Here is a 54587-nt window from a genome sequence, read left to right as displayed (position 1 = left end):
CCCCCCCCCCCCCCCCCCCCCCCCCCCCCCCCCCCCCCCCCCCCCCCCCCCCTTCTCCCCCCCCCCCCCCCCCCCCCCCCCCCACGGGCGCGCCCGGAGGACGGGCTCCCGGCCGTGACTGTTACGGCCAGCCCTGCTTCACCTTGGCGGGGGCGGTGTTCCAGCTCTTCGGTATGAACGTGATCACGTAGGCACCGCGATCGAAGTCCGAGTACCCGGCCGACCAGTTCGGGAAGGTGCTCTCGTACACCTGCATCGGACCCATGGCCCCACCGGGCGAGTGGTAGTGGTTGGCGTGGGTCCATACCGTCTTCTTGGGATCCGGTTCCGTCTGATCGCCGAACCAGCCGTAGTCGAAGTTGACATACCCTTCGCCCGGCTTGGCAGGACTGCGCGACACGTTCCTGTCCCCCGACATGTCGACCAGGCCGGTTCCCTGGTCCGGGCGGAAGGCCTCCGGGTCGCCGTACTTGCGCTTGTCGGAGGAGCTCCTCGGATCCTGCCCGCTCCAGAAGTGCTTCGAGTAGACGACCGCCTTCATCCTGGACGGGTCGAAGTTCCCCCCGTCACGCTCCCTGAAGGACGGCGTACTGCTGAGAGCCGAGTAGAAGGTCGAACGGCCGTCCTCGTGAAGCAGTGGGTCGTTGCTCCTGGCGAGCTCCGCCTTGAGATTGTTCACGTAGGCCCCCACGTCGTGCGCATTTTCCAGGGCCTTGTTCATGACGCCTGCCACATCACGAGCTCGTTTGAAGCCCTTCGTCTCGTCGAAGCTTCCCTTCGCGATGCGCCCTTCGAATTCTGCCCGCGTCTCGCCGGGCCGGGGACTGTTGTTCCTCAGGCCACTGTTGTACTTGTTCTCGTCGAACGAGGCGAACGCCAACTTGTTCGTCGGGTAGGGCCCCGAGTTGACCCAGGTGACTCCGACACAACCGTAGGACAGCTGTTCTCGCTGCGCTTCGGTCATCTGCCGCGCCTTGCCGTCGCGGTGGCTGTAGGCCTGCTGCCACTTGCGTATGTAGTTGCTGACGTCTGTAGTGGCCCTGCCTCCGTAGGCCCGGTACGCGTCAGGCATCCTGTCGAGGGGCTCGGCCGGAGGGGTCACCCGGTCGTCGGCCGAGGCGGAGGGCCTGAGGGACTCGACGGCACCCGGCGGTAAGGGGCGCGGGGGCTTGCCGGGCTGAGCCAGGTCCAAGGCCCTCTCGTTCAGAGCGTTGATCTGACTGACGTCGTCCACCGTCAGGTCGTGCCTCGCGGCGTAGGAATCCTCCTTCTCCCCACCGTCGCGGCCGACGGCCAGACTGACCGATGGCAAGAACGCGGTGGTGCACATGACCACGCCCACCGTGGTGAGGGCGAGAGACACCCGACGTTTTTGCATCAATTCACAACTCCCTTGTGGTGGAACCGCGATAGCGGTGAGTTCGCCGCCGGCCAAAACGAGAATCGGCCGCCCCTTCGCATGTCATGGAAGGGGTTGGCGCATGGCGCATCACACGCCGACTCCGAATCAGGATCGGCTTGCACGGAAAGCGATCATGTCTCTGTGCCAACTCCCCGGCAACACCGTGACTCCAGAATCGGCCACGCTGTCGAACAGGCGATAACCCGTCATGCTTCCGGCCCTGCTCATCGTGGGAATGCGTAGCGGCAGCGTCCTCTGTTTCTGCTTCCGGGCCGTGCTGGAAGCAACTCGCACCCACCCGACAGACCGCACGATCCGCGCCACCCGCCGTTACGGCCGCTCACCCGGTTAGCCACCGCCGCCAGGGCCGTCACCACTCCCGCCCTCTACAGAACGGCCGGTAAGACGCTCTGCGCACGGACTTCCGTTTCGCCAGCCGGCGATAGCGAGCAGGCATCCGCACTCCCCAGGCCGAGACCTCCTCCACCACGGCATCACTGCCGAGCGCTCCGCCGGCGCGCCGGCGTTGATGCTGCGGCTCCCGGCAGCCGGGTGGGTAGCCAGTTCCTGGCCGTCCTACCGCAGCACGTCGAACACGACGACGTAGCGGTCCGCATGCCCTGGCCTGCCGTGGTACGGCACCACTGAATGGGGGCCAGTGCTCGGCAGTTGGCCCTGGCGTGGAACGGGGCGTAGCGGCCAGGATCGTGCGCCATGGGTGCAGTTGCCTTCGCCATGGCCGGTACGTTGCTGGACGGCGTCCCCACGGTGTCCCGGGCGCGAGCCGACGCGATTCGCTCGCTCGACGGCCGGCCGGTTTCGCCGGATGAGGTGGTCGCCGACCGGGCGCGGCTTGGCGCATTGACGGCAGCCACCCGGCGAGTGGCGAGGCAACCGCGCGTGTGGGTGATGCCGAGGTGGACCTCGGTCGGCAGATCGGTCGCGTGCACGCGAGCGAGGGAGGACAGCCGTGATCAGCATTGGTTCGTTGCGCGAGGAAGTTCGCGCCGCCTGGGCGGTGTTGGCGCGCGGTGACAAGGCGTACTACCGCACCACGGTGCCGGACGAGGGGTACGAGGAGACCTGGCAGCGGCTACGGAGCCGCACGCAGTTCCACGGCATCGGCGCTTGGTCGAACGGGAAGCTGATCGGCATCGCGCACTATCTGTTCCACCGGACGTTCTGGACGGAAGACAGCTGCTACCTCCAGGATCTCTTCGTCGATGAGGCGGCGCGCGGCCGGGGCGTGGCGCGGCACCGGCGACGGCGGTGCCGGTCGCGCGCCGGAGGCCGGGATGGTGTGGGAGCCCGGCCAGGACGCGCAGGAGGCCGAGCTCGCCGCGCTCCGCTCCCTACCACCGGGCCACCGGGCCACCGGGCCACCGGGCCACCGGAAACAGGGGCCGCTCCGAAGTCGCTGCCTCAGGCCCGGAGGATCGTGTTGACCGCGGCGGCCGTGGTCGGCCCGAAAGCATCGGGGCAGGCCACGCCCAGGTGCTCGGCCACGTCCCGTACGTGCAGGTCCACGGCGCTCTCGGCCAGCGTGGCCAGCGCGTCGACGGCCTCACGTCCCCGTCGCCCGGCCACCGGGAGCAGTACCGCGGCCAGCAGCGCCGCGGGCCACCAGCCGGTGCCGACCGCGATCGCCGCGTACCCCCAGGCCCAGGCGGTCAGCCGGGCCGACGCCGCGAAACCGTCCCGAACCGTCTGGATGTCGCCGCGCAGTTCGCTGCCCGCCAGCGACCACGCGTGCGGCCAGACTTCGGCGAGGTCCACGCCGTAGCGGCGGCGTACGCGATCCGCGGCGCGCGTCATCCGTTGGGCCGGCCAGGTGGGCTTCACCGGCCGTGTCCCGGAGATCCGGTCCCGCCGGGCCTGTCGCCGCTCGACGGCGGGGAAGCGCCGTACCGTGGTCACGCCCTGCAGCCGATCCCGCGCCAGTGCCTGTCCGGCCTTGGTCACGGCACGCGCGAGGGCCGCGTCGGCACGGTCCCACCGCCAGGCCCGCCATCTGGTCAGGGCAGCGACGTACCACCAGGGGCGCTCGGGAAGCCGGCACCGTTCGACGAACCGGCCCGCCGAGGCCGCGAGCAGTCCGGCGACCGCAGAACCGAGCAGGACCAGGGCCGCCATCACGAACAGACCGGCGGGCTCCTGGTTCGCCTTGTCCGTGGCGAGGGCCCGTACGTACGCCCGCAGGTACGCGAGGTCGAGGGCATGGCCGAACCGCTGGTGGTGCGCAAGGAGCAGACAGGCGACGAAGAGCAGGCCCGGCCCCAGCAGGAGCGCCGCCCAGCGTTCGGCCGCCTTCTTCGACAACTCCTGCAGCAGCGTGGTCACGGCCGCCCGCGCTCCGACCCGTCGAGCGGTATGGCCTCCAACGGCCGGTCCGCCAGCGCGCACCGGCTCCGCTCGGCCTCGCCGCGCGTGCACCGGGACAGCGGGCAGACATGCGCCGACGTCGTCCCACCGGTACCGCTCCGTACGCCGGGCAGTGCGCTGAACGCACGGTCGGGGCGGGTCAGTCCGTGCACGCCCTGTGCCGCGAGCGCCCGCTCGATCGCGTCGAGAACCTGCCGCATCAGCGTGGGTGCGTAGTCGGCGGACGTGGCCAGGGCGACCGCCTCGTCGAGCAGGTCCTCGGCGCCGGCCTCTTCCAGCAGGGCCATCAGCTGTCCGCCGCGGCCGTGTTCACGGCACAGGCGCTCCACTCGCTCGGCGAGCTCGACCAGGGCTTCTTGACTGAGTGCGGGACTCGCGCGATTCGCCACATCTCCATTCTAACGACGGTAATTTGAGATTTCAGTCACTCCGTGGATCGGTGGGTGGGGTCGTGCGCGCGCAGTTGCTGAAGAGCGTCCGGGCGAGGGTCAGGGCCGCGGAGCGCAGGGAAGACGGGGACGTCCTGTCCCGGGAGGCGCTGAGCGAGGTGGTCGGTCTGCTGTCCCATCGCCGCCCACAGGGCCTCGACCTGGAGGCCCTCGTCGCGGCCGGGCTGCTGTTCTTCCACCGCGCGATGCGGCAGCGGCCCGAACGGCGACTGGTGGAGATGGTGGCCGCCGCGCAGTTGCTCGGCCCGGTCTACGCCAGCGCACCCCACCTGGTCCCGGGCCGCGTGCGGGCGTTCTACGCCGACGGCCACGATCCGTGGGAACACTTCTCGGCGGACACCGGCTTCACCACCGACCCCCACGTGTGGTGGGAGCTGCACAAGGATCCCACGCGGCTGTATCTCGCCTCCGACGACGACCGGGTCGGCCTGGCCTGCCTCTCGCTCGCGCTGGCACTGCTGCGGCTGGCCCGCCTGTCCGCCGGGGCGTCCCATCCGCTCCTGGCGCAGGTGCTGACCGGTACGGCGACCCTGCTCAGCCTGTACCGGGCGGCCACCGGCGACCTCGCCGTGTGCCGCGAGGCCGTCGAAGTGGGCCGGGCGGCCCTGCGCGAGCTGCCGCCCGGCGACCCGGCGCGCGGGCTCACCCTCGCCAACACCGGCCTGGCCGCCCTGGAACTGGCCCGGCGGCTGGAGGACCGGCCGGCCGCCGAGCTGGCGGTCCGCTGCTTTCGTGCGGCTCTCGCCCTGGGCGAGGACGAGGACGGCGGCCACAGCGTCAACCTCGGCGGCGCGCTGGCGGTCCTCGCCGGACTGGTGGACGACGAGGAGCCCCTGTTCGAGGCGGTCGCGCTGCTCCACGCGGCGGCCGAGCGCGCCGGGGAGATCGCGGTGAACAACCTCGACGCGGCCTTGGGGATGCTCCTGCGTCGGCACGATCCGCCGGCGTACGAGCGGCTGGCCGCGCTCTGTGCGACGACGCTGGACCACCCCGGCCCCGACCGGCCCGCCGACGTACCGCTGCTGCGCGTGCTGAGCGTCATCCGGCAGCAGCAGGCCGAGGAGCACTTCGACCTGGCCGGGCTGCGCGAGTCCGTCGCCCTGTGCCGCCGGGTGCTGACCGTCTCCGACGACCCGGAGGCCCTCGGAGAGGCTGCCAACAACGCCTCCAGCGCCCTGCGGCTGCTCGCCCAGCGCACCCAGGACGTGCCCGCCGCCCGCGAGGCCATCGCGCTGGCCCGCACGGCACTCGATCACGCGGCGGTCGCCGAGCGCTTGGAGGAACCCGTCGCCCGCGCCAACCTGGCCACGGCCCACAACGTGCTCTTCGAACTCACCGGAGACCTGGAAGCCCAACGGGAGGCGGTGTACGCGAGCAGGAGCGCGGTCGAGGCCCTCGCCCCGGAGGAGCATGCCGAGCACGCCGGACTCGTCACCGCCCAGGCGATGATCCTGCACCGCTACGCCAGCCGGACGCGCGATCCGGGGCTTCTGCGCGAGGCGCTGAACGCCCAGCGCCGCGTCGCCGCACTGCCGGAGGTCCGGCGCCGTGTTCTCGCGCCGGTGGGCGTCCCGGTTCGCCGGGTCACCGTGCTCTGCGGTCTGCTGTCCATGCTCACCGATGCGTGGGTGCTGATCCCCGACGAGCCGTTGAGCTCTCTGGAGGAGGCCGTGAGCGTGGGGGCGAGCGCCCTGGCCCTGGTGACGCCGGGCGACTACGCGGAGTCCTTCGTCCTCAACGAGTTCGCCCGCGCCCAGCGGCTGCTGGGCCGCGCCGAGGCCGACCCCGGGCGGCTGCGCACCGCTGTCGCCCTGGCGGACAGGGCGCTGGCCCTCGGCGATCACGCCGTCCGCGCCGCCCTCGTCGCGGCGGAGATCGAACGCGCCCACGCACTCGACCACCTGGCCGCCCTCGAAACCGACCCGGTGGCGGCCGGGGAGCTGAGGGCGGCAGCCGCTGCCGGATTCACCCGCGCCCGGGACAGCCAGGGCGGCCGGACCGACGTGCGCATGCTCGCGGCCCTGCGCCAACTGGACGCCACCGACATCACCGCGCCGGACGCCCTGGAGCACCTGGCGAAGACCGTCGACATGCTGCGCCGGACCGTCGCCTCGGGGCCGCTGTGGAACGACCGCGAACACGCCCTGCGCAACTTCTCCCGGCTCACGGAACGCATCATCGCCACCGGGCTGGCCGCCGACGCCCCGGAGCGCCTGGTCACCCTGCTCGAACGCAGCCGGGGCCTGCTGTCCGAGGACGCCATGGACATCCGGCGAGACCTCCACGACCTCGATCCCGAGCGCGCGAAGGAACTCCGCCTGATCGACGCACGGTTACGGGCCCTTGACGCACAGGACCGGGCCGCGGCCGCCGAGGACTTCGCACAGCGCCGCGCACTCGACCGCGAACTGGCCGCCGAACGCGCCCGCCTGACCGATCACTGGTCGCGGTTGCGCGGTGAGGAACCGGCGGACGACGCCCCCGACCTCACGGCACTCGCCGCCGACGGCCCGCTGGTCCTCGTCGCCTCCGTCCGCTCCGGCGGCTACGCCTTCCTCCTCACCGGCAACCCCGCCCGGCCCGTGGAAGTCCTCGAACTCCCCGGCCTGGAACGACAGTCGGCCCACGAGAGGGTCCTCACCTTCCTCACCGCCCGCCACTTCGCCACCTCGGACGCCTATCCCCTGCGCGTGCGCCAGAGCGCGCAGGCCGAGGTGCGCGACACCCTCGCCTGGCTCTGGACGGCCGCCGCCGGGCCCGTCCTCGAAGCACTCGGTCTCACCGGAACCCCGCAGAGCGGCCACTGGCCCCGCCTGTGGTGGTGCCCGGTCGGGTTCCTCAGCTACCTGCCCTGGCACGCCGCCGGACCCCCGACCGGCGACGGGGTGCTGGACCGGGCGGTCTCGTCGTACACCGCGAGCCTACGCGCCCTGGCCTACGTACGCCGCATGCCCGGCGCCCCCGCGCACCCCCGTACCCTGATCGTGGCCCAGCCGGAGGCGCCCGGCGCCTCCCCGCTGCGCGGTGTCACGGCGGAAGTGGCCGCCCTGCGCGCCCTGTTGCCCGGTGCCACCGTCATCGCCGGGGCCGAGGCCACCAGGGAGGCCGTCCTCACCGCGCTCGCCGACCACGACGCGGTGCACCTGGCCTGCCACGCCATGACCGACGTCCACGCCCCCGGCACCAGCCGCCTGCTGCTCGCCGACCACGAGAGCACACCCCTGACCGTCGCCGAACTCGCCGCCCTGTACCTGCCCGGACGCCAGCTCGCCATGCTGTCCGCCTGCAGCACCTCCGAGATCAGCCCCGATCTGACCAACGAGGCCCTGCACCTGACCGGCGCCTTCCAGCTCGCCGGCTTCCGCCATGTCACCGGCGCTCTCTGGCCCGTCAGCGACGCCACCGCGGGCGAGGTCTCCCGCGCCTTCTACGCCCACCTCACAGCCTCCGGGGCCCGTCCGCCGCGCACCGACGAGGCCGCGTTCGCCCTCCATGCGGCGGTACGGGAACTGCGTGCCGCCTACCCCGCCACACCCACCATCTGGGCGTCGTACATCCACACGGGGGCCTGACCCATGACCGAACCGAACCCGGCAGCCGGCCGCCCGCCCGGGGAACCTCAGCCGGGCCGCCCACCCGGGGAGCTGCCCCCGGGACCGACCCTGGGACCGGCCGAGCTCAGCGCCGGAGCCCGCCACCTGCTGGTCGTGGCGTCCTGGCTCGACGGCGACCCGATCCCCCTCGACCTGCTCTCCGGACCCGCCGGCCCACCGGACCCCGCCGAGCTGTCCTCCCTCGCCGCGGCCGGGTTGCTCGAATCCCGGCCGGACGGCCGCCTCACGCTTCCCGAGGCCGCCCGACGGGAGATCCACGCCGCTCTCGGCGGCGAGGGCCGCGACCTGGCGCTCGGCATCCTCCGGAGCCACCTGGGCGAACCCGGCTCCTTCGGGGAGACCGCACGCTGCCTGTACCTGCTGCCCCACCTCACCCGGTGGACCGCCCTGACCCGCCCCGAGGACGACACTCCGGACGGAGCCACCTTCCTCGGCCGGGCGGTCGTACTGCTGCTCAACAACCACATGGGGTCGGCCGCCCTCCCCCTGGCCGAGCGGGTCGCCCGAACCGCCGAGATGCACATGGGACCGGATTCGCCCAAAACCCTGTCGGTACGGGCCAACCTGGCCTCCGTGTACGACCAGGCCGGCGAACACCGCAGAGGCGCACGACTGTTGGAGAAGGTCATCGCGGCCCGCACCGCGCAGCTCGGACCGGACCACCCCGACGTGTGGACGGCCTGGAACAACCTCGGCGGCATCCGCCTGACCCTCGGCGAGTACGAGAAGGCCACGCGGATCGTGGAGGGTGTCGTCGCCCACCGCACCAAGGTGCTCGGGCCCGCCCACCGGCTCACCCTGATGGCCCGCAACAACCTCGCCGTCATCGCCCTGCGAGCAGGGCGCCGCGACGAGGCCGTCGCCCTGTGGGAGGCGGTGCTTCCCGAGTTCGAGGCGGCCCTCGGTCAGGACGACACGGACACCATCGTGGTGCGCGCGAGCCTCTTCCGGGCCCTCAGGGACCGCGACGACACGGACCGGGCCGCCGAGCTCACGGAGGTCGAGGAGCGGATCGCCCGGTTCGCCGTCTCGTCCCACGAGCCCACCCAGGAGGCCGTCGCCGCGCTCGTCGAACGCGCCACGGCCCTGCGCGACCAGGGCCGCCACGACGAGGCCGTCACCGCCTTCCGTGAGGCCGTCGAACGGGGCCGGGCCGCCCTGGGCCCCGGACATCCGCTCATGGTCTCCGCCGGCTACCGGATGGCGTACGCGCTGGAGGCGGGTGGAGATGCCGACGCGGCCCTGGCGGTGGCCGAGGAAGCCCTGGCGGAGGCGGACCGCAGCCTCGGGCGCACCCACTACGAAACCCTGATGGCCGCCGTGAGCGTGCTCTCGCTGCTCCTGCGGCAGGAGCGCCTGAGCGATCACCAGGAACTGCTGGAGACGCGCCTGTCGGACATCATCGAAGGTCTGGGCTTCGGACATCCGCTGGTCCGGGCACTGGCAGCGCACCGCGCGTCACTGGCACTCAACCGTCCCGACTGGTAGTGACCGCAACCGCACCCCGGGGCGGGGACCGGGTCTTCGGCGGGAGCTCGGGCGTCGCGTATCGCCGAGTGCCACCGTAGGCTTCCCCTAGCGATCATTCGGGGGGAGCCGTGGTGGTCTGGTGCGTTCGGCTTTCGGCGGCACTGGCCTACGTGGTGGCCGCCGTGCTGAGTCTGTGGACGGCGGGGCTGCCCAGCGGCGTGCCGCTGCCCGTGCCCGGTCTGGTGGGACTGGCCTGGACGCTGATCGGGCTGGTCTGGCTCCGGGTCGTCGCCCTCTGGATCGGGCGCTTCCAGGGCGAGTACTTCTGGGTGTCGATCGAGGAGCCCTGTCAGGAGGACCCCGTAGGCCCGGTATCGCTGGCCAAGGGAGCGGACCGTGTCCGGCGGCACCGGCCCGGTGTGCTGCACAGGGTGCGGGGCTACCACTACGACGGCGTGCGGTGGGTCTACCTGCGGCAGAGCGCGGTATGGCTGCTGCTCCCGGTCTCCTTCGTGGCGCTCGCCGGACTCGGCGACTCGCACGGCTCGCAGCACATCCGCTCCCTGCTGCGGGCCGGGGCGGCGTACGGCCCGGCCTCCGTGGCCGAAGTGGCCGACCTCACGGTACGGCGCTCCGAAGGAGAGGTCGTCGGCTACGACTCCACGCTGCTGCTGGCCCTGCCGGGCGGCCGCGTCCGCGCGGAGGACGCCTCCACCCGCTACGAACCGAAACCGGATGGCCGGGTCCAGGTGCTCTGGGCGCCCAGCGCACCGAGCCTGGGCGGCGTGGTGGACGACGGCGAGGGCCTGGGTCGGTACCTGGACCGGGACTGGGGCCTCACCCCGGGCGGGATCGCTCCCGGGGCATTCGTCCTGCTGCTGATCCTGGTCGCGATGGTCCCGGTATCGATCGCGGCGGAGGACGACGGCCTCCAGGAACTGGCGTGGTCCCCGATCACCCAGACCGTGCACGCCTGCGCCGTCACGGGCGTATTGCTCGCCGCGTTGCCGTTCCTGTCCGGCACGGCGTCCGGGAACGACGTCCTCGGCATCGGGGCCGCTTGCATAGGCTTGCCGGCGCTCTACCTCGTGATGCCGATCCGAGCGCTGCTCGTCTGACCGGGAGCCGCCCGCGCGGTCGCCCGGACGTGCTCGGCCCGGGGCCGGTCGCCGCCCCGGACGACCAGTTCGCCACCGAGGACGGGTGACGCCCCACAGTGCCGGCCCTCGGCACGTCGCCGCCGCTCGGCCAGCGCCCGCAGAGGTGTCCGCCTCCAGGGTGCCACTCCATCACCGGCACGACCACGTCCCGTGTTCGGCGCACCCGGACGCTGGAGTTGTTCTTGTTCGGCGGACGGGTTCCACGTGTTCTCGCGCAGTGGACCCGAGCGGGCGTCGAAGACCGACAAGTTCCCGCGTTGGTGATGTCGGCTTCTCGGGTCGGGGCGTGAACGGGGCCAGCGTGGTGGGCTGCACCGCGCCACCCGCGGCCGAGCCGCGCAGCAGCTCGGCCAGGTCGTGGGTGTGGGCCTGCTCGGTGGTCGGCGCCGCCGCTGCGATGCGGTCCAACCGAAAGCCTCGTCCGGCCCGCCGCGTGCGGCACCAGGCGATGAGGTACCACCGGCCGTCCGCGGTGAGCAGTCCGGCCGGGTCCACCGCCCGGTCGCTCACGCGCCCGGCCGCGTCGTTGTAGGACAGCCGCAGGACCGTGCGAGTGGTCAGAGCCTGCTCGACCGCGGCGCGGACCGCAGGATCCGACGACGAGGGAAGCGTGACGACACGGGTGGCCAGTGCCTGTACCGCCGCCGAGGCGGTGCCGGTCATCGACACCGCGATCTTCTGGGCTGCTGCGCGCGCCGCACCTGCATACGGGGCGGAGGCGTCGGCCGCGGCGAGGGCGACGGCCAGTGCCGAGGCTTCCTCAGGGGTGAAGTGGATCGGAGGCAGGGTCATTTCCGGGTCGACCGACCAGCCCCCACCCCGCCCGGGAGTCGCGCGCACCGGGACACCGGTCTCCATCAGCACCTGTAGGTCGCGCTGCACCGTGCGCGTGCTCACCTCGAAGCGCGCGGCGAGCGCCGCGACCGTCCGTGGACGTGGCGCCGCCGCACGCAGCTCTTCGACCAGTGCGTACAGGCGGGCAGTTCGGTTCATGCCGACGACGCTACCGTCCCGCGGTGGAGAGGAATTCCCGCTGACGTCGCTCTTCGCGGTCGGTGACGGCCAGCGGGTAGAGGGTGAAGCCGTGCATGGCGCCGGCGACGACACCGAGCTGCACAGGGGCGCCGGCCGCCTGCCACCGCGCCGCCAGGAAAAGTGAGTCGTCGCGCAGCGGGTCCTCGGTGCCGACGACGATCCGAGCGGGCGGCAGGCCGGTCAGGTCGGCGAACAGCGGTGAGACGTCGGGGTCTCGGCGCTGTTCCGTCGACATGCCCGGTGTGAACAGCTCGTAGGTCCGCCGCAGCGTGTCGGTGTTGCTCAGCAGCTGCTTCGATCCGAAGGACCGCTGGCTGGGCGTCATCGACAGGTCGTACGGGCCGAAGAGCAGCTGGGCCGCCCGGAACGCGCCGGTGATGCCGTGCCGGTCGCGCAGGCGCAGCAGCGTGACGACGCTCAAGTGGGCACCGGCCGACTCGCCCCCGATCAGCAGGCGCCCGGTCCCGAACTCGGTCGCGGCGTGCTCCACCAGCCACCGGGCGGCTGCTTCGCAGTCGTCGGGCCCGGCGGGAAAGGGGTGTTCCGGTGCGAGGCGGTAGTCCACACTGACCACGGCCAGCCGTGTCTGCTCGGCGAGACGCCACAGTCGTTCGTCCTGCCCGTCCGCGGAGCCGAACGTCCAGCCGCCGCCGTGGAAGTGCAGGTAGGCGCCGTCGACGCGGTCAGGCACGAACACCCGGGCGGTGATCCCGTCCGCAATGACGCGGTCTCGGCCCTGCGGCAGCCGCACCGGGGGTGTGTCACCGCCGAGCCTGTTGCCCCGGAGGGTGGCCAGCACGGTCGCGTCAGGCGTTTCGTCACGAGCCGGACGGGTCGCGGCAGTGGCCTCGTATGCCTTGTTGAACGCCAGGGTCTCGGCGAGGCAGTCCTCATCGGTGATCATCATGCCGCCCACCATCACAGCCGTCCGCGACAACCCCCTGTCACCCTTTCCTGATGAGCTGCGACACGTTCGCCCACACGCGACCGCCGTCGCCTTGACTGGAGCTGCCAGCCGTAGGTCCGCTCGACCGCCCACCGCTTCGGGATCGGGGTGAAGCCCCTGGTCCCGGGCTTGCGGGCGGTGATTTGCATGTCGATGCCCAGGGGTGGCGGCAGGCTCGACGAGGTGCTGGCGGTAGCCGCCATCGACACGGACTTCCAGCGTGCAGGACTCCGCGGCCGGCGCCGCGCTGCTGGACCAGATCGCCGCCGACCACCCCGGCATCCGCGCTGGTGGAAGTCTTGACGCTCTGGGTGTCGATCACGCAAGCCGACGGATCGGCCTCCCCCGCCTCCTTGCGCCCAGGCGCACAGCGGTGACGACGGAAGCACGCGGCCTGGAAGGCTGGACATCCCGGAATGGGACAGGAACGAGCAGCCCCCGCCCCACCGTCTCCCTTCCAGAGCCACCACACCCAGCCGCGCCTACCGCCTCATCTGCACCGTCATTCCACCCTCCGGGAATCGGTTCACAGGCGACCAGGGCAGATGGCAACGACGACCTCTTAGTGGCTCCAGGTTCACGCACCGGAGGCGCCGCGGGGTGCGCGGTGCCTCCGGCCTGCGCGATCGGGGTTGGTCAGGCGCGCACGAGGTACCACGCACCCTGACCGTTACAGCCGATGGGGTTGTGGTCGCTGGTGCGGTAACCGAGCGGGATGAGTGAGCCCGAGCAGGCCCATATGCCGTCACGGACCTGTTGGTGGCGCCACGCACCCTGCTCGTTGCAGCCGATACGGTTGTGGTCGGTGAGGACGTACCCGGGCGCGACGGTTGAGCCCGTGCAAGCCCATATGCCGTCACGGACCCGTTCGTGGCGCCACGCACCCTGCTCGTTGCAGCCGATACGGTTGCGGTCGGTGAGGACGTACCCGGGTGCGACGGTTGAGCCCGTGCAAGCCCACACGCCGTCATAGACGGGCTGCTGGTACCAGGCGCCCATGCCGTTGCAGCCGCTGCGGTTGTAGTCGGTGATGACGTATCCGACCGGAAGGAGCGACCCGGAGCAGGCCCACCCGGCTGCCGCGGCCTGCGACCCCCGTTCCGCAGCGGCGGCCGTGCCCGCCGTACCGGCGAGCATCGCAGTGGCGATCAGCGCGACCGCTCCGATCACCGCCGCGATTCTGGCTCTGGCGACCGCCACCCCCGTACGCCTTCTCCCCACCCCGCGGAAGGCGCCGGCCGATTCACGGCTCTGCGCTCGCCCTGGCACCCCACGCCACCTCGACCGCCGTTCTCCGATGCTCACGCATACCCCTCCCTGCAAGGACGGCGGCTCATGCCGCTGTCACGACGGGCAGAACGTAGCAACGGAATTGCACGCATGACCGGCAGCGGCTGATTTACCCGGAATAAAGGCTCAAGGCCACTTCTTGACAACGTTCGCACGCATGAACCATTACCAAGCGTGCGCCTTGAGAGGGCCCCGGCCGCGCCGATGGCGCACGGCTGACGATCGTCACCTCAAGGTGGCCGCCGGCGGCGAGCGGGTGACCGCGAGGCATTGGCCGCGATCATCTTCGTGGCGACTTCGGGCTGCACGTGGCGGCAGCTGCCGCCGGTGTTCGGCCCGCGCTGGCAGACGCACGACGGCTAAAGGCCCGGCCCGCCATGCGGCCTATTCCGGCATCAATCGCCTCAAAAGGCACCGTGCCGTGGCCCCGAGATATGACAAGCTCGCGGTCCACTACCAGGCGACCGCCTCGTGGCAGCCATCAACGAATGGTTGTGACCCACCAGATCACGGTGCTGCCGCGTAGCAGTGGATGGCCACCAGTTGGGACGGGCTCCATCGTTGCTCGACGGTTGCCATCCGTTCCCAGCCGAGCCGCTCGTACAGGGCTGCCGCGGCGGTATCGGATGCCACTACGTCGAGCACCGGATGCAGACCCCGCCGTCGTGCTTCCTCCACGGCTTGGCCGATCAGCAATGCGCCGACCCCGTGCCCCCGCGCATGTGGGGCGACGAACAACCGGCTGACCACCGCAGTCAGCTCCGTGCTCACCCCGTTCCGTTCGCTCCACAGATCAGGGGCCAGATCCCCTTCGCCACTAGCGGACAAGCTGACATGGCCGACGACGCGGCCGCCAAGTCCAGCGACCCAGGCCCCCAGCAGAGAAGCGTTCGACAGCCACTCATCAGGCTGGTCAGGCCAGTTCACCGGGTAGCCATCACGTTGATGAACATCCGCGAGAACCCGCACACAGTCCGCGAGGTCGTCATCAGTCCTCCGCCGGACCCAGCGGCCTGGCCTCTCCGCGGAAGCCCTGAAGCTTTCGATGCTCACACAGCATGAAAACACAGGCCATGGTGACAGAGCACCACACCCTCACGGTGAACGGCATCCGGCCGGCGTACCAGGTGGCCGGCCCGACCGGCGGCGACCCGCTGCTTCTGCTGCCGGCGCCGGGCGGGACCGCGGACGACTGGGCCCTCGTGGCGCGTGGTCCGGCTGGTCCTGGAGGACCCCCCGCGCCGCTCCCCCGCGAGCCGGTCGCTCCCGTGCGGCCCGAGGGGGAGTTGGCCTTCGACTGGACCATGGTGCTCGCGGTCCGGCCCCAGCTGGACCGCCCCGACCCGTCCTGGCTGGAGGGCCTCTCCCTGATCACGGCCCCGACCCTCGTGGTGGCGGGCGGGCCGGACAGCCACATCCCGCAGGAGGCACTCGCCGGGCTCGCCCGCCGGGTCCCGGACACGCATGCGAGATCGCCCGGCGCTCGCTCGCCGAGGGCGGCATCACACGGACCGGGCAGGACACCTGGTACGACGCGGAGCCGCCCGCACAGAACCTCACCCGGGAGGACCTGTGCAACGGGCTCGGCTCGATGGCCTCGGCCCCGAGGGACCGCTGCCTGCGGAGCTGCGCTGGAGCGGCTACCGCCGCAGACTCGAAGCCGTCCGGGAGTACCCGGCGGTCACCGACTCGCTCTGGTCCGACTGGTTCGAGGTCCGGCACACCGCGCCCGGCGCAGCAGCGGCTCCGGGGCACCGGCAGCAGCCGGTCGCGGTCGCGGTCGTTGCCGAGGACCTCGGCGAAGGCCTCCTCCGCGGCACCGCAGGACATCACGCTCACTACCGCAGCCCCGGAGCCTGGAGCGCGGAAATGCCGCCCGGTGCCAGGGGTTGTCGGTGCCCCGAACCGCCGAGGAGCAGCACGTCGTGAGCTGAATGGGCCGCCTTCGCGAAGACTGCGACGCAGGCGCGCCCAGGTCAGGGGGTGCGTGCGGGCGCAGCTGTCGGTCGATGCGCTGCGGGTGTTCGGTGGTCACGGCCGGCCGCGGCATCGCTCGCGGCGGCCCCGGCCCGGCCGCGTTCGGGCCGGCGACGGACGCCCGGGTGCTCGTCTCCGGACACGTCACCCCGGAGCCGGTGCACGGCCGCGCCGCGACCGAGCTCAGGTCAAGCTCCACGACCAGGTCCCGTCGGCGGTGACGAGGCAGGCGAGGACCGCCACGTCGGCCGCGCCCAGGGCGATGCCGAGGCGGGCCCGGCCGGGCCTGCTCGTCCGCCGCCACAGGGCGAGGGCGCCCAGGACGACGGCCGTCGGGCCGAGGAGGAGGTTCATCACGAGCAGTCCCACCAGGCCGAGGACGAACGCGGTGACGGCCATCGCGTCGGCGTCACGGACCGGATCAGGGGCGCGCACGCGGGATTCGGTCCGCGGGCTCATCGCAGACCTCCGCGATCGTGGTCCGGTCGTCCGGCCCGGAAGTGGCCCCAGAGGCGCTCGCGCACGGCGAAGAGGGCGAGCCAGAGAGCGATGGCGCAGCCGGCGACCATGCTGACCGGCGCGGGGACGTGGGCCGCGGTGCCGATGACGACGCCGAGGACCAGCAGCGCACCTACGAGGAAGAGCATGAGACGTCCTTCCGTTCAGGTAACAGTTGTCTACTGACTGCCCGGTTCAGTTGTCCTTATGCTGGCGCCCGGCGACTGTGACGAGGTTGACTTCCCGTCATGAGTCCGTCGACCGGGATCCGTGAAACCCAGCGCCGCCGCACCCGCCGTGCCCTCCTCGACGCCGCCCTGGCGCAGCTCGAGGAGCGCAGCCTCGGCAGTCTCGGACTCAGGGAGGTGACCCGGGCGGCCGGGGTCACCCCCACCGCCTTCTACCGCCACTTCGGGGGCATGGACGAGCTGGGGGCCGCGCTGGTCGAGGAGGCACTGGCCAGCCTGCACGAGACGGTGCGGGGCATCCTCGCCGAGACCGGCGACGCCGAACGGCGCGGCGACGCCGCGGTACGTCTCGTCGCGGAACTGGTGCGCGGCCGGCCTGCCCACGTCCGCTTCCTGGTCCGCGAGCGCCACGGCGGGGTACCGGCGGTACGGGAAGCCATCGCCCGGCAACTCGACGCCCTGGCCGCCGAGATGGCGGCGGCGCTCGGAGCCGACCCCGTGAGCGCGGGCTGGAACGCCCCCGACGTGACGATGCTGTCCCGACTCCTGGTGGATCACATGTTCATGACGGCTTCGGCGTTCCTCGCCGCCTCACTACGGGGTGAGGACTGTACGGCCGCCACGGCGACGGCCCGCAGCCAGCTCCGCCTGATCCATCTCGGGCGCGTGCACTGGCCGGGGTGACCTGGAGGGGGCGCGGCCGAGCAGCCCTCAGCCCGAAGCGCGCAGCGCCGCAGTATGGGCCCTGACCTGCTCGGGGGTCAGGTAGGCGTCGGTGTACTCGAACTCCCGCAGCGTCGGCGGCTTGGCGGACCGGATCCCGATCCGGACGAAATCGTCCCCGGCCAGCGCGTTGAGCAGCCAGTTGGTCGCCACACGCGCCTTGGCGACGTTGGTGCGCAGCGCGGACCAGTGGTAGCCGCGGGCCACGGCCTGGGCCGGGAGGCCGCGCAGCGGGATGCCCAGCGGCTTGGACACCGCGTCGGTGCCCCCGAGGTCGACGACGAGGCCCAGGTCCTTGTGGACGTACGGCCGCAGCGGCTGGTGGCGCAGTGTCGCGATCAGGTTGTCCGCGAGCGTACGCCCCTGGCGCAGGGCGTGCTGCGCGGTGGGAGGGCACACCGCACCCTCGTCCTGCGCGGCGAGGTCGGGGACGGCCGCCGCGTCTCCCAGCGCGAACACCCCGGGCGCACCGGGCACGGTCATCTCCGGGGTCACCAGCAGCCGCCCGCGGACGGTCTCCGCGTCGAGGGTGGCGATCAGCGGGCTCGCGGCGACTCCGGCGGTCCAGATCAGGGTCCTGGTGGGCAGCACCCTGCCGTCGGTCAGCGTGACCTCCGTGGCTCCCGCCTTGGCGACGCTGACGCCGAGGGAGACCTGGATGCCGCGGCGTCGCAGGATGCCCAGGGCCGCCTGTCCCAGTGCCTCGCCGAGTTCGGGCATCAGCTTCGGTGCGAGGTCGAGGAGGTGCCAGGTGATCTGCCGGGGATCCAACCGGGGGTAGCGCCTGACGGCGTGGTGGGTGAGCCGCTGGAGGCAGGCGGCCGTCTCCGTGCCGGCGTACCCGCCGCCGACCACGACGAAGCAGAGCCGCGCCGCCCGCTCCGCCTCGTCCTCGCTCGCGTCCGCCAGGTCGAGCTGGGAGATGACGTGATCGCGCAGGTACGTGGCCTCGGCGAGGGTCTTCATGCCCCGGGCGTTCTCGGTGAGGCCGGGAATGTCGAAGGTGCGGGTGATGCTGCCGGGGGCCAGCACCAGGTGGTCGTACGCATGGTTCGTCAGGTCGCCGGTGATGGTGCGCACGACGCAGATCTTCGCCCGGTGGTCCACGCCGACGGCCCCGCCGGGGATGATCCGGGTCCGGTAGCGGCTGCTGCGGCGCAGCGAGACGGCGACGGACTGCGGGGTCAGCACGCCGGAGGCCACCTGGGGCAGCAGCGGCAGGTACAGCTGGTAGGAATTCGGTGTGACCAGAGCGATGTCCGCCTCCGAGGGCGACAGCCTGCGCTCCAGCCGCCGGATGCACTCGACCCCGGCGAATCCGGCTCCCACCACGAGGATCCTCGGTCGTACCACGGTGTCCGTCCTTTCTCGGGCCTGTCAGGTCCACCCGCGCATGCCCGCCCGGCGCCCGCTCTGCACGTCGAAGCGCCCCGCAGCGTGAGGGTGGGGCTGCCGACTCGGGAGTTTCGGCCACCGCCGGGCGGCCATACGAGAAGACGTCGAACAGGTCCGAGACGTACCGATCGCGAGGGGACGGACCACCGTGGCCGCCATGATCCTGTTGATCGCACCGATGCTGCTGGCGCTGCTGCTGGTCACCCGCGGGTCGTCCCGCCGCGGTCCCCGCCACCGGGCCGGCCGCAGCTGACGAACGACCCGACGAATCCGACGGGCGCGTCGCAACCGGCGGCCGCCGGCCCTGGCCGATGCAGCCCACCCCCAACGGCCGTCGTGCGGTGCTGCGCCACCCGCACGGCGGCGTCTTCGAGTACGTCGGCCCGTGAACGCGTGACCCGTCGCCGTCGAGCGCCGTTCGGAGGAACGGCGGGTGTCGCGGAGAGGGGTTCGCAGGCGCGGGTCGTACGTTCGGCTGGTATGACGAACGTATCGAGCGATCGCGCGTCCGGCTCCACTCGCCGCACCGCGCTTGCGGGGCTCGTCGGTGGGGCCGGGGCTCTGCTGGCCGCCGGGTGCACGGCGTCGGGCGCGATGCCCGGGAATGCGCCACCTCGCGTGAGCACGGCGTCGCCCTCCGCGGCGGCGGGCGGTCCCACGCCCGGGGTGATGACGCTCTTCAAGGACCCGGGCTTCAACTTCGGCGGGCTCCTCGCGCTCGGCGCGTCCGGTCAGGGCGCGGGTGAGGTGGGCGAGGTACTCACCGCCGTGAACGCGATCAACAAGGCCGGCCTCTCCGCACAGACGTACACCGAGACCTTCAAGAAACTCGGCGATCAGCTGATGGGGGCGCCCCAGGGCAGCAAGCCCGGGACGGAGACGACACGCTTCCGTGCACTGCGGGCCGCGCAGTACTACGGCCAGGCGCTGTTCTTCGTCCTGGGCTCCGACGACCCCGGCAGCGAGGAGCAGCTGTACAAGGCCGGGCGCGGCGCCTGGGACAGGTTCTGCGCGCTGTGCGACCCGGCACCGGTGACGGCGAACATCCCGTACGGGGAGAGCCCGCTGCCCGTGTGGTTCTTCCGGCCGGACGACTCCGGCGAGCGGCGCCCCACCGTGATCCTCACGAACGGCAGCGACGGACAGAACGTCGACATGTGGACCTACGGCGTCCCGGCCGCTCTGGAGCGCGGCTGGAACGCACTCGTCTACGACGGGCCCGGCCAGGGGCAGCTCCTCTTCGTGGACCAGGTGATCTTCACGCCGCGCTGGGAGACCGTGGTCACGCCGCTCGTCGACTGGCTGACCGTCCGCTCGGACGTGGACACCGCCAAGATCGCCCTGACCGGGCTGAGCATGGCCGGCAACCTGGCCCCCCGTGCCGCGGCTTTCGAGAACAGGATCGCGGCCCTGGTGGCGATGCCCGGCGTGCTCGAACCCTGGCTGGGCTTTCCTGCGGAGATCCGTAAGATCCTCACCCCGGACAAACAGGTGACCAACGACATCTGGAACAAGGAGGTGGTTCCCGAGCTGCCCGCATCCGCTGCCGCGACGCTGAAGAAGCGTTTCGAGCCCTTCTCCGTGCCGGCGATGCTCGACGCCCGTAAGGGAAAGATGTTCACCGACTTCTACACTCCCGCCAAGATCATCGAGTCGTTGGACATCACGGACGTGGTGGGCCGCATCAAGATGCCCACTCTGGTCCTCGACTACGACGACGAGCAGTTCTATCCCGGCCAGCCGCGTCAGATGTTCGACAAGCTCAAGGCCCCCAAGGACTACGTCAAGCTCACCGCGGCCACCGGCGCGCAGCTGCACTGCTCCCCGATGGCGCCTCAGCAGCACTGCGAGGTCGTCTTCGACTGGTTGCAGGAGAAGCTGTCGGGCGGCTGACCCGCCCTTGGCCGGGGCGACGGCGCCCTTGCCACGGGTGGCTGCGGCCGGCGGCGGCCGCGGCCGTGCCGATAGTCGCCGGGTACGGCAGCAGCACCGGCGCCCGGGCCGTGGCAGGCCAGGAGTGGAGCGCGGGGAGCCGGGTAGCCGCCTGGCATGAAAGGGGCCGACTCCCGGACGACCTTGCGGCGGTCTCGTCGCCGGACGGACCGACCAGTCTCCTGTCCGGGCAGCGGGGGTCCCACGGCAGCAGTGGTCGTGGCAGCGGCGGTGGGGATGGGCGCACCTTCGGTGATGGCCGTGCCCAGTCCCGGGAGCGCGGACGCGTCGTTCGTGCAGGCGGTACACCAGGGCAATCTGGCGGAGATCGCGGCCGGACAGGACGCGCAGAGGAACGCACAGGACGCGTGCGTCAAGGAAGCCGGCGCCGTGCTGGTACGCGACCACACCCAAGGCCGCACCTGCCGCCCGGCGTAGGCGACGTTCAGCCACGGCGCGGAGGCAGCTTGTGCGCGCCCGCACGCGAGTCGCCCACGGGCCTGTCCTGCGAGCACGTGGCCGGCCATCCATCGCCTTCACCGTGAAGGGACGGCGGCCTGGGCGTGCAGTGGGCGTCCGATGAGGGAGTCGAGGATGTCGCGAGCGGCGACCAGGTCGTCGATCGACGCGTCGATGCGGCGGCGTTCTTTCGCCAGGCCGTCAACGAGTTCGGGGCACGTCCCGGACAGGACGACGCTGTCGTCCACAGCGCAGGGAAGGATCTCTGCGACGGCGGACGTGCCGAGTCCTGCGGAGAGCAGGACCTGGATGCGTCGCACGGTGGTGACGGTGTGTTCGTCGTAGTCGCGGTATCCGTTCGGCAGGCGCGTCGGGGTGAGCAGTCCCTGTTCTTCGTAATAGCGCAGGGAGCGCCGGCTCACGCCGGTGTGTCGTGACAGTTCACCGATCCTCATGAAGACGAGTCCAACAGCGCTTGACCTTGACGTCAATGTGAAGGTCTAGCGTTCAGGACATGACCGAAGCCTCTGCTGAGAACACCCGGCTCACGCCCGTGACCGTCATCGGCCTCGGGCCGATGGGCCGCGCCCTCGCCTCCGCCTTCCTCGACGCCCGCCACCCGGTGACCGTGTGGAACCGCACGCCGGGAAAGGCCGCAGACCTTCTCGAACGGGGTGCGGTGGCCGCCGACTCCGTCCAGGACGCGGTGGGGGCCGGACAATTGATCATTGTTTGTCTGATCGACTACGAAGCGGTGCGGGCCGCGCTCGAACAGTCGCCGGCGGAGTGGGGGGACCGGTTGCTGGTCAACCTCACCAGCGGAGAGCCGGCTCAGGCCCGCCGGATGTCGCGGTGGGCTTCTGCACGCGGGATCGGCTACCTGGACGGCGCCATACTGACCCCGACACAGGCGATCGGCACTCCGTCCGCCACCGTGCTCTTCAGCGGCGCCCGCGACGTGTACGAGGCCGCTCGGGAGACGATGGTGGCCGTGGGCGGCACCGCGGTGCATCTCGGGGACGATCCCGGCCAGGCATCCGCCTACGAGGTCGCGCTCCTGGACATCTTCGCCACGTCGGTCAACGGCATCGTGCACGCCTTCGCTCTCGCGTCGGCCGAGGGCATCGCACCCGAACGGTTCGCCACCTTCGCCACCGGAATCGGCGGACTCCTTCCCGACATGATCAAGCGTTTCGCCCAGCAGATCCAAACCGGCCGCTACTCCGGGGACCGATCCACCATCGCTTCCGCGGCCTCCGGTATCACCCACGTCATCAACACCTCCGTCAGCCACGGAATCGATGCGGGAATGCTCACCGCGGCGAAAAACGTCATCGACCGGGCCGTCGCCGGCGGCCACGGGCCGGAGGGGCTGGCACGTCTGACCACCGTCCTTCACGAGGCCGGTCGGCCCTGAAGGCCTGACGGCTGGAGACCACCGGAGCCCAGACGGATCCGGACTCCCGAACAGGCACTCACGAAGGACGTGGAGAGCCCCTCCCTCAGGTACGGCCGTTCGGGCCGCGGTCGTCGTACTCAGCCGGTGCACGAGGAGGTCCGGGTCATCTGCCCTTCGGTGGGGGCGAAGGCGGTCCAGGTAGTCGGGAACGCCTTGACCACGCTGCCCAGCTGGGACCGGAAGTCCTCCTCCCATCGGTTCCGTACGTACTCCTGCAGGGCACGGAACACCCTTCTGCACGAGTCTCCCGGCGCGCCCGCGGGGAGCGCGACCGCGTAGAGGGCCGCCTCCTGCCCGTCCGTCGCTGCCGGCGGCACCTCCACGTCCCCGTACTTCTGGGTGTGCCCATAGAGATCCACCTGGCTGTCGACGACCGCGTCCACTTCGTGGGCGCGGAGGGCCGCGACGCAATCACCGAGGTCGCGCCGGGTCACGACGAGAGCGTGGTTGTCGTTGAGCAGGCCTTCGTGTGTCGGGGTGTACTCGCGCGTGCAGACCTTCCGGCCGGCCAGGTCCCTCAGGGAGGTGATGGCCTTGTTCCCCTTGTCGACGAGCACGCCGTGATGGCTCCTCAGGTAGGGGCCGACGAGGACGAGGTCCCGCTTGCGCACCTCGGTGGTCTCGACGTGCTCGACGACCAGGTCCACCCGCCCTTGCCGGAGCGCCGCCACGCGCTCGCCCGCCTTGAGCGCCATCAGCTGGAGTGCTTCCTTCCGGAAGCCGAGTTCCTGGGCGAGCCCCACGGCCACGGCTGCTTCGAACCCGTGGAAGCTGCTGCCGTCCCGCTCGCTCAGCCCGGGCGCGTCGATCGCGACGCCGACTCTCAGGCGGCTTCCGTCGTGGCCGTCCAGAGAGCCGCGTTCCGGTTCGCCGGAGAACTGCGGGTCCCATACCCCCGCCACGGTCAGCGTCGCCACCAGGGCGAGGCAGACGGTAACGGCGGTGGACCCCCGGTACCCGGCCCCTGCACGCCGTCCACCACCTCGACCGGCCCGGCCCCCGCCGCCGTCCGGCGGGTCCGCGGGCCGGACGGGTACGTCCCGCAGACCGCTCCCGAGGACCGGCACCGGGCCGGACAGCAGCCGGTGCAGGAGCGGGCTCCGCGGCTCACCACGGGTGCCGGGAACCGGGGTGGTCGGACCGTTCTCCACCGCCGTCCTGGACCACGGGACCGCTGCCGGCCCCTCTGCGTCGTCCGCCGCCGAGGCGGGTCCGTGGCCGTCGCGCCCGACGACCACGCCGACGACGGCGGACGGCGTCTCGGCGAGGCCGTCCGGCAACAGGTTCACCCGCTCGACGACACCGGCGAGTTCGCCGTCGTCCTCCGCGCCTTCGCTCGCGATGTCTTCGAGCGTGTCGTCGAAGGCCTCCATCGCCCCCGGCGGCACCAGCGGCTGTGCGGGGGGCGCGGGCGGCGACGTGTCCGGGACCGCGATCCGCTCGATGTCCTGCCGCAGCCGAAGCATTTCCCGGCGCGCGGCGAGCGCCTCCCTCGTCAGGGCCTGCCGGGCCTGCTCCGCGGTGTAGCGCCGGCGTTGCGCCTTCTGCAGCTCCTCCTCGATCCGCTCCGCCCGCCGCCGGGCCTCGACGAGCTGCAGCTCCAGCCCCGCCCTCTCGCGGTCCGTGGCCGATCGCAGCTGCGCCGCCGTGGAGTCGATCAGTGACTGCATGAGGGCGCCCATGTCCCGCAGGGTGCCCACCGTGGCGTTCGCCTTCGCGGCCACGAGCTCGGCCCGGTGCCGGTCTTCCAGCGCCGCAGCGAGTCGCTCGTGCATCTGTATCAGGGCTGACTCGGCGCCGTCCTCCTGGGGACGCCGGGACTCGTCGTCGGCGGCCTTCCACAGCCGGTTCGCCGCTCGCGTGTACGCGTCGCGCTTGTGGTGGTCGGACCCGCACACCTTCGCCACCAGGGCGCCGAGCGTCCGCTTGGGGATGACCGCCGAGCCGTTCATGTACTTCGCCCACGTCGCCCGGCTGGGCGCCCCCATGAGGTCGAAGACCTCCTGCGTCGAACGCGGGTCCGTGATCCGGACGATGAACACGGCCAACTCGTGCGCCTTGGGCCTCTCGACGAACCGCCTCCGTCGCCCCGGCATCCGCTCCCCCGTTGTCCAGCCCAGACCAGCGATGTCCAGGCATCGTGCTCCGCCGACCAGCTCCGACGCCCCGCCAAGGCGCTGGACTCATGAGATCAGTACGCACAGTCGCACCGGGCCCGCTTCGCCACATCTCCCAGACCGGAGCCGAACATGATCTGGACCAGCCTGCGCGACTTCCTCCTCCACGAAGTGCTCGGCAACCTCACCGCGACCGCGCTCCTCGCCCTCACCGCGTGGACCGCTCGTAGGTTCCGCGCCGCCCGCACCGCCCGCCGCGACCACCACCCCGGCGCGGAGGAGTGCGAGCGAAACCCACCGTCTGCGCGGGTCGTAGCCGTTCGGCAGTCGAACCCTCGACGGTGACGGCTCTCCGCCCGGAGGGCGGAGAGCCGTCGGTCAGCCAGCCGGAGGGCGGGACACCGCGGCCGCGGGGGGCGGGAGTCGGACCGCGCCGCCCTGGCCGCGGGAGGGACTCAGCCCCCGATGGGCCGGAAGATGCCGCCGGGGATGATCACCGGGCGGTCGATCTTCTTGAGGCGGTACTCCATGCTCACGTCATCGATCAGGAACGGCATCCGGTTCGCCGCGTCCTCGATCACCGTGAAGGTGATGTTCACCTTCTGCGGGGAAGACTGGTAGAAGGCGTCCGGCAGCGTGACCGTCACCTGCTCGTAAGAACCGTTGGTCCCCGCCTTGTTCATGCGGTCGTGCAGCTCGTAGGGCGTTCCGTCCTCCGCCGTGGCCTCAACGATCAGCTGGCGGAAGCCGAAGCCGCTCGTCCCGCTGTGGACCACGTCGCTGCGCACCCAGAACGTCAGCACCGGAACCCGGGATGCCGGGACCGTGACCTGCTGCGAGATGCGGCTCATACCGGTCAGGCCCTGGCCGCCCAGCTCCGCCTTGCCGGTGCCCGAGTGTGCCGGCCACGCGGAGGAGTTGTTGATGGGATGCCCGGCGAACGGGGTCACCTTCTCGTTCCAGGACGCGTTGCCGCTCTCGAAGCCAGGGTTCGCCACGTCGGACGTTCCTGCGCTGGCATTCGGTGCGGCCAGGAACATGCCCGTGGCCGCGACGGCGGTGGCGGCGGCGAGCATGCTCGCTCTCCGCGCTCTCTTCCTCATGGATCTCCTGGCTGTTTCTCGGTTTCCGAACGGGGACGCGCCACAACAGCCGAGCGGCCCGCCCCCGTGCACCCCGACGGAATGTCAAAAGGGTGCTGCGGCGGGCACTGCCCCAGGAGCACGGCAATCAGCCGTCTCGACCGCGGCGCACACTGTAGCGCGTCAGTACGACAATCGCGCCGGCGTCCGGTTCTGCGCGCCTCGGCGCGAACGATCGGCTCTCGATTCGCCGCCGGTGCACTCGGCGAGGCAGGGCATCGGCACGTCCCGGTGCTGGAACAGCAGGCGGGAGTAGCTGTAATCGTCCTCGTGCTCCGGGAGGGCGTGGTGGTCGTCTTCCTCCCGAAGGCCCTCCAGGTGGGCGGGAGCATCCTCGAAGGCGAGGTGAAGGGCCATCTGCTCAGCGGCGCAGACCGGGGTGGGCCGCAGGCCGTCGGCAAGGTCGCCGGCCAGGTCGTGGAAGGCACGCGCCATCCGCCGCCGCCAACGGTGGTCCGCCGTCCACGTGTGCGCGGGCAGCCGGTCGAAGACCTCCAAGGTCGCGGAGCCGACTTCCGGCACGAACCGGTCCCCGAGGTGCTGTGCGTCGTCGTAGGCCTCGTCCGCGAGCACGACCAGCACCGTGTGGAGCAGGTGGGCGGTACGAGGGGTGAGCTGCCATCCGCGTTCCCGGCGGTCCTCGCCCCTCCCCACATGGTCCCGGGTGGCGAAGAGTGCTGCGAAATCCGGCCCCCCGGCGGTTTCCGCAGGTCTGGTCCGTAGATCCTTCGGACGTCGGTCGTGCACGACCCGGGAGACGAACGGCGAGGCACTCCGGTGGGCCGGGGCGGCGTGCTGGCGGTGGTGCTGGTGCATGGGGCTGTTCCTCACTGGGCGGTCAGCGTCGGGGGGTGGTGTGGGTGTGGGCGGGTCGCAGGCGGCCCGGACGTGCCAGGAGCGGCTTCGGCGGCGTGCTCCGGCGTCCGGTGCTCGGGACGTCACACGGGCCGCCCGGGAGGTGGGTCGATTGCAGGGCCCCGGCCGTCAGTGCTCGCTCGTGGTCACGGACGGGGAGCTGCCTTCGACCAGCTCGACCGGCTTTCCGGATCCGTCGGCCGGCACCGTGTAGACGAAGGGCTTTCCTCGATCCGCCTTGCCGTAGGCGATGGTGTCGTCGTCCAGCCAGGCGGCCTGGTCGTCGATGCCTGCGGGTGCGGCGAGCGCCGTGTCCTCGCCCGTCTGGAGGTGCAGTACATGGAGGCGCCAGTCGGCGCCGACCTTCTTCTTGTACGCGATGCGTGTCCCGTCGGGCGACAGCGACGGGCACTCCACGTTCGTGTGAAGTGCCGTGAGTTCGCGGGTGACGAGGTCGCCGCGCACGAGGTGGGTGCTCCCCTTCGAGGACATGGTGGCGTAGAAGGTCCGGTCGTCGGCGGCGAAGGTGACTCCCCAGAAGTTCCTGTCCTCCGGCCGGCTGTGTTCGTCGTCGCCGAGGACGGTGAAGTCCTCCAGGGAGCCGTAGTGGTTGCCGTTGCGCAGGTCGTAGATCCCGGCTGTGGTGGAGAACTGGCCGGAGGCGGCGTACGAGTCACCGGAGCGGAAGACCGTCCAGGCGACCAGGTGGCCCGATGGGGAGACGCGAGCCCTGCTCGGGTTGCCCCACACGGGCAGGGTGACCTCGGGCTTGGCCTTCCCCGAGCGGTAGACGCGGACTTCCGAGGAGAACGGGCCGGGAAGTCCCCGCAGGCAGACCAGGGTTCCGGCGGCCACGGCGGCGCGACGGCAGTCAGGTCCGGTGGCGAGCGCCTTGCCCTCCCCGTTCGTCTGGCGTACTCGGTGGCCCTTGGCGTCCACGACGACGAGGGTGCCCGGCTCGTCGAGGCGCAGCTCGCCGGCGCCCGCATCGGCGGCGGCCCCCCGCCAGGCCACGGTCGCCGCGGCCGAGCCGAGCAGGGCGACGATCAGGGCGGTTGCACTCGCGGTGCGGATGACGTTCATGAGTTCTTCCCGGGTCGGTGGATCAGGCGGGCGGCGGCGATCGCAGCCACGAACGCGCAGCCGAACACGGCAAAGGCCGTTCCGAGCCCGCTGAGCACGGCGACGGCGCCGAAGGTGAGCGCGCCGCCGGCCCGGGCGAGGGACTGCGCGGTCTGCACGACGGCCAGCCCCGTCGTGCGTGCCGCCCGGGGTATGAGCGGCGATATGTGCGCCATCAGGACACCGTCGGTGGCGGCGTAGAAGAGGCCGTACAGGCAGAGGACGAGGGCGGTGGCCGGCCAGCCGGTGAACGGTGCCAGCCAGAGGAACACGTACGCGGCGAGCGCCGACAGGTGGCCACAGAGGAACAGCGGCCACCTGCCGATGCGGTCGGCGAGGACACCCAGGGGCACCGCCGCCGTCATGAAGACGAGCGCCGTGCCGATGGGCAGCAGCGGGAGCGCCTCGGCCGGGACGTCCAGCCTGCGGTGCAGGCCGACGTAGAAGGACATGTCGCCCACGGTGAGCAGCCCGAGCAGCGCGGCCGCCAGGGTGCAGCGGCGGATGGCCGGGTCGCGCAGGGAGGCGAGGCGTTCACGCAGCCCGAGACCTCTTTCGCGCGGTGTCGGGACCGGGCCCCGGCGGACGAAGGCCACGATGACCACGACGCCTGCGGCGGCGAGGCAGAAGCTGACCAGGAAGGCCGTGTCGTACCCGCCGGGGACCGCCAGGAGCACTGCGAAGGCGATCAGGGGTCCGAGCAGGGCGCCGCAGGTGTCCATCGCGCGGTGGACACCGAAGGCCCTGCCCAGCTCGCCCGCGGGGACCGCAGCGGTGATCAGCGCATCGCGTGGTGCGGTCCGGATGCCCTTGCCGACACGGTCGGCCGCCACGAGCGCGCCGACCGCCGGAGCGGATCCCACCGCGGGGAAGACGAGCTTGGTGAGTGCGGAGAGCGCGTATCCGGAGGTGGCGACGGCCTTGGAGTGCCCGAACCGGTCGGCGGCGTATCCGCCGCCGATCCGGAACAGGGCGGTGGCACCGGTGTGGAGGCTGTCGAGGGCGCCGAGTTGCAGATAGCCGACGCCCAGTCCGTACATCAGGTACATCGGCAGGATCGCCGTGACCATCTCCGCCGAAGCGTCGGTGACGAGACTGACCAGTCCCAGGGCCAGGACGGTGGCGGGCACCCTCGATCTCGTGGTGCCGCCGCGGGTCCCGGGCGATGCGGGTGTCCGGGCCGCGGCGTCGCGGCTCGGGTCGGTGGCTCTGGCCTGTGACAAGTACATCATGACGCTCCGGCGGAGGGGGATCAGGGCGGGGTGGGCCGACGGGCGGGCGTCAGCCGGCGGTGTTGAACTTCCACTGCTGGCTGCTGCGCCCGTCGCAGGCGTTCTGGACGATGCGGGCGCCGTCCGCCGTTGAACCGCCCGAGACGTCCAGGCACTTGCTGCTGTGCTGTGCGGTCACCGTGAGCCCGCCCCCTCCGGCAGCGGCGATCTTCCATTTCTGGTCCGCTGCCGAGCCGCAGGCGCGTTGCTGGACCGCTGCCCCGTCGCTGGTGGACCCCGGGGCGACCGCGACGCACAGGCCGCTGTTCTTCACCTTGAGCTGGTAGCTGCCGTCGGAGTTCCTGGTCGCGGTGAACTTCTGGTTGGTGAAGTTGCCGGCGGTCCACTGCACCAGCTGGGCCCCCTCGGTCGTCTTGCCGGGGTTGTCCAGGGCCTTGCCGGACTTGACGTTGACCAGCTGGTACGTCGTTCCGGACTTCACCGGGCCCTCGGGATCAGGCGTGGGCGCCGGGGAGGTCGGCGCGGGGGAGGTCGGTGTGGGGGTGGGGGTGGGCGAGGGGCCCGGGTCGTTGCCCTTGGCGTGGCAGGTTCCGCTGACGGAGTCGGTGAAGGTGCGGCCGGCGACCTGCTTGAAGGTGAACGAGTAACCGGTGGAGGTCAGGTCGAACTGTCCGACGCCGTAGGTGTTGTTGTTGAACACCTCGGACGGGCCGGCCGAGGTGCTGCGCGTGCTGTAGAGGGCCCGGCCTCCGGTACCGATCACGAACGACCGCATGCCGTTGGCGGTGTCCTTGGTGCCGTCGGCCATCGCGGGTGCGAACCGCTCGTAGTGGTGGTCGTGGCCCCAGACCGCCACGTCGGCCTTGAAGTCGGTCAGCGCTTTCATCAGGGGGGCCGTGCCGCTGCTGTCGCCGTGGTCACCGGACGAGAAGCGGGCGTGGTGCCAGTACGCCAGCGTGCACGGCTTGGTGCTCGCCGCCAGGTCCGCGCGCAGCCACTTCTCCTGTGCGCTGCCTGCGCCCGTGCTGATGTTGGAGTTCAGCGACACCAGGTGCCAGTCGCCGACGTCCACGCTGTAGTAGCCCTTGTCGCGGTCGCCCGTCGTGACGCCCTTGCCCTGGTAGTAGTCGAAGTAGCCCTTCGCTCCTGAGGTCTTGTACTCGTGGTTGCCCGGCGCGGGGTGGACGATCGAGTTGAACTTGCCCCAGTTCTTGTCGTAGGACCCGTTGAACTCGGACAGCGTGCCGGACTCGTAGGCGTTGTCGCCCGCGGTGATCACGGCTGCGGGTGCCATGGCGCTCACCACGGAGGCGGTCTGGTTGCAGGCCTCGCCGCAGATGTCACCGGCCGCCGCGATCTTGACGGAGGCGTTGGCCAGGGCCTCCTTCCCGGACTGGTAGCCGTTGATCGAATAGCTGCTCCCGGCCTGGGAGAGCCTCGGGGTCACCGTCACGCAGCCGCCGCTGAACGCCCGGGTGAAGAACGCCTTGCCGGTGCCGTTGCGGGAGGTGAGGGTGTAGGTGTCCCCGGAGGAGCCGGCGAGCGTGACGGTGTCACTGCCGCGGAGCGTCAGATCGGCGAACCGCAGCCTCATCCAACCCGCTCCGTCGGCACACACCCGGCGCTCGCCGGCGGACGTCGCCTGCGAGGCGTCACCGCTGATGTGCGCGGTGCCGAGCTCGGCTCCGGGCTCGGCCAGCTGGGCTACGGCGGTGCCGGCCGCTGCAGGGCCGGCCGGGGCCTGACCGGCGGATGCGCTGACCATGAATCCGCCGCCGATGAGGGCCGCGATGGAGGTCGCGATCAGCAGGTTCCTCGCGTGGTGCCGCTGCTTCGGTTCCGGTTCGTGCATGTCTGCTCCATGAAGGTTGCGGGGGGACCGACCGGTCCACCGGCGACGCGCTGAGGGGTGCGGTGGCGTGGTGGACCGGCCGGGGCTCGGGGTGGGGAGAGGAATCTTGTGGACGGGGTTGTTCCGGCGTCGGTTCTACCTCCGTGAGGCAGCCGGCGGTGGCCCGCGGTTGCCACTGGCGCGGGTGGGCAGCCGACGGCGTGCGGCCGGCCCCGTGCGTCGGCGTGCCGCGATGGCGGCGTCTACTACTGGCCGCCGGTGAAGAGCAGCCGATTGGGGGTGTCCTTCCCCGCGCTGCGGACCTTGCCGGTGGTGGCGGCGTCGATCAGAGCGCTCTGGACCTCGGCGGGAGTTGCATCGGGGTGCATCGCCAGGAAGAGGGCGGCGGCTCCCGTCACATGGGGAGCCGCCATCGACGTGCCGGTCAGTACGCGGCTGGCGGTGTCGCTCTGGTGTCCGGCCGAGGCTATTGCGGTTCCCGGGGCGAACAGGTCGGTGCAGGGCCCGAAGTTGGAGTCCGACCGGCGGGCGTCGTCGGACGTGGCGTTGTTGACGACGATGGCGGCGCCGATGCGGCCCGGAGAGTTGTTGCAGGCGTTGGTGTTGCCGTTGCCCGAGGAGACCACCCAGGTGACCCCCGAGGCGATGGAGCGCTTGATCGCATCGTCCTCGGCGGAGTTGCCCCCGCCGTTGATGCTCATGTTGACCACGGCCGGCTTGGCCGCATGGGCGGTGATCCAGTCGGCGGCTGCGATGATCGCAGAGGTGGCGGCCTTGTCACGGCAGTCGGTGACGCGTACGGCCACCAGCTTGACCCCCTTGGCCACGCCGAAGTCCTTGCCTCCGACCGTTCCGGCGACGTGGGTGCCGTGGCCGGTGCAGTCGGCTCCGTTGCGGCCGTCGCCGACCTTGTCCACACCGATCGCGGCCCGCCCCTGGAATTGGGAATGGGTGGTGCGAAGGCCGCTGTCCACCAAGTACACGGTGACGTTGTGGGCGGTCTCGGCGAATGTGTACGTGCTGTCCAGCGGAAGGTTGCGCTGGTCGATGCGGTCCAGGCCCCACGGCGGGTCGGTTTGGCTCGATGACGCGTCATGCAGGCCGTCTTGCTGTACGTAGGAGACCTCGGGATCAGCGGCTACCCGAGCCGCCTGGTCCGCGGTCATCTCGGCGGCGTAGCCCCGCAGGGCTGTGCTGAAGACGGTGTGGACGGTACCGCCGTGCGTGCGTGCGAAGCGTGCCGCCGTGGTGGTGGCCGCCGCGTGTGCGGCGTCACGGTCCGGGCCGCGCCGTGCGGAGGCGGGCGCCTCCTTGAAGACCACCAGGTAGCGGCCGGGTATCGGCTCGGCGGCGGTCCGCACGTGGCCGTGGGCGGGTCCGGCCGCGGCGGGATCGGCGGTCAGCGTGACGGCGACGACGGTGGCCGTCGCCACGGCCACGGCCACGCTGATCGACCTGTACGTCGGGTGCGGGCGTTGGAAGGACACGGATGTCTCCGGGGGGAAGTGGAAGTCCTGGCCCCGGTTGTTCCGGGGCACCACTGGTGTACTCCCCCGCGCCCCTGAGCGGTGGCCAGTAATGGCCGGTGGCGCCAAAGGGCGCCACGGCGGGCCGCCCCTCCCGGGGCGCCGGGCGCAGCCGTGCGACCAGCTGGCAATTCTTTGCCTTCACATCGCCCAACGTGCAACGATGGCGCGGCAGTTCGTTCGCACGGCCATACGACGGCCTCGTCCGCGCCGCGCGCACCGCCTGTCGGCGGAACGCGGTTGCGCCATTCTCACAGGGGGTGGTCCGATGCCCGAAGAAGATATACGAGCGCACTTGTGTCGCCTCGGCCTTACCCGCATTCAGGCGGAAATCTACGTAACCCTCCTTGGCACCGGGTCCTGCACCACGGAAGCACTGGCGGCGAAGATGGGCGGCAACCGCCGCGGCCGCAGGGACGACCTCTCGTTCGAGGACCGCGTGCTGGACCGGCACTTGGCTCACCTGCGCAGGCTGGGCCTGATCACCCTCACCGGGACCGGCGTCGCCGGTAGCGGCACCGGCACCGGCACGGACGGCATCGAACACGCGCCGGTCGAACCGTCGATCGCGTTGGAACGCATGGTCCACACGCGGGCGGCCGAAGTCCACCAGGCGCACCAAGCGGCCATGCAGGCGTATCGCGGATACCGGCGCTCCGTGGCTCCGCAGGGGCAGGAGGACTTGGTCGAAGTCATCAGGGGACCGCACGTCGCCGAACGCATTTGGAGCCTCGAAGAGGCCGTCGAATTCGAAGTCCTTCGATTTGATTCCCCGCCATACCATACGCACGGCACCGCCAACCCGATCGAGATCGAAAATCTCGGAAAGGGAGTGGAGTACCGGGTCATCTACTCCAAATCCGCCGTTCAGAACGCGACCTACTACAGCATCAACATCCAACCCTGCATAGCCGCGGGGGAACAGGCCCGGGTCCTGCCCACGGTCCCCGTGAAACTGAGCATCTACGACCAGCGCCTGGCCACCGTGTCGATGTCGTTCGTCGAATCCGAGGTCAAGGACTACCTGCTGTTGGTCCATCCTTCGAGTCTGCTGTTGGCGCTCGCCGGTCTGTTCGAGACCTCGTGGCGGACAGCACTGCCGATGCACTTGAACGACCGCGTACCGTGCGGCCTGCAACCGATCCACCGGCGCATCCTGGAACTTCTGGCCACGGGGGTCACGGACGAAACCATCGCCGAACTCCTCGGCGTCAGCCGGCGGACGCTGTCCCGCCACATAGAGGCGATCAACGCCCGTGCCGGATCGATGACCCGGTTCCAGATGGCGCTCTATGCGGCACGCAGCGGCTGGATCTGACGAGCCGTACCCTTTCGTAGGTCGCCAGTTCCATGTCGTTGGCCGTGCGCAGCGCGTCGCCGTACGTCTGCGGGGTGGCGTCCGGACCGTCCAGGGTGCGCACGGACTCGCCGAGGCAGCCGCCCGCCGGGACCTCCCGGCCCTCGTGGGCCGGCACGGATCCGGAGGAGACCTGCTCCTCCGCCCTACCGGATGAGGCGTCTGCGGGTGCAGTGTCGTCGCCCGGAAGCCCGTGGCCCCACTGACGCGCCTGGGCCACGTCCGGGTGCCGTAGCGCCGTTCGGTGTGGGTGGCCGAACCCCGCCGGATGCGCTGGTCGGGATAGACGGAGTCCGTCCCGAACCCTGTCGAGGGTTCGCCGGAGGTTACTTCCCCGCCTCCCCTCCCCCGCCTGCTCCCCCCCAACCCACCGCATCGCCTCGGTCTCGTTCTCCACGGGCGAGCTGGGCTCCATCCGGGCGCGCACGGCCTGGACGGACCAGTTGAGCGCCGCTGACAGGCCCTCCGGAGCGGGCCAGCCGTTGATCACTGCGAAGCGGCTGGAAGTACCGATCGGGACGCGGGTCGCTCACGCTCTCCAGCCGGGCCGGCAGCAGGCGGTGCAGCTCAACGTCGTCGGGGCGGCCGGGAACGTGGGCGTGGTGGTCCGCAAAAGCACCGCGACGATCGGATCGGCCTCGTGCAGAGCCGGGCCGATGCCCACTACCAGGGCGGGGCCGACCTGGTCACGGACGACTGCGGCGAGGTCGCGGCGCGGTCACGGCGCCCCGGCTGCGGCGTGGCCCCTTGTCGGCCGGTCCCGGGCGATGACGGGCGGGCGCGTCCGGCTGTGATCTCGCCTCGCGGGGCCGCGGCGGGGCGTATACAACGGAACCGAAGGGGATGAGCGCACTCGGGAGGTCCCCATGGCTTCGAGGAAGGAAGCGATCTCCGCGGCCCGTCGGCTGGCATGGAGTACCAGCCCTTCCAAGTCGTCGTCCTCGGTCGCGACGGCGAGATCCGCACGGAGCACACCTCCGGAAACGATCCACGCAACTTTCCGGGCTGACCACGCACGAGAGCCGCTGCGCCACCCCCTGACCGGGCCCCTTGAGAGGGGCGAACTCCGGCAACCAGGTCCAAACAGGTGATGGCAGCGCGTGGCGAGGGCGAGCGGACGTGGGGGCGAGGCACCCGGCCGTCCACAGAAGACCCCGCAGCCGGGCCGACGTACGGGAGGCAGCTGTGAACACCGTGGACCGCATCGCACACCCCTGGGGAACTCGCACCCCGTACGGCCGGCACGAATCCTGGCCGGACCGGGTGGACACCTACCTGACCGAGGGCATCGAGCCCGGTGCGGTGGAACAGTGGGTGCAGGCCGCGTCCATCCTGCATTCCGACGGTGACGCCATGGACATCGCGGTGGTGGGCGGACGGATGGTCGGCGTGCGGGGGCGCGCCGTCGACCGGGTCAACCGTGGGCGCTTGGGGCCGAAGGACCTCTTCGGCTGGCAGGCCAACGCCTCCGCCGACCGGTTGCGCAGGCCGCTGATCCGCCTGGAGGGACGACTCGCCGAGTGCGACTGGGACACGGCGATGGACCGCATCGTCGGGCACACCCGCGGGCTGCTGACCGAGCGCGGCCCGGGCTCCATCGGCTTCTACACCTCCGGCCAGCTGTTCCTGGAGGAGTACTACACCCTGGCGGTGCTGGCCCGGGCGGGAATCGGAACCAACCACCTGGACGGCAACACGCGGCTGTGTACCTCCACGGCGGCGGAGGCGCTGAAGGAGTCCTTCGGCTGCGACGGGCAGCCCGGCACCTATGACGATTTCGATCACGCGGACGTCATCGCCCTGTTCGGCCACAACCTGGCCGAGACGCAGCCGGTGCAGTGGATGCGCATCCTCGACCGGCTCGAGGGCGCCGATCCGCCGCACGTGGTCTGCGTCGACCCGCGCCCCACCCAGGTGGCCGCCAGGGCGACGGTCCACCTGGCGCCCCGTACGGGGACGAACGTGGCACTGCTCAACGCCCTGCTGCACGAAGTCATCCGGCTGGGATGCGTCGACGAGCGGTACGTCGAGGCCCACACCGTGGGCTTCGAGGAGCTGGCCGGTCAGGTGAAGGAATGCACGCCGCAATGGGCGGCGGACATCTGTGACGTGCCCGCCGCCCGGATCGGCGAGGCGGCGGAGGTCATCGGCCGGGCGCAGCTGTTGACATCCACCGTGCTGCAGGGCTTCTACCAGTCCCATCAGGCCACGGCCGCCGCCGTGCAGGTCAACAACCTGCACCTCGTGCGGGGCATGCTCGGTCGGCCCGGGGCGGGGGTGTTGCAGATGAACGGGCAGCCCACCGCGCAGAACACGCGGGAGTGCGGCGCCAACGGCGACCTGCCGGGCTTTCGCAACTGGCAGAACGACTCCCACGTCGCCGAGCTGGCCGAGGTGTGGAACGTCGATGCGTCGAAGATCCCGCACTACGGGCCGCCCACCCACGCGATGCAGATGTTCCGCTACGCGGAACAGGGTTCTTTGCGCATGCTGTGGATCAGCGGTACCAACCCGGCCGTGTCCCTGCCGGAGCTGGCCCGTATCCGTTCCATCCTCGCCCAGGAGCGTCTGTTCGTCGTGGTCCAGGACCTGTTCCTGACCGAGACCGCCCAGCTGGCGGACGTGGTGCTGCCCGCAGCCACCTGGGGGGAGAAGACGGGCACGTTCACCAATGCCGACCGCACCGTGCACCTGTCCGACAAGGCCGTCGACGCCCCGGGGGAGGCCAGGGCGGACCTGGAGATCTTCCTCGACTACGCCGCCCGCATGGACTTCCGCGACAAGGACGACCGCCCACTGATCACCTGGCACGACGCCGAGACCGCGTTCGAGGCGTGGAAACGCTGCAGCGCCGGCCGCCCCTGCGACTACACCGGCCTGACCTACGACAAGCTCCGCGGAGGCAGCGGCATCCAGTGGCCCGTCAACGGACAAGCCCCCGACGGGACCCCACGCCTCTATACCGACGGCATCACCTGGGCCGACCCCGACACGTGCGAAGCCTACGGCAAGGACCTGATCACCGGCGCAGCCGACGAAGTCGTCGAGTACCGGTCGCTGAACCCCGACGGCAAAGCGATGATCAAGGCCGCGGCCTACCTGCCACCGCACGAGGAACCCAGCCAGGACTACCCCTTCCAGCTCACCACCGGCCGCACCCTCTACCACTTCCACACCCGCACCAAGACCGCCCGCGCCCCGCAGCTGAACGCCGCCGCACCCGAGGTATGGGTGGAGATCTCCACCGCCGACGCCGACGCCCACCGACTCCACGAAGGAGACCTGGTGGAAGTCTCCACCTCCCGCGGCGCGCTGCGGGGACGGCTGCGCATCACCGCCATCCGGCCGGGACTGCTGTTCGTACCGTTCCACTACGGCTACTGGGACACCCCCGCCGGTCACGGCCCGGACGACGCGACCCCCGCCCGCGCTGCCAACGAGACGACCATCACCGACTGGGACCCCGCCTCGAAGCAGCCCCTGTTCAAGACGGCGGCCGCCGCCCTGACCCTCATCGAGCGCGGGGAGGGCGCCCCTGCCCCCGCACCGACGAACACCGCGTCAGCCCCCACGTCAGCCAGCCACGTCTTGGACACAACCGGCGGGCGAGCAGCACACGTCGTCGAAGAAGCGGGCACTGCACTCGGTGGCGAGGGAGGAAGCCGATGAACGGCATCACCCTGGTCCTGCGGGCGCTTCACCACGGGGAGCGGCACCTGGCCAGGGAACTGGCAGCCGTCGCCGAACGTCACCGCACCGATCACGAGATCCATCACGTCGCCACCGACCTGGCCGCCTGGTCACGGGAACACACCCAACGCCTCTCGGACGCCGCCGCGCAGTACGGCCTCGACCTCAGCGGCGCACCCGACCCCTCCTCCGGCGACCTGCTGAGCACCCTCCGCGAGAAGGCGTCCGAGGCCGTCGGCCGACGCCCCGAACCCGGACTGCTTCTCCTACAGGACCTGCGCCAGCTGCACCTGGACGCGGCCGAGAACTCCCTGCACTGGGAGATGCTCGCCCAAGCCGCACAGGCCACGCAGAACGACGCACTGCTCGGCCTCGCCTCCTCCTGCCACCCACAGACGCTCCGGCAGATGCGCTGGACCAACACGACGATCAAAACCCTGTGCCCGCAGATCCTCACCAGCCTTTGACCCTGCGCGACACGGGACACCTCGTAGTCGCCCGCAGCGGGAAGTGCTGCGGGGGGGCCGTGAAGCAGCCGCCCTGGGTGTCGGTCACGGCCAACGGCCGGATCGAGGGCATACGGTGAAGAGCGCTGAACTCGTTCCGAGCCAGGTGTCGGGCCGCTCGGGCCGGCGCAGACGGACGACTTCGATGCAGAACCCGCCGGGCCTCGCGGGCGACCTCTCGCCCGCCGCGTCACCCCTTCTCGCGGGACGGGCTCACGGTTTCTCGGCCACGGTGTCGCCGGAGGACTGTGCCGCCCTTCGTCTGCGATACACCGCCACCCCGCACACGACGAGGAGGAGGCCGGCTACGGCGGACACCCCGAGGGCCGTCCGCTCGGCGAAGAGCCTTCCCAGCACTTCGAGCACGCCGAGCCCCGCGGTCGCGTAGATCAATGCCCAGGCCGCTCCGCCCACGAACAGGGCGGGGAGGTAGCGCGGCAACGGCATGCGCATGCTGCCCGCGAGGAAGTTGGCGGCGGTCTGGAGACCGACGGTCAGGAAGGAGACGGCCACCACAGGCGCGCCCCACCGCTGGATCGCCCGCTCGGCGCGCCGGAACTTCACCGAGGAGATCCGCGCGGCAAACCTGCTGCGGCGGGCACCGGCCCCGGCGAGCCACCCGACGGCGAACGTCCCGCCGGCACGGAGCAGGACGATGACGTACAGGGCTCCGGCCGTGACGGCGATCCTATCCATGGCGCCTCGTCCCAGACACCGGGCCGGAACCCGGGAGGTCCGTCACCCGCATGGACGTCCCGCCCCAGCGGGCGCGCGACACGCACAAGCCCGATCGCCGTCTCTCACTGCACCCTGCCTCAGCCTTTTCCGTCCTACTGGGTTGCCACCTGCGGCACCGGAAGCCGAATCTGCACGCCAGGCAAGGCGAGCCTAACCGAACGTGCATACGGGAGTACAGGGCGGGGCCAGCCGAGGAACGACGGGCAGGTGCACCGAGTCAGCGTGGCCCGACACCTGGGCCGGCCAGCGCCGGACGAGCATGACGGCGATGCCAGGGCCAGGAGGAGGGCGAAGGGTGCGTAGCGCGTAGGCGAGGGTGGCCGGGTTGGGGCCGGCGACGCGGGCATCGTCGATCGCCGCATACTGCTCGATCACTTACTCGCGTTGAAGTCAAAAACGATGGCACCGTCAAGGAGCGGCCGGGCGAAATTCTTGAACGACTCGTGTGCCGGGTCAAAGAATTTCGGATCAGTGACAACAGGTTTTCCTACGTAATAGTTCCGATCACCTTCGGAGGTGAACGTCAACACGTAACCCTGCTTCATGCCCTTCCCAGTCTCCTCACCGCTCGCCTGGATACCTGAATCCAGAGACGCGATGTAAGGTTTCCCGTCGCGCTTCGCCTGCGTCAGGAGGGAACGGAACCACCTCATCGTCTCGGCCTGTTTCCCGGGGGGCGTGTCCGGTTTGAATTTGAAAAGGACGATGTGCCGAACCTTGCCCGGTTTGTAATCTGCTGCAGTAAACTTCTCGGGTCCGACCTGCGACAACTCCTCATGCAGGGCCTTCGCCGCATCCTTGTCGACCTGTTCCGTCGGGGCCGGGATGGGTGCCGTGACAGCGCTTGCTTCGCCGCCTGCCGCCTCATTGCGTTCCATCGAGCACCCTGTAACTGCAACCACAGAAACCGTACTCGCGACGAGGAACCGGATAGCAGCGGGCCGCCTCTTTGCCGTCATGAACGCATCTCCACATAAAGTGACTTGATCACGATGTCCCAGCAGGTAAACCCACTCATGGAGACCACGTTGCGGCAGGCCGACACGCTCGCGCATCACCGCGATGGCCTGCGAACGGGGGCCATCGGTGATCAGACCACCCTCCCTCGACGTGGACGGCCGCCCGTCCAACCGGTCGAGCGCCGGCCTCGGTGATCGCACAGGGTTCACCGAGCGACTTGGTCGGCAAGCCGGCGTGGAGCCGCGGCCTCACGCCTCGGGATGCGCCTCACTCACCCGGCGCTGCCGCTGGCGGTAACTGCGCATGGACACCTGGGAGCCGCAGCCGGTACTGCAGTAAAGCCCTGCCCCGTTGCGAGTGCGGTCGAAGAAACCGAAATGGCACGGGGGGTTGCGGCACGCCTTGATGCGCCCCCAGTCGCCGGTCTGCGCGGAGGTCGTCACGGCGGCCAGTACGGTCCCGAACACGCGCGGCACCCCTGTCTGCGGCGACGCCAGCTCGACACCACCGGCGGTGACCACCGTCGCCAGCGGGTAGAGCGCACCTGCGCGCCGCAGGTGTTGCTCGGCGTGCTGGAGATCCTCGCCCAGACCCTCCTCATCGCCCGAGTGCGCGAGCAGCAGGGTCACCAGGGCGTCACGCAGCTCGCGTGCGGCCGCGGCATCGGCATCGGTCGCCACGGTTTCGCCGCCGAGTTCGTCGTGCTCCGCGAGCCATGCCGCGAACGAGCGCCCGTCCCCGAACAGCTCTCGCCGGCCGCCTCCGTCCGCGCGCGTGTTCACGAACGCGAGCACGGTCTCCACTTCCGGCACGACGGTGCGGGGGCTGGGTTTCGAAGATCCGGCTGCAGCGCTGCTCATCACCCGATCCTACATCGACAGGAAGAGGAGCTAAGCCCCCTCACAAGCAACGTGCAGGCACCACCCCGCTTGACTCGTTACGAGCTAACGGCTTACGGTCGCAACATGAACGAAGCATCGAATCAGCAGACCAGCCCCCGTACATGGCTCATCACCGGCGCGACCTCCGGCATCGGCCGCGAACTGACCCTCCAGGCGCTGGCGAACGGCGACGCCGTCTCGGCGATCGCCCGCGACACCGCCCCCCTGGCCGAACTGACCGAAGCGCACGGCGACCGCCTGCTCCTCAACCGGGCGGACGTGTGTGACGAGCAGGCCGTCAGAGAAGCGGTGGAGCACACGCTCTCGCGGTTCGGCCGCATCGACGTCGTGGCCAACAACGCCGGCTACGGACTCTTCGGAGCCGTGGAGGAAGCCTCCGACGCGCAAGCCCGCGCCGTGTTCGACACCAACGTCTTCGGAGTCCTCAACGTGCTCCGCGCAACGCTGCCGGTACTCCGCGCCCAGCGATCCGGACACGTCCTCCAGGGCTCATCGATCTACGGGCAGTCCGCCCACCCCGGCGTGGGACTGCTGGCCGCGACCAAGTACGCGGTCGAGGGACTGTCGGACGCACTGGTGGCCGAGGTCGCACCGCTCGGCATCAAGGTCACGATCATCCAGCCCGGAATGACCGCCACCCCCTTCCTGTCCAACCTCCACGTCGCCGCCGGCCTCGACGACTACGACCGGACCGTCCGCGAAGTCCACAAGGGCATCGGAGAACTACCCGCATCCGCGTTCTCCTCCGCAGCCCGGATCGCCGAAGGCATCCGAACCGCGGTCGACAGCCCCAACCCCCCGCTGCGCCTGGCCCTCGGCACCTCCAGCGCCACCGGCATGCGCACCGCCCTACAGGCCCGCACCGCAGACCTGGACCACTGGAACCGCGTGACCGACGCCGTCGACAGGTGACCGCGATGGGCCTCGGCGCTGACGGCAGCCGAGGCCCGTCGGCGACGCAATCCGCGCAAGGACCGGGAGCAGCAGCCGAAGCCGCGTCGGGCCACCTCTGAGGCCGACTCACTCCCCATGAGCTGCGGCAGCGTAGGCGTGCCGGCGTTTGACATCCTCAGCGCGCGCCATCTACCTTCGGCATTAATTAAGGATGTGAATTATCGACTTCCTTAAGCGTCCTCGCCACCGAGGGCGGCACCATCATGAGGAAGGCCACGGACATGAACCCCGCCCAGCACGGAGCGGCTGTCGCAGCCGAGACGGCCGGATTCGTCGCCGCGGTCAGCGGAGCCGATCTCTCCACCCCGGTACCGACCTGCCCCGCGTGGACGCTCGCCGACCTCACGCAGCACATGGGCAGCGTCCACCGCTGGTTCACCGAACTGCTGCGCCAACGCATTCAGCAGCCGCCGACCAGCCGTGAGGTCGACCTCCGACTGCCGGCGGACCCGAGCGGCCTCCCGGACTGGCTGGCCGCGGGTGCCGCGGAGGCCGCCGAGGTATTCGCGGCCACCGACCCGGATGCCCCCATGTGGGCCTGGGGAGTCGACCAGCACGCCCGGTTCTGGGTCCGGCGCATGCTCTTCGAGACCCTCGTCCACCGCGCCGATGCCGAACTCGCCCTCGGGATCCCACCGCACATCGACCGCGAGTCGGCGGTCGACGGCATCGACGAATTCCTCACCAACCTGCCGTTCGCGTCCTCCTTCGCCCCGCTGACCACCCGGCTGCGAGCCCCGGACCGGACCATTCGCTTCAGCTGCACGGACGGCGACGGCGAGTGGCTGGTCGGCTTGCGCCCCGACGGCTTCGCCCTGGCTCGCCGCGCCGAATCCCATGCGGTGGACGCCGAGGTCAAGGGAACGGCCGCGGACCTGCTCCTGCTCCTCTACGGCCGCCTGACCCATGGCAGCGACGCCTTCCACCTGCTCGGCGACCGCGCCCTGCTCGCCCACTGGTTCGCCCACTCGGCTTTCTAGACTCGGGGCCGTCACCTCGCGCGCCACTCGTCTCCCCGAGACGAGTGGCGGAGACCGCCGTGCGCCGTCCGGTCAGCCGATCGGCTGCCGGGCCTCCGTCCGGACCTTGAGGGTGGTCTCGGCGATCTCGTCCAGGTCGACCGATCCGGGAAGCTGCTGTGCGGCCTCGGGGGTGACGAGGGCGACCGTCGCGCTCGTGTTCTCGTCCGCCCAGGCGCACATCGGCAGGGTCGAGGTGGAGCCGTTGTCCTGGTACGTCAGCACCTGGCAGCTCAGGGTGATGCCGGAGCCGGTGGGCGTGATGTCGCGGGCGGGGACCGCCGGGCTCGCGCCCTTGGCGTCCGCGGCGCCGACGAGCATCTTCCTGCGGGATTCTGCGGGGTCTTTGAACTGACCGTATATACCGGACAGGACGAGGACGCCCGGACGGGCCGGGGAGCCGGAGGTGTACTGGCCGATGGCCGGCCGGGGGTTGCGGATCTTCGAGCTGTAGGTGTGCTTGAGCCCTTCCTTGCCCTTCGATTCCGAAACGTCCTGGGCCAGTTCGAACGTGCCGCCCATCAGGGTCTTCGGCACGATGAGCCGGTACTCGGCCTTGGGGAATCCGGCTCCGCTCACCCTGGACGTGGCGTCGGTCGTCACCTTGACGATGCTGAGCGCCGCTATCGCGGCCGCGATGATCCCGATCACCTTCCAGGGCTGGGACTTGCGCTGCGGCGGGCCGACCGGCGGCTGCCCCCAGCCGGGATGCCCGGCGTACGACTGCGGCGGGTACTGCGGCTGGAGTGACTGCGGGGCGTAGTGCGGGCCGCCGTACGGATTCGGGGATTGCGACGGCCCGTAGGGGCCGGGGGGCTGATGAGGCGGCGGCATACTCATGATCGAAAACGCTACCTCACCCCTGGGACAGCGACTGCCCGGACATCGTTCGCCGCCCCACTGCGAGAACAGCGGGCTCCACCGGGTCGCCCCGCACCCCTTCCACACCCTCTTCATGTCGTCTTCGAGTTCCCGCATGGTCACGGGCCGGCAGGGTCGGCCCGGTTCGCGACCGCGCCCGCACTCACTGGCCGGCGGCAGCTCCAGCAAGTCCGGCTCCTCGCGCACAGGGCGTAGGAGGCTCAGGTTCTGGAGGGCCGGGCGAATCCCCTTGCGCAATGGTCAAGATTCGTTGACCATTGCTCGCATGCCTACCGATGATCTTCCCGAGACGTTTCACGTCACCACGGACGAGCAGCTGCGCGCCGTCTCCAATCTCACGCGCCACCGGATCATGGCCGTGCTCCGCTTCGAGCCGGCGACGATCACGCAGATCGCCGAGCGGGTGGGCCTCGCGAAGGGGAGTTCCAGCTATCACGTGCGGCTGCTGGAGCGGGCCGGCCTGGTGAAGGTGGTACGGACGCGGAAGGTGCGGGGTGTCACCGAGCGGTACTACGCGATGGCCGCGCGGGCGATCGTGCTGCCGGACCCGGGCGAGGGAGGGCCGGATGTGCTGATGCGGCATGCGGTGGCGGACCTTGAGGCGTCGCCGGTGGGTGAGCGGCACGTACGGATGGCGCATCTGCGGCTCACCGACGAACAGTTCGCGCAGCTGGGAGCACGGCTGGAGGCGCTGGCGGACGAGTACCGGGAGCTGTCCGATCCGTCGCTGCCGGACACGTCACTCGTCTTCGCACTGTTCCACCCGGCATCGCGCGAGCAGGCCGACGGGGGCGCCAAGTGACCTCAGAGGTACGGAAGTTGCCGACCGGGTTCGGACGGCTGTGGACTGCGCAGACGGTGTCCTCGTTCGGTGACGGGGTGTCGCATGCCGCGCTGCCGCTGCTCGCGTTGACGTTGACGCGGGATCCGATGGCACTCGCCGTCGTCACGGCCGCCGGGACGCTGCCGTGGCTGCTGTTCGGCGTGCTCGGCGGAGCGCTGGTGGACCGGTGGGACCGCCGGCGAACCATGTGGGTCATGGACGCGGCCCGTGCGGTGCTGCTCGCGATACCGGCGGCAGCGGCCGTGCTCGACGGCTTGAGCATTCCGCTGCTCGCGGCCGTCGCCTTCCTGCTCGGCCTCGGCGGACTGTTCTTCGACACGGCCGCCACTGCCTATCTGCCGGATCTGCTCGGCCGCGACCCGGCGCTCCTGGAGCGGGCCAACTCTCGCCTGCGCGGAGCCCAGACCGCCATGTCCGGCTTCGCGGGGCCGCCTGCGGGCAGTGCGCTGCTCGCGCTCGGGCGGGCGGTTCCGCTGCTGGCCGACGCGGTGTCGTTCCTGCTCTCCGCACTGCTCGTACGGTCGCTTCCCGCCATGCCCCGGCCAGCGCCGGAGGTCCGCGAGTCGTTGCTTCGGCAGGCGCGGGCCGGGGCCTCGTACGTCTTCGGGGACCGGTTGCTGCTCGGGCTCGCGCTCCGCCCGGCGGTCGGGAACGTCGCCTTCCTCGCCGTGGAGACCGTCCTCGCGCTCTTCGCGCACGACCGCCTCGGCATCGACGCCTACGGCTTCGGCCTGCTCCTCACGGCCGAGGCCACCGGCGGTCTGCTCGGCGCGGGCATCGCCTCCCAGCTCCGCCGACGGCTCGGCACCGGCACCGCGCTAACCTGCACGGCCGCCGTCGAAGGGCTTGCCATCCTGGGCCTTGCCGCTGCCCCGAACCCGTACGTGGCCGGGCTGGCGCTCGCCGTCTGCGGGGCCGGCATGGGCGCCACGATGGTACTCGCGCCCTCCCTCCGGCAGGCGATCGTCCCAGCCCACCTCATGGGCCGGGTCGCCTCCACCTCCCGCATGCTGGCCATGTGCGCCGCCCCCCTCGGGGCCTTCCTCGGCGGCTGGCTGGCCACCACCTGCGACATCCGCACCCCGCTCTACGCCGCCGCCGGCCTCCTCCTGGCGATGACGGCCGTCACGGCAACCATGACCAGCAACCGCCGGGTCGAAGCGGCGCTGCGCGCCGCCGCCCCGGCCGGCGGTCCGGACCACCCGGCAACCGAGGAACCCGCCCAGGAGAGCGCACCCGAGGTGGTGTGATGCCTGCCGCGAAGGCGCCACACCACGTCGGGGGCCAAGGCCCCGCGGGGCGCAACGAGTGGCCAGGGTGGGATCGGCCGACCCGCGTATAGAGTGCGCACGATCGTCCCCACTACCCTTGTGGAGAAGCAACATGCGCATATCCACTGCCCTGCCCGCCGCCCTTGCCCTGACGGTCGCGACGCTCGCGGGAGGGGTGACCCAGGCCGCCGCCGAGACCACCCTCAGCACGGTCAACCTGGAGGCCGGTGCCAACCTCCACCACAACACCGCCACGGTGCACTACGAGCGCATCGACGGCGCGGTGAACTCCGTCAAGGTCACCTACGTGCTGATCACCTCCGGCGAGCGTGACTGCGCCTGGGTGCAGTGGAACGACCCGAAGGCAGGCGGGGACGGCTGGACCTCCCTCACGCCCGAGCCCTCGTGTTACGGCATCGGCATGGGTGAGACGCGCGAGGTCATCATCAAGGCCCCGGCGGGCCACCCGCTCAAGGTGCGCCTGGCCGCCTACCACTCCGACAGCACCGCCGTGATGCACAAGGACATCGCGAAGCTCTAGCCTCCCGGCCGGAGGGGACGGTCGGCCCAGACGGTCCCGCCTGGGCCGACTCGATCCCGTACGCCTCAGCGGATCGCGAACTCCCGTACGCGGAACAGCCCTTGGTCGACGAAGGTCGAGGACGGCAACCGGGAGTGGCGTCGGAGACCTCCATCCGGATGGCATCGGGCCCGGTGCGACGTGCAGTTCGAAGCCCACCCGGGGATCCGCGCAGCGCCTCCTGCGCGGTCTCACCGACGGACCACGTCAGCCGACGACGCGTTCTGGAGTTCGTCGGCGAGGACACCAGCCTCCTCCGGAGTCAGTACGACCACGAGCCGACCGCCGCCTTCGAGCGGTACACGCATGACAATGCCCTGCCCCTCCTTGGTGGCCTCGAGCGGACCGTCGCCCGTACGCGGCCTGATCCTGGCACGAGGCAGTTCACCATCAGTGGCGGACAGCACCCGCGTCCCGTTCCCCTTGGTCATGACCGTGCACGTCTCCGGTGCAGGTGTCGCGGTGGCGGCAGGAGTCAGGACGACCGTGGCCCCCAGAGCCACCGATGAGACGACGAGCGAGATGACGGCATTGCGCCGAATACGCCGGGCCATGATGGTGTCCTCCCTACACGATGAGTGGAAGGCGCCGCGGAAACACCAGGGCAAGACGCCGCACCAACGCTCCGGGAGTGGTCTTCTCCGCCCACAGCCGCGACAACGGATGCACGGCTGTGGCGCCGCTGGGGCGCCGCGCTGATCCAAAAGGCGCCTCCGTCCATCCTCCCCCTCCCCCAACCGAGTGTCGACCGGACGCCGATGGGAGCGGACCGAGCGAACAGGCCCCAGCAGCCCACCACGACGCGCTGCTGCTCGTTGCAGGAGTTCTTCGCCTACTCTCCGGGAGGCCCCGCGCCGACGGCGATGCATGCGCTCACCCTCGATCGGGGGCGAGGACGGCGACCGGTTCACACAGGAGTGGTCCGTCGGGTGCGGCGGCCCCACGCGAGGTCGATGATCCGCCGCCAGTCCACGGGCGGACCGGGTACGACGACGCCCGGACGGTCGCGCGGCACCAGGACCCGCAGCGTGCCCGGGTGCAGCGTGCACACGACCGGGGTGGGTATCCGCAGTGCTTCGCCGTCGACCGCCACGGGGATCTCGTCGGTGTCGGCGGTCACTTCGACGCGCCGTGCGGTCATGACGGTCAACCCCGTGGACTGCGGGCCCCGCACAGCCAGATCGGCCGCCTGCGCCGCATCCTCCACCCGGATGCCGAGCACTCCCAACAGGCCGTCGTCGAGCCGGGGCCGACGGCCGCCGCCACTGAGCCCGTCGGGCAGGGCGTACGGGTTGTTGCTCACCAGCAGAGCCTGCTGGGCCGAGAGCGCCGTGCCGTCGACCTGCGCGTCGAGCCGTGGCGCCCCTTCGCCGAGCAACAGGTCCGGCATGAGGGCCAGTGCGGTGCCCGCCTTGTCGTCGCGATACCCGGGTCGCTGTACGACATCGGCATACACGCCGAAGGACACGGTGTTGACGAAGGGCCGGCCCGAAACGTCACCAAGATCGACCCGGAGCTCCTCGCCGTCGGTCAGGGCGTCGAGACAGCGCGACGGGTCGGAGCGGTCGAGGCCCAGGTCCATGGCGAAGTGGTTGCGGGTGCCGGCGGAGACCACGAGGAACGGCAGGCCGTGCTCGGCGGCGACGGCCGCGACCAGGGCCTGGGTCCCGTCACCACCAGCAACGCCGAGGAGGTCCGCGCCCCCGGCCACGGCGGCCCGGGCCAGTGCGGCCACATCGGCCGGCGCGGACGGATCGAGCAGAACGACCCGCGCGCCGAGTTCCTCGGCGCGCTCCGCCAACCCGAAGCGGCCGACTTTCCCGCCCCCCGACGTGGGATTCATGATCAGGACCGGCTGCTTCGGCCTGGTGGCGGCGGTCGCCGCCGGCCGCGACCGCTCCGGACGCGACCTGCGCAGCGCAGCCCGGGCACAGGCCAGCGCCGTACCCCAGCACAGGCACAGGACCAGCGCCGTGAGCCATAGACCGTCGTGCGCGAAGAGCACCAGGACGGCGAGAGGTGCCACGATCGCGAGGAGCCCCCCGAGGAGTCGCGCGGCGCCACGGCGCGCCATGAACCACCACACCCCGACGGAGCAGAGGACCAGACCGAGGAACCCGGCCGCGACGATGACCAGCCCGCCCTCTCCCAGAGCGATCACCAGGACGACCAACGAACCCGTCGCGGCGAACACGGCCAAGCGTGCCAGCAGCCGCCCGGCCCCACCCCCGCCCGGGCTCGCCTCACCCGTCCCTCCCATGGCTTCCTCTCCGCGCCGTGCCCGGCCGGCGACTCCGGTCCGGGGCACCAGCCTGCACACGCGCTGGCCGGTGGGCACCCCAGCGGGGCCGCGAGGATGAAGCGGGCGACCCCTGCCGGGCCTCCGCCTCCTCTTTCGGCCCACCGGCGGGCCTGGCGCGAACCTGTCGGGTTCCGAGCGGGAACGTCGACATCGAGCTGCCATCCACGCCGTAGACCAGCCGATGGCCGTTCGTCCGTGCGACCACCCGCCTGCACCCCGGAACAAGCCCCCACTGGACGCCGACCGGGTTCGCTACCAGGCGGGAAAGCAAACCGGGATCCTCACCCGCAAGGGCTGAGGCAAACGGCCACCGTCACCCGCCGGGATGTGCGTCGTTCCGGCTCAGCTGCCGGTACGCCGAGGCGCTGACGGGCGGGCTCACGGCCGACCGGAACCTGTGCGCAGGGGTGCGTGTTCGGGGTGGGCAGGGCCGGTGGGTCCGGCCGCGGCCGGAGCACCGAACCAACGGCTCGCGGCCTGCTGGAACGCCTCCCGATCGGGGTGCCGATCACCTGCCCAGGCGACCACGCCGTCGGGCCGCACCAGCACGGCACCTGACCCGAGGTCGTTCCTCGCCGTCCCGGCCGCGTACCGTATCCGGCCCTCCCAGCCCGTCGCCGAAGCCTGCAGGCGCCGGCCGATGCTGAAATCGAGCACGACACCCCGTCCGTCCGCCATGAGGTCGCCGAGGCGAATGCCGTCCTCGAGTCGGAAGTCAGGGGCACTGCGGCCGACCAGCGGATGCTCGCTGCCGAGGTCGTAGCGGATCCACGATCCCGACAGCTTCTCGAACACGTAGGTCGCTCCGTCACGGGTCCCGATGAGATCGCGAACCACTGCCTGGATCGCCTGGGCGTACGGGTCCGGCCTCATGGTCGCCACCTGGGCGCGCGACCAGTCGAGCACCGCCGCACCGATCGGATGGCGCTCGTCGGCATAGGTGTCGAGAAGCCCGTCCGGTGCGTGGCCGTGCACGGTCGCCGCGAGCTTCCACCCCAGGTTCACGGCGTCGCCGATGCCGGTGTTCAGCCCCTGGCCGCCGAGGGGCGAGTGGACGTGGGCGGCGTCGCCCGCGAGGAGGACGCGTCCGTGCCGGTAGGCCGTCGTCTGCATCGCCCGGTCGGTGAAGCTGGAGGCGATGTGGACCGTGCGGAGGGTCACGTCGGTGCCGGACACGCGGCGCAGCACCGCCTGGAGATGGTCGCGAGTCGGCGGCTTCGAGCGGTCGAACGCACCGCCGTCGAAGTCCATCATGGCGATGTGCCCGCCGGTGGGCATCCGGATGTACATGCCCGTCGGCGTCAGGTGGAACCCGGGGCGCAGCTCCTCGGGATCGGCGAGGGTCGCTTGCATGGTGTAGCCGGTGAACTGCGGCTCGGTACCGACGAATTCGAAGCCGGTGAGCCTGCGCACCGTACTGCGTCCGCCGTCGCAGCCGACGAGCCAGCGCGCTTCGTACGTGTCCGCGCCGGCTTGTGCGAGCACGCTCTCCCCGCTCTGGGAGACGGCCGAGACCGTGACGCCGCGCCTGATGTCCACGCCGAGCTCGGACGCCTGCTCGGACAGCACCGTCTCGACCGCTTCGAGGTCCGTCATCACGGCTTCGAGTGCCGGGCCGGGCAGTCGGAACGGCAGGGCGTCGACGTCGACCCGGGCCTCGTCGAGCATCATGCCGGCGAAGTGGCCGAAGAACCGAGGACGTGACGGCGCGCCCGCTTCGGGGGCCGCACCGAACACCTCTTGAACGCCCGACGCCGTCAGCAGCGGTTCCAGCATGCCGCGTCGGTAGAACGCCTCGACCGACGCGGCGGACAGCCCTCGCCTCCCGAGCGGGGCCGCCCGCAGCGGGGAGCCGAGCCCCGGCTCCCGTTCGAGTACCAGTACGGAACACCCTGCGAGGCCGAGCTCGCAGGCGAGGGCCAGACCGACCGGACCGGCTCCCACGATCACTACGTCATGCACGAGAGATCCCCTCCTCGGACTCCGAGCCGGATGGGTCCCCGGCCGGACCTCTCGAAAGGTGTCAGCCCTCACCGACATCGCATCGACAGCCCCGACAGGCCACCGACAGGCCGCCGACACCACCGGCTCGGCGGGCCGATCCGGGCACATCGACATCGGTGTCGTGCTGCGCGCCTACTGCCTGTTCAGGTAGGCGAGAACGGCGCGGACGCGGCGGTTGGTGTCTCCGTCGTCGGTGATGCCGAGCTTGCCGAACATGGAGGTGGTGTACTTGCCGACGGCGCTCTCGCTGAGGAAGAGGCGTCGGCCGATGGCCTGGTTGGACAGGCCTTCCGCCATGAGCTCCAGCACGGAACACTCGCGTCCGGTCAGTCGCCCGAGGCCCCGGTTCGGGGAACCGTTGGACAGCAGTTTCGCGATCACGGCCGGGTCCATGGCGGTCCCGCCGCCCGCGACGCGCTCCAGGGCGTCGATGAACTGGTCGGCGTCGAACACGCTCTCCTTGAGGAGATAGCCGACGCCGCCGGAGCCGTCCGCCAGGAGCTCGCGCGCGTACAGCTGCTCGACGTGCTGGGAGAGGATGAGCACCGGCAGTCCGGGTATCTCGCTGCGGGCGACGAGTGCCGCCCGCAGGCCTTCGTCGGACTGGTTCGGCGGCATGCGGACGTCGATGACGGACACGTCCGGTCGCCACGTCCGCAGCGCTTCGAGCGTCTCGGGGCCGGTGGCGGCCGTCGCCACCACCTCGTGCCCGTACGCCTCGATCAGGCGGACCATCCCATCACGCAGCAGGTAGAGGTCTTCGGCTACGACGATTCGCATGGCACCGCCATCCTGACACGGGTCGGACCGCCCGGCGGGCTGGTGATCTCCACCGTGCCGTCGAAGGCTGCGAGGCGGCGGTGCAGGCCCGCGAGTCCTCCACCGGCCCGCACGTCGGCGCCGCCCCGGCCGTCGTCCTCGACCTCGGCGACGATGCCCGTGCCGTCCCAGGCGAGGCAGACGTGCGCACGGGACGCCTGCGCATGCTTGGCCGCGTTGGTCAGCAGTTCGGCGACGCCGAAGTAGACGGCGGACTCGACGGGCGCATCCAGGCGCAGCGGGGTGTCGGCGCGGACGGCCACGTCGAGGGGGACGTCCAGGGCGAGGGCGCGGACGGCGTCGAGGAGGCCCCGCTCGTTCAACACCGGCGGGCTGATGCCCCGGATCAGCTCGCGGAGTTCGGACAGCGAGGCGGTGGCGCCGGCCCGCGCGTCCCGCATGACTGCCCTGGCCCGCTCGGGGTCGGTCTCCATCAGTTTTTCGGCGGTCGCCAGGGAGAGGCCGAGCGCCACCAGACGGGCCTGTGCGCCGTCGTGCAGATCCCGCTCGATCCGACGGATCTCGGCGGCCTGCGCGACCGTCGCGTCCGCGCGCTGCGAGGTGAGTTCGTCCACCCGGTCCAGCAGCGCCATCGTGTGTGACGGGCGCAGGAAGCGGACGGCCACCGGCTCGATGGGCCGCCAGGCGTACGGGGCTGAGGCGACGGCCACGATCAGGCCCAGCGCCCCGACGAGGCGCTCGGCCGGCCCTGGTCCTGGCCCCGGCCGACCGAGCCAGAGGACCGCCGCGGCCGCTGCGGTCGGCGGGAGGGCGGCGACCACGCCCGCGGTGAGCGGCACGATCCCCGTGAACCGCAGGTCGCGCCAGGTGGCGGGGTCGCCCCACCGGACGCGCCACTTCTGATCCAGGAGGGCGTCGCAACGGCTGCGCTCGTAGCTGAAGCCGTTCCACCAGTACCCGGTGGACATCCGCGTCACCGGCCCGGCTTGCCGGTATCCGGCGGGGATGGCGGTGGCCGTCCACCCTGCGACGAGGAAGCGGACCGTCCGGCATACCGGGCGGGACAACGCGAGCGTGCCCACGCACACCAGCACGAACGGCGCCACCCACGACCACGGGTTTCCGGCGCCCCACCAGATCCCCAGCGCCACGGCGGCGGCCCACACGGCCGGGACCAGCAGGCTGACGGCCGCCACGACGCAGGCCCGCACGAATCCCACGCCGGCGCGCGCCACCCATGAACCCAGCTGTCTCATGACTCCCCCGTTCCTCACCGTTCGTTCGGTGCTTCCACTGTGCACTGCGCGGAGCCCGCCCCTGGCCCGGTCGGCCGAAGAGTGGGGCTACCCCCACCCCCCTTGTGTGCCCAGGCCGATACCGCGTCGGCCAGGCGCTTCGTAGCGTCGGTGAGCATGGAACCCGACACGCACACCCCGACCGAAGCGGCACTCCTCAACGACCCCCGTGTGCACAGGGCCTTCGACACGGCGAAGGGCAGCGTCAAGGTCTACGGCGCGCTCAGTGCCGCCGCCCTGTTGGCGGTCGTCGTGGTGTCGAGCAGCGGTCACATGGTGAACACGTTCATGTGGGTCAGGGCCGTCCTGCTGGCTCTGGTCGCCCTGCCGGTCCACCGGGTGGCCGTCTCCGCTTCCCGGGGTTCTCGGCGGGCTTTCGAGCGGTTGAGTGCCCTCGCCGTCATCATGCCGATCGCGATCATCGGTGTGGACCTGATCCCGGGTGTCTGTCCACCCTGGTACGCCGCCATGCAGGTCGTCTGCATGCTGCCCGTCATCCGCCTCGCCTTCACCACCCGCGGCTCTGCACTCCGCGAGGCCTTCCCCAAGAGGGGCCCGTCCAGTGAGCGGCTCCCACGCTGAGAGCCATCCGCCGGCCTGAAGATCATTTCGTCGCGCGGGGTGTCGGCGTCCAGGTGCGGCAGACAGCTGCGGTCGTCGACGGGCTCGGCGACTCCCATGCCGGGCCAGACGCGGTCGGCGACCGTGGCAGCGGATTCGTGCAGGGCGACGGTCGCCGGGAAGGGCGATGCCTGCGCAGAGAGGCGGCGGGCCACGAAGGCTGCAGCGTCACCGTCGGCACGTTCGCGGGGCGTGAACCGCGGGCCCGGGCGGGGTGCGCGGGGCGAGCCGGTCGACGCGGAAGGTGCGCCAGTCGTCCCGGTCGGTGTCCCACGCGACCAGTACCAGTGGCGGTCGAAGCTGACCAGGCTGTGGGGTTCGACGAGGTCTCCGCGCGGCCCCCTGGGGCGAGGATGCCGATGACGGCCCCGGCATCAGCTCGGGCACCGGTCCTGCCCCCGACTCCGCGGGGAGCGGGAGGGCGATGGGACGGCGGCCGGCGGGCGCGGGACCGTCCCGGCCGCCGTCCTGTCTCTCCACCCGTGACGTGACCATCCGCCGCTGGGCCGAACGCGACCACGACGTCGTGCGCTGGACGGAACTCGACCACGGCTTACCTCGAACCGGAAAGGCTGCCCCTGCGGCCGGGCACATGCAGGTCGGGAGCAGGGCGCGCCCTTCCGTCGGCGCCGCGCGCGGCGGGTGGCCGTGACACGGAAGCGCCACCCGCGCGATCCGGGGCGTCAGTCGGCCGGCCGCAGCGGGGCGCTGGAGATCCCGGACGCGCGCCCGCTGAGCGCGGTGTCCAGCGTCTGCTGTGCCACGCGCATCGAATCGACGTACTTCGGTTCGGACATGCGCTGCCACGCCGTGTCCGGGTCGACGTCCTCGACGTGGCTCATCACCCACCAGATGTTTCCGAACGGGTCGCGGACCCGGCCACCGCGGTCCCCCCATGCGTTGTCGCAGACCTCGGTGATCACCTGCGCCCCGTGCGCCACGGCGGCCGCCACTGCTGCGTCCGCGTCAGGGACGTAGACGCGCAGCAGCGAGGGCATCACGGGCCAGTCGGGGCGACGGTCGAAGGCCAGGACGACCGTGTCGCCGATGCGGATCTCCGCGTGCCCGACGGTGCCGTCCTCCACGGCCACCCGGGCCAGTTCCTCACCGTCGAAGGCAGCGGCGACGAAGTCGAGCAGCGCCCCCGTGTCGTCGGTGACCACCCACGGTGCCACGGAGGTGTACCCCTGGGGCGCGGTGTGTTCCATCGGACTTCCCTTCCGTGACTCCCCGCGGCCTTCCCGCGCAGTGAGCACGACCATACGGCGCAACGAGGCCAGAACATGTCCTGGTTGGGAAGCGCACCGCCGTCGTCCTGCCGGACCGTCTGCCGCTGTCACCGCCGTGGCAGGACGAACCGGAACCTCACCGCCTCCTTCTCCGCCTTCGCGAGGTGACTTACGCGGCGGCCTCCCAGACGAATCCGTCCGGGTCGGTGAAGGTGTCGGTGGTGCTGCCGAGGGCGAGGCGGTGCGAGCCGGTGCCGTCGGCGGGGACGCCGAGGTCCTTGGCCAGGGCGCGCCGCTTGTACAGGGCGAGCTTGACGGGGCTGGAGGCGCCGGCGGCGAACTCGGTGTACTTGCCGCCGAAGCTCTTGGTCACGCTCAGGCCGCGGTCGACGTAGAACTGCCGGGTGGTCTTCACGGCCTCGACGCCG

At 71.1% G+C, this 54587-nt stretch carries 48 protein-coding genes and 3 pseudogenes; 20 read left to right on the top strand and 31 right to left on the bottom strand.

Translation table 11 applies throughout. The annotated features are described in order from the left end of the window. Positions 1 to 121: 121 nt before the first annotated feature. Positions 122 to 1378 carry a protein-glutamine gamma-glutamyltransferase gene (locus tag ACZ4VL_RS28625; RefSeq protein WP_468205388.1) on the bottom strand — a complete coding sequence of 419 codons (1257 nt, stop codon included), beginning with the start codon at positions 1376 to 1378 and terminating at the stop codon, positions 122 to 124. Positions 1379 to 2372: 994 nt separating this feature from the next. On the opposite strand from ACZ4VL_RS28625, the pseudogene ACZ4VL_RS28620 reads away from it, so the two are divergent. Continuing rightward, positions 2373 to 2648, top strand: a pseudogene (locus ACZ4VL_RS28620) (GNAT family N-acetyltransferase); the annotation flags it as partial. Positions 2649 to 2824: 176 nt separating this feature from the next. On the opposite strand, the gene ACZ4VL_RS28615 reads toward ACZ4VL_RS28620, so the two are convergent. Further along, a complete protein-coding gene (locus tag ACZ4VL_RS28615) occupies positions 2825 to 3742 on the bottom strand; it encodes a hypothetical protein (RefSeq protein WP_468205403.1) in 918 nt (305 codons plus the stop codon). Continuing rightward, on the bottom strand, positions 3739 to 4173 hold the full coding sequence (locus ACZ4VL_RS28610; RefSeq protein ID WP_468205386.1) for a hypothetical protein: 435 nt from the start codon (positions 4171 to 4173) through the stop codon (positions 3739 to 3741). Before ACZ4VL_RS28610 ends, ACZ4VL_RS28615 begins: the two co-directional genes overlap by 4 nt. A 62-nt stretch (positions 4174 to 4235) precedes the next feature. Between ACZ4VL_RS28610 and ACZ4VL_RS28605 the strand changes: the two genes are divergently transcribed. The 3 genes from ACZ4VL_RS28605 (at position 4236) to ACZ4VL_RS28595 (ending at position 10435) form a co-directional block, all read left to right on the top strand. Then, positions 4236 to 7805 (top strand): CHAT domain-containing protein, encoded by a 3570-nt coding sequence (locus ACZ4VL_RS28605; protein WP_468205383.1) that lies wholly within the window; start codon positions 4236 to 4238, stop codon positions 7803 to 7805. 3 nt (positions 7806 to 7808) lie between these two features. Next, positions 7809 to 9335 (top strand): tetratricopeptide repeat protein, encoded by a 1527-nt coding sequence (locus ACZ4VL_RS28600; RefSeq protein WP_468205379.1) that lies wholly within the window; start codon positions 7809 to 7811, stop codon positions 9333 to 9335. A 113-nt stretch (positions 9336 to 9448) separates the two neighbouring features. Beyond that, on the top strand, positions 9449 to 10435 hold the full coding sequence (locus tag ACZ4VL_RS28595) for a hypothetical protein (protein WP_468205376.1): 987 nt from the start codon (positions 9449 to 9451) through the stop codon (positions 10433 to 10435). A 171-nt stretch (positions 10436 to 10606) separates the two neighbouring features. On the opposite strand, the gene ACZ4VL_RS28590 is transcribed toward ACZ4VL_RS28595, so the two are convergent. The 4 genes and pseudogenes from ACZ4VL_RS28590 to ACZ4VL_RS28575 form a co-directional block, all read right to left on the bottom strand. Next, a complete protein-coding gene (locus ACZ4VL_RS28590; protein WP_468205374.1) occupies positions 10607 to 11470 on the bottom strand; it encodes a helix-turn-helix transcriptional regulator in 864 nt (287 codons plus the stop codon). Positions 11471 to 11480: 10 nt separating this feature from the next. Next, positions 11481 to 12419 carry an alpha/beta hydrolase gene (locus ACZ4VL_RS28585; protein WP_468205371.1) on the bottom strand — a complete coding sequence of 313 codons (939 nt, stop codon included), beginning with the start codon at positions 12417 to 12419 and terminating at the stop codon, positions 11481 to 11483. A 38-nt stretch (positions 12420 to 12457) separates the two neighbouring features. Beyond that, positions 12458 to 12813 (bottom strand): annotated as a pseudogene (locus ACZ4VL_RS28580) (IS5 family transposase); the annotation flags it as partial. A gap of 281 nt (positions 12814 to 13094) precedes the next feature. Then, a complete protein-coding gene (locus ACZ4VL_RS28575; RefSeq protein WP_468205369.1) occupies positions 13095 to 13628 on the bottom strand; it encodes a hypothetical protein in 534 nt (177 codons plus the stop codon). A 348-nt stretch (positions 13629 to 13976) separates the two neighbouring features. Between ACZ4VL_RS28575 and ACZ4VL_RS28570 the strand changes: the two are divergent. After that, positions 13977 to 14111, top strand: a pseudogene (locus ACZ4VL_RS28570) (transposase); the annotation flags it as partial. A gap of 144 nt (positions 14112 to 14255) precedes the next feature. Here ACZ4VL_RS28570 and ACZ4VL_RS28565 read toward each other — a convergent pair. Next, on the bottom strand, positions 14256 to 14717 hold the full coding sequence (locus ACZ4VL_RS28565; RefSeq protein WP_468205400.1) for a GNAT family N-acetyltransferase: 462 nt from the start codon (positions 14715 to 14717) through the stop codon (positions 14256 to 14258). Between the two features lie 603 nt (positions 14718 to 15320). Here ACZ4VL_RS28565 and ACZ4VL_RS28560 point away from each other — a divergent pair. After that, the gene (locus ACZ4VL_RS28560) at positions 15321 to 15677 is read left to right on the top strand and encodes a hypothetical protein (protein ID WP_468205366.1); all 357 of its coding nucleotides are present in this window, start codon (positions 15321 to 15323) and stop codon (positions 15675 to 15677) included. 231 nt (positions 15678 to 15908) lie between these two features. Here ACZ4VL_RS28560 and ACZ4VL_RS28555 read toward each other — a convergent pair whose 3' ends face one another. After that, positions 15909 to 16184, bottom strand: coding sequence for a DUF4190 domain-containing protein (locus ACZ4VL_RS28555; protein WP_468205364.1), 276 nt, complete (start codon positions 16182 to 16184; stop codon positions 15909 to 15911). Then, entirely contained in the window at positions 16181 to 16372 is a 192-nt protein-coding gene (locus ACZ4VL_RS28550; RefSeq protein ID WP_468205363.1) for a hypothetical protein, read from the bottom strand. Before ACZ4VL_RS28550 ends, ACZ4VL_RS28555 begins: the two co-directional genes overlap by 4 nt. Positions 16373 to 16471: 99 nt before the next feature. Here ACZ4VL_RS28550 and ACZ4VL_RS28545 point away from each other — a divergent pair, with 99 nt between their 5' ends. Continuing rightward, on the top strand, positions 16472 to 17095 hold the full coding sequence (locus ACZ4VL_RS28545; protein ID WP_468205361.1) for a TetR family transcriptional regulator: 624 nt from the start codon (positions 16472 to 16474) through the stop codon (positions 17093 to 17095). 27 nt (positions 17096 to 17122) lie between these two features. Here the strand turns inward: ACZ4VL_RS28545 and ACZ4VL_RS28540 are convergent, their stop codons facing one another. Next, complete coding sequence (locus ACZ4VL_RS28540; protein ID WP_468205358.1) at positions 17123 to 18487, bottom strand: NAD(P)/FAD-dependent oxidoreductase; 1365 nt, start codon at positions 18485 to 18487, stop codon at positions 17123 to 17125. A gap of 711 nt (positions 18488 to 19198) precedes the next feature. Here ACZ4VL_RS28540 and ACZ4VL_RS28535 point away from each other — a divergent pair. Then, positions 19199 to 20422, top strand: a complete 1224-nt coding sequence (locus ACZ4VL_RS28535; RefSeq protein WP_468205355.1) for an alpha/beta hydrolase family protein — start codon at positions 19199 to 19201, stop codon at positions 20420 to 20422. A 300-nt stretch (positions 20423 to 20722) separates the two neighbouring features. Next, positions 20723 to 20899, top strand: a complete 177-nt coding sequence (locus tag ACZ4VL_RS28530) for a DUF4142 domain-containing protein (protein WP_468205353.1) — start codon at positions 20723 to 20725, stop codon at positions 20897 to 20899. A gap of 98 nt (positions 20900 to 20997) precedes the next feature. On the opposite strand, the gene ACZ4VL_RS28525 is transcribed toward ACZ4VL_RS28530, so the two are convergent. After that, positions 20998 to 21375, bottom strand: a complete 378-nt coding sequence (locus ACZ4VL_RS28525) for a MerR family transcriptional regulator (protein WP_468205351.1) — start codon at positions 21373 to 21375, stop codon at positions 20998 to 21000. A gap of 59 nt (positions 21376 to 21434) precedes the next feature. Here ACZ4VL_RS28525 and ACZ4VL_RS28520 point away from each other — a divergent pair, with 59 nt between their 5' ends. Further along, positions 21435 to 22337, top strand: a complete 903-nt coding sequence (locus ACZ4VL_RS28520) for an NAD(P)-dependent oxidoreductase (protein ID WP_468205349.1) — start codon at positions 21435 to 21437, stop codon at positions 22335 to 22337. Between the two features lie 119 nt (positions 22338 to 22456). Here the strand turns inward: ACZ4VL_RS28520 and ACZ4VL_RS28515 are convergent, their stop codons facing one another. After that, entirely contained in the window at positions 22457 to 24421 is a 1965-nt protein-coding gene (locus tag ACZ4VL_RS28515) for a transporter substrate-binding domain-containing protein (RefSeq protein ID WP_468205397.1), read from the bottom strand. A 207-nt stretch (positions 24422 to 24628) separates the two neighbouring features. Here ACZ4VL_RS28515 and ACZ4VL_RS28510 point away from each other — a divergent pair, with 207 nt between their 5' ends. Then, positions 24629 to 24841 carry a hypothetical protein gene (locus tag ACZ4VL_RS28510; protein ID WP_468205346.1) on the top strand — a complete coding sequence of 71 codons (213 nt, stop codon included), beginning with the start codon at positions 24629 to 24631 and terminating at the stop codon, positions 24839 to 24841. 110 nt (positions 24842 to 24951) lie between these two features. Here ACZ4VL_RS28510 and ACZ4VL_RS28505 read toward each other — a convergent pair whose 3' ends face one another. From ACZ4VL_RS28505 to ACZ4VL_RS28480, 6 genes are all read right to left on the bottom strand, one after another. Beyond that, positions 24952 to 25599, bottom strand: a complete 648-nt coding sequence (locus ACZ4VL_RS28505; RefSeq protein WP_468205344.1) for a hypothetical protein — start codon at positions 25597 to 25599, stop codon at positions 24952 to 24954. Positions 25600 to 25761: 162 nt separating this feature from the next. Next, positions 25762 to 26454 (bottom strand): hypothetical protein, encoded by a 693-nt coding sequence (locus ACZ4VL_RS28500; RefSeq protein WP_468205341.1) that lies wholly within the window; start codon positions 26452 to 26454, stop codon positions 25762 to 25764. A gap of 168 nt (positions 26455 to 26622) precedes the next feature. After that, positions 26623 to 27576 (bottom strand): TolB family protein, encoded by a 954-nt coding sequence (locus tag ACZ4VL_RS28495; protein WP_468205339.1) that lies wholly within the window; start codon positions 27574 to 27576, stop codon positions 26623 to 26625. Further along, positions 27573 to 28745 carry an MFS transporter gene (locus tag ACZ4VL_RS28490; RefSeq protein ID WP_468205337.1) on the bottom strand — a complete coding sequence of 391 codons (1173 nt, stop codon included), beginning with the start codon at positions 28743 to 28745 and terminating at the stop codon, positions 27573 to 27575. The genes ACZ4VL_RS28495 and ACZ4VL_RS28490 overlap by 4 nt, the downstream gene beginning before the upstream one ends. Positions 28746 to 28896: 151 nt before the next feature. Next, positions 28897 to 30699, bottom strand: a complete 1803-nt coding sequence (locus tag ACZ4VL_RS28485; RefSeq protein WP_468205335.1) for an RICIN domain-containing protein — start codon at positions 30697 to 30699, stop codon at positions 28897 to 28899. A gap of 245 nt (positions 30700 to 30944) precedes the next feature. After that, entirely contained in the window at positions 30945 to 32186 is a 1242-nt protein-coding gene (locus tag ACZ4VL_RS28480) for a S8 family peptidase (RefSeq protein ID WP_468205333.1), read from the bottom strand. Between the two features lie 307 nt (positions 32187 to 32493). Between ACZ4VL_RS28480 and ACZ4VL_RS28475 the strand changes: the two genes are divergently transcribed. The 3 genes from ACZ4VL_RS28475 to ACZ4VL_RS28465 all read left to right on the top strand — a co-directional run bounded on the left by ACZ4VL_RS28475 (position 32494) and on the right by ACZ4VL_RS28465 (position 37739). Further along, positions 32494 to 33543 (top strand): helix-turn-helix domain-containing protein, encoded by a 1050-nt coding sequence (locus ACZ4VL_RS28475; protein WP_468205331.1) that lies wholly within the window; start codon positions 32494 to 32496, stop codon positions 33541 to 33543. A 1224-nt stretch (positions 33544 to 34767) separates the two neighbouring features. Further along, a complete protein-coding gene (locus ACZ4VL_RS28470) occupies positions 34768 to 37251 on the top strand; it encodes a molybdopterin oxidoreductase family protein (RefSeq protein WP_468205329.1) in 2484 nt (827 codons plus the stop codon). After that, entirely contained in the window at positions 37248 to 37739 is a 492-nt protein-coding gene (locus ACZ4VL_RS28465; protein WP_468205326.1) for a hypothetical protein, read from the top strand. Before ACZ4VL_RS28470 ends, ACZ4VL_RS28465 begins: the two co-directional genes overlap by 4 nt. Positions 37740 to 37991: 252 nt before the next feature. Here the strand turns inward: ACZ4VL_RS28465 and ACZ4VL_RS28460 are convergent, their stop codons facing one another. The 3 genes from ACZ4VL_RS28460 to ACZ4VL_RS28450 form a co-directional block, all read right to left on the bottom strand. Then, positions 37992 to 38474, bottom strand: a complete 483-nt coding sequence (locus ACZ4VL_RS28460; RefSeq protein WP_468205323.1) for a DedA family protein — start codon at positions 38472 to 38474, stop codon at positions 37992 to 37994. 413 nt (positions 38475 to 38887) lie between these two features. Further along, positions 38888 to 39394: a Dabb family protein gene (locus tag ACZ4VL_RS28455; RefSeq protein WP_468205320.1), complete on the bottom strand. Its 507-nt coding sequence runs from the start codon at positions 39392 to 39394 to the stop codon at positions 38888 to 38890. A gap of 330 nt (positions 39395 to 39724) precedes the next feature. Further along, positions 39725 to 40336, bottom strand: a complete 612-nt coding sequence (locus ACZ4VL_RS28450; RefSeq protein ID WP_468205318.1) for a CGNR zinc finger domain-containing protein — start codon at positions 40334 to 40336, stop codon at positions 39725 to 39727. 105 nt (positions 40337 to 40441) lie between these two features. Between ACZ4VL_RS28450 and ACZ4VL_RS28445 the strand changes: the two genes are divergently transcribed. Then, positions 40442 to 41290 carry an SDR family NAD(P)-dependent oxidoreductase gene (locus ACZ4VL_RS28445; RefSeq protein WP_468205316.1) on the top strand — a complete coding sequence of 283 codons (849 nt, stop codon included), beginning with the start codon at positions 40442 to 40444 and terminating at the stop codon, positions 41288 to 41290. A gap of 245 nt (positions 41291 to 41535) precedes the next feature. Then, complete coding sequence (locus ACZ4VL_RS28440; RefSeq protein ID WP_468205313.1) at positions 41536 to 42312, top strand: maleylpyruvate isomerase family mycothiol-dependent enzyme; 777 nt, start codon at positions 41536 to 41538, stop codon at positions 42310 to 42312. 72 nt (positions 42313 to 42384) lie between these two features. Here ACZ4VL_RS28440 and ACZ4VL_RS28435 read toward each other — a convergent pair whose 3' ends face one another. Further along, positions 42385 to 43191 (bottom strand): hypothetical protein, encoded by an 807-nt coding sequence (locus ACZ4VL_RS28435; protein WP_468205310.1) that lies wholly within the window; start codon positions 43189 to 43191, stop codon positions 42385 to 42387. A 307-nt stretch (positions 43192 to 43498) separates the two neighbouring features. Here ACZ4VL_RS28435 and ACZ4VL_RS28430 point away from each other — a divergent pair, with 307 nt between their 5' ends. From ACZ4VL_RS28430 to ACZ4VL_RS28420, 3 genes are all read left to right on the top strand, one after another. Next, positions 43499 to 44035, top strand: coding sequence for an ArsR/SmtB family transcription factor (locus ACZ4VL_RS28430; RefSeq protein WP_468205308.1), 537 nt, complete (start codon positions 43499 to 43501; stop codon positions 44033 to 44035). A 17-nt stretch (positions 44036 to 44052) separates the two neighbouring features. After that, positions 44053 to 45327 carry an MFS transporter gene (locus tag ACZ4VL_RS28425; RefSeq protein ID WP_468205305.1) on the top strand — a complete coding sequence of 425 codons (1275 nt, stop codon included), beginning with the start codon at positions 44053 to 44055 and terminating at the stop codon, positions 45325 to 45327. Between the two features lie 133 nt (positions 45328 to 45460). Then, entirely contained in the window at positions 45461 to 45889 is a 429-nt protein-coding gene (locus tag ACZ4VL_RS28420) for a hypothetical protein (protein WP_468205302.1), read from the top strand. A gap of 230 nt (positions 45890 to 46119) precedes the next feature. Here the strand turns inward: ACZ4VL_RS28420 and ACZ4VL_RS28415 are convergent, their stop codons facing one another. From ACZ4VL_RS28415 to ACZ4VL_RS28395, 5 genes are all read right to left on the bottom strand, one after another. Next, positions 46120 to 46311 carry a DUF3117 domain-containing protein gene (locus ACZ4VL_RS28415; RefSeq protein ID WP_468205394.1) on the bottom strand — a complete coding sequence of 64 codons (192 nt, stop codon included), beginning with the start codon at positions 46309 to 46311 and terminating at the stop codon, positions 46120 to 46122. Positions 46312 to 46835: 524 nt separating this feature from the next. Further along, the gene (locus tag ACZ4VL_RS28410) at positions 46836 to 48188 is read right to left on the bottom strand and encodes a diacylglycerol/lipid kinase family protein (RefSeq protein WP_468205300.1); all 1353 of its coding nucleotides are present in this window, start codon (positions 48186 to 48188) and stop codon (positions 46836 to 46838) included. Between the two features lie 420 nt (positions 48189 to 48608). After that, a complete protein-coding gene (locus ACZ4VL_RS28405; RefSeq protein ID WP_468205298.1) occupies positions 48609 to 50192 on the bottom strand; it encodes an FAD-dependent oxidoreductase in 1584 nt (527 codons plus the stop codon). A 174-nt stretch (positions 50193 to 50366) separates the two neighbouring features. After that, positions 50367 to 51014 carry a response regulator transcription factor gene (locus tag ACZ4VL_RS28400; RefSeq protein WP_468205296.1) on the bottom strand — a complete coding sequence of 216 codons (648 nt, stop codon included), beginning with the start codon at positions 51012 to 51014 and terminating at the stop codon, positions 50367 to 50369. Continuing rightward, positions 50999 to 52270 carry a sensor histidine kinase gene (locus ACZ4VL_RS28395; RefSeq protein ID WP_468205295.1) on the bottom strand — a complete coding sequence of 424 codons (1272 nt, stop codon included), beginning with the start codon at positions 52268 to 52270 and terminating at the stop codon, positions 50999 to 51001. Before ACZ4VL_RS28395 ends, ACZ4VL_RS28400 begins: the two co-directional genes overlap by 16 nt. A 156-nt stretch (positions 52271 to 52426) precedes the next feature. On the opposite strand from ACZ4VL_RS28395, the gene ACZ4VL_RS28390 reads away from it, so the two are divergent. After that, positions 52427 to 52891 carry a hypothetical protein gene (locus ACZ4VL_RS28390; protein ID WP_468205292.1) on the top strand — a complete coding sequence of 155 codons (465 nt, stop codon included), beginning with the start codon at positions 52427 to 52429 and terminating at the stop codon, positions 52889 to 52891. Between the two features lie 207 nt (positions 52892 to 53098). On the opposite strand, the gene ACZ4VL_RS28385 is transcribed toward ACZ4VL_RS28390, so the two are convergent. The 3 genes from ACZ4VL_RS28385 to ACZ4VL_RS28375 all read right to left on the bottom strand — a co-directional run. Continuing rightward, positions 53099 to 53305, bottom strand: coding sequence for a WYL domain-containing protein (locus ACZ4VL_RS28385; protein ID WP_468205391.1), 207 nt, complete (start codon positions 53303 to 53305; stop codon positions 53099 to 53101). A gap of 308 nt (positions 53306 to 53613) precedes the next feature. Then, entirely contained in the window at positions 53614 to 54138 is a 525-nt protein-coding gene (locus ACZ4VL_RS28380) for a VOC family protein (RefSeq protein WP_468205290.1), read from the bottom strand. Positions 54139 to 54328: 190 nt separating this feature from the next. Then, positions 54329 to 54587: VOC family protein (locus ACZ4VL_RS28375; RefSeq protein ID WP_468205288.1), on the bottom strand; the 259-nt coding region annotated here is incomplete at its 5' end.

This window comes from Streptomyces sp. NPDC029014 (genome assembly GCF_055564695.1).
The sequence above is the reverse complement of the archived record's forward strand: the minus strand, read 5'-3'. Positions and strand labels throughout refer to the sequence as shown.

Excerpts from the sequence above, each read along its gene's own strand:
- ACZ4VL_RS28625 (WP_468205388.1), bottom strand. The coding sequence starts at position 1,378 with ATGCAAAAACGTCGGGTGTCTCTCGCCCTCACCACGGTGGGCGTGGTC.
- ACZ4VL_RS28600 (WP_468205379.1), top strand. The coding sequence starts at position 7,809 with ATGACCGAACCGAACCCGGCAGCCGGCCGCCCGCCCGGGGAACCTCAG.
- ACZ4VL_RS28590 (WP_468205374.1), bottom strand. The coding sequence starts at position 11,470 with ATGAACCGAACTGCCCGCCTGTACGCACTGGTCGAAGAGCTGCGTGCG.
- ACZ4VL_RS28585 (WP_468205371.1), bottom strand. The coding sequence starts at position 12,419 with ATGATGATCACCGATGAGGACTGCCTCGCCGAGACCCTGGCGTTCAAC.
- ACZ4VL_RS28555 (WP_468205364.1), bottom strand. The coding sequence starts at position 16,184 with ATGAGCCCGCGGACCGAATCCCGCGTGCGCGCCCCTGATCCGGTCCGT.
- ACZ4VL_RS28550 (WP_468205363.1), bottom strand. The coding sequence starts at position 16,372 with ATGCTCTTCCTCGTAGGTGCGCTGCTGGTCCTCGGCGTCGTCATCGGC.
- ACZ4VL_RS28545 (WP_468205361.1), top strand. The coding sequence starts at position 16,472 with ATGAGTCCGTCGACCGGGATCCGTGAAACCCAGCGCCGCCGCACCCGC.
- ACZ4VL_RS28535 (WP_468205355.1), top strand. The coding sequence starts at position 19,199 with ATGACGCTCTTCAAGGACCCGGGCTTCAACTTCGGCGGGCTCCTCGCG.
- ACZ4VL_RS28525 (WP_468205351.1), bottom strand. The coding sequence starts at position 21,375 with ATGAGGATCGGTGAACTGTCACGACACACCGGCGTGAGCCGGCGCTCC.
- ACZ4VL_RS28520 (WP_468205349.1), top strand. The coding sequence starts at position 21,435 with ATGACCGAAGCCTCTGCTGAGAACACCCGGCTCACGCCCGTGACCGTC.
- ACZ4VL_RS28510 (WP_468205346.1), top strand. The coding sequence starts at position 24,629 with ATGATCTGGACCAGCCTGCGCGACTTCCTCCTCCACGAAGTGCTCGGC.
- ACZ4VL_RS28505 (WP_468205344.1), bottom strand. The coding sequence starts at position 25,599 with ATGAGGAAGAGAGCGCGGAGAGCGAGCATGCTCGCCGCCGCCACCGCC.
- ACZ4VL_RS28500 (WP_468205341.1), bottom strand. The coding sequence starts at position 26,454 with ATGCACCAGCACCACCGCCAGCACGCCGCCCCGGCCCACCGGAGTGCC.
- ACZ4VL_RS28495 (WP_468205339.1), bottom strand. The coding sequence starts at position 27,576 with ATGAACGTCATCCGCACCGCGAGTGCAACCGCCCTGATCGTCGCCCTG.
- ACZ4VL_RS28485 (WP_468205335.1), bottom strand. The coding sequence starts at position 30,699 with ATGCACGAACCGGAACCGAAGCAGCGGCACCACGCGAGGAACCTGCTG.
- ACZ4VL_RS28475 (WP_468205331.1), top strand. The coding sequence starts at position 32,494 with ATGCCCGAAGAAGATATACGAGCGCACTTGTGTCGCCTCGGCCTTACC.
- ACZ4VL_RS28465 (WP_468205326.1), top strand. The coding sequence starts at position 37,248 with ATGAACGGCATCACCCTGGTCCTGCGGGCGCTTCACCACGGGGAGCGG.
- ACZ4VL_RS28460 (WP_468205323.1), bottom strand. The coding sequence starts at position 38,474 with ATGGATAGGATCGCCGTCACGGCCGGAGCCCTGTACGTCATCGTCCTG.
- ACZ4VL_RS28455 (WP_468205320.1), bottom strand. The coding sequence starts at position 39,394 with ATGGAACGCAATGAGGCGGCAGGCGGCGAAGCAAGCGCTGTCACGGCA.
- ACZ4VL_RS28450 (WP_468205318.1), bottom strand. The coding sequence starts at position 40,336 with ATGAGCAGCGCTGCAGCCGGATCTTCGAAACCCAGCCCCCGCACCGTC.
- ACZ4VL_RS28445 (WP_468205316.1), top strand. The coding sequence starts at position 40,442 with ATGAACGAAGCATCGAATCAGCAGACCAGCCCCCGTACATGGCTCATC.
- ACZ4VL_RS28440 (WP_468205313.1), top strand. The coding sequence starts at position 41,536 with ATGAGGAAGGCCACGGACATGAACCCCGCCCAGCACGGAGCGGCTGTC.
- ACZ4VL_RS28435 (WP_468205310.1), bottom strand. The coding sequence starts at position 43,191 with ATGAGTATGCCGCCGCCTCATCAGCCCCCCGGCCCCTACGGGCCGTCG.
- ACZ4VL_RS28430 (WP_468205308.1), top strand. The coding sequence starts at position 43,499 with ATGCCTACCGATGATCTTCCCGAGACGTTTCACGTCACCACGGACGAG.
- ACZ4VL_RS28420 (WP_468205302.1), top strand. The coding sequence starts at position 45,461 with ATGCGCATATCCACTGCCCTGCCCGCCGCCCTTGCCCTGACGGTCGCG.
- ACZ4VL_RS28410 (WP_468205300.1), bottom strand. The coding sequence starts at position 48,188 with ATGGGAGGGACGGGTGAGGCGAGCCCGGGCGGGGGTGGGGCCGGGCGG.
- ACZ4VL_RS28400 (WP_468205296.1), bottom strand. The coding sequence starts at position 51,014 with ATGCGAATCGTCGTAGCCGAAGACCTCTACCTGCTGCGTGATGGGATG.
- ACZ4VL_RS28395 (WP_468205295.1), bottom strand. The coding sequence starts at position 52,270 with ATGAGACAGCTGGGTTCATGGGTGGCGCGCGCCGGCGTGGGATTCGTG.
- ACZ4VL_RS28390 (WP_468205292.1), top strand. The coding sequence starts at position 52,427 with ATGGAACCCGACACGCACACCCCGACCGAAGCGGCACTCCTCAACGAC.
- ACZ4VL_RS28385 (WP_468205391.1), bottom strand. The coding sequence starts at position 53,305 with ATGCCGGGGCCGTCATCGGCATCCTCGCCCCAGGGGGCCGCGCGGAGA.
- ACZ4VL_RS28380 (WP_468205290.1), bottom strand. The coding sequence starts at position 54,138 with ATGGAACACACCGCGCCCCAGGGGTACACCTCCGTGGCACCGTGGGTG.